Source organism: Mycobacterium sp. NPDC049093 (genome assembly GCF_040704635.1).
Classification (GTDB): Bacteria; Actinomycetota; Actinomycetes; order Mycobacteriales; family Mycobacteriaceae; genus Mycobacterium.
The window spans coordinates 741726-799396 of sequence record NZ_JBEZJS010000003.1; the positions used below are offsets into that span (position 1 = coordinate 741726).

General features: G+C 67.3%; 57 protein-coding genes and 1 pseudogene (1 of these 58 only partly in view). 17 read left to right on the plus strand and 41 right to left on the minus strand.

Going from position 1 to position 57671, the window contains the following annotated elements; genetic code table 11:
* From ald to AB0876_RS14075, 3 genes are all read left to right on the plus strand, one after another.
* Positions 1-6 carry the 3' portion of an alanine dehydrogenase gene (gene ald / locus AB0876_RS14065; RefSeq protein ID WP_491838775.1) on the plus strand. It extends 1110 nt beyond the left edge of the window, so 6 of the gene's 1116 nt are visible here — the last part of the coding sequence; its start codon lies beyond the left edge, outside the window; it ends in the stop codon at positions 4-6.
* 96 nt (positions 7-102) lie between these two features.
* A complete protein-coding gene (locus AB0876_RS14070; protein ID WP_526042217.1) occupies positions 103-657 on the plus strand; it encodes a DUF4334 domain-containing protein in 555 nt (184 codons plus the stop codon).
* Positions 658-784: 127 nt separating this feature from the next.
* Positions 785-1255 carry an Hsp20/alpha crystallin family protein gene (locus AB0876_RS14075; RefSeq protein ID WP_526042218.1) on the plus strand — a complete coding sequence of 157 codons (471 nt, stop codon included), beginning with the start codon at positions 785-787 and terminating at the stop codon, positions 1253-1255.
* On the opposite strand, the gene bla is transcribed toward AB0876_RS14075, so the two are convergent.
* From bla to AB0876_RS14105, 6 genes are all read right to left on the minus strand, one after another.
* Positions 1247-2131 carry a class A beta-lactamase gene (gene bla / locus AB0876_RS14080; protein ID WP_526042219.1) on the minus strand — a complete coding sequence of 295 codons (885 nt, stop codon included), beginning with the start codon at positions 2129-2131 and terminating at the stop codon, positions 1247-1249. The genes AB0876_RS14075 and bla overlap by 9 nt on opposite strands.
* 18 nt (positions 2132-2149) lie before the next feature.
* Positions 2150-3439 carry a M16 family metallopeptidase gene (locus tag AB0876_RS14085; RefSeq protein WP_491839334.1) on the minus strand — a complete coding sequence of 430 codons (1290 nt, stop codon included), beginning with the start codon at positions 3437-3439 and terminating at the stop codon, positions 2150-2152.
* A 29-nt stretch (positions 3440-3468) separates the two neighbouring features.
* On the minus strand, positions 3469-5721 hold the full coding sequence (locus AB0876_RS14090; RefSeq protein ID WP_491838771.1) for a polyribonucleotide nucleotidyltransferase: 2253 nt from the start codon (positions 5719-5721) through the stop codon (positions 3469-3471).
* 304 nt (positions 5722-6025) lie between these two features.
* On the minus strand, positions 6026-6499 hold the full coding sequence (gene lppU / locus AB0876_RS14095; protein ID WP_526042350.1) for an LppU family putative lipoprotein: 474 nt from the start codon (positions 6497-6499) through the stop codon (positions 6026-6028).
* A gap of 37 nt (positions 6500-6536) precedes the next feature.
* Complete coding sequence (rpsO, locus tag AB0876_RS14100; RefSeq protein ID WP_055113116.1) at positions 6537-6806, minus strand: 30S ribosomal protein S15; 270 nt, start codon at positions 6804-6806, stop codon at positions 6537-6539.
* A gap of 97 nt (positions 6807-6903) precedes the next feature.
* Positions 6904-7890 carry a bifunctional riboflavin kinase/FAD synthetase gene (locus AB0876_RS14105; protein WP_491838770.1) on the minus strand — a complete coding sequence of 329 codons (987 nt, stop codon included), beginning with the start codon at positions 7888-7890 and terminating at the stop codon, positions 6904-6906.
* 80 nt (positions 7891-7970) lie between these two features.
* Between AB0876_RS14105 and mntR the strand changes: the two genes are divergently transcribed.
* From mntR to AB0876_RS14120, 3 genes are all read left to right on the plus strand, one after another.
* Positions 7971-8696, plus strand: a complete 726-nt coding sequence (gene mntR / locus AB0876_RS14110; protein WP_055113112.1) for a manganese-binding transcriptional regulator MntR — start codon at positions 7971-7973, stop codon at positions 8694-8696.
* Positions 8697-8772: 76 nt separating this feature from the next.
* Positions 8773-9942, plus strand: a complete 1170-nt coding sequence (locus AB0876_RS14115) for an LLM class flavin-dependent oxidoreductase (RefSeq protein WP_526042220.1) — start codon at positions 8773-8775, stop codon at positions 9940-9942.
* Positions 9939-11162 (plus strand): SfnB family sulfur acquisition oxidoreductase, encoded by a 1224-nt coding sequence (locus tag AB0876_RS14120; protein ID WP_526042221.1) that lies wholly within the window; start codon positions 9939-9941, stop codon positions 11160-11162. Before AB0876_RS14115 ends, AB0876_RS14120 begins: the two co-directional genes overlap by 4 nt.
* A gap of 7 nt (positions 11163-11169) precedes the next feature.
* On the opposite strand, the gene truB is transcribed toward AB0876_RS14120, so the two are convergent.
* From truB to pptH, 3 genes are read right to left on the minus strand one after another with little or no spacing between them, the layout of a single operon-like run.
* A complete protein-coding gene (truB, locus tag AB0876_RS14125) occupies positions 11170-12063 on the minus strand; it encodes a tRNA pseudouridine(55) synthase TruB (protein WP_526042222.1) in 894 nt (297 codons plus the stop codon).
* The gene (gene pptT, locus AB0876_RS14130) at positions 12060-12734 is read right to left on the minus strand and encodes a 4'-phosphopantetheinyl transferase PptT (RefSeq protein WP_526042223.1); all 675 of its coding nucleotides are present in this window, start codon (positions 12732-12734) and stop codon (positions 12060-12062) included. The genes truB and pptT overlap by 4 nt, the downstream gene beginning before the upstream one ends.
* The gene (gene pptH / locus AB0876_RS14135) at positions 12731-13690 is read right to left on the minus strand and encodes an ACP phosphodiesterase PptH (protein ID WP_491838765.1); all 960 of its coding nucleotides are present in this window, start codon (positions 13688-13690) and stop codon (positions 12731-12733) included. The genes pptT and pptH overlap by 4 nt, the downstream gene beginning before the upstream one ends.
* Positions 13691-13851: 161 nt before the next feature.
* Here pptH and AB0876_RS14140 point away from each other — a divergent pair, with 161 nt between their 5' ends.
* Together AB0876_RS14140 and AB0876_RS14145 are read left to right on the plus strand one after the other, a co-directional pair.
* Complete coding sequence (locus tag AB0876_RS14140) at positions 13852-14448, plus strand: DUF3558 domain-containing protein (protein WP_526042224.1); 597 nt, start codon at positions 13852-13854, stop codon at positions 14446-14448.
* A gap of 48 nt (positions 14449-14496) precedes the next feature.
* Positions 14497-16134, plus strand: a complete 1638-nt coding sequence (locus AB0876_RS14145; protein ID WP_526042225.1) for a CocE/NonD family hydrolase — start codon at positions 14497-14499, stop codon at positions 16132-16134.
* A gap of 80 nt (positions 16135-16214) precedes the next feature.
* Here AB0876_RS14145 and AB0876_RS14150 read toward each other — a convergent pair whose 3' ends face one another.
* Both AB0876_RS14150 and AB0876_RS14155 read right to left on the minus strand, forming a co-directional pair.
* Positions 16215-16763: a DUF1802 family protein gene (locus AB0876_RS14150; RefSeq protein WP_526042226.1), complete on the minus strand. Its 549-nt coding sequence runs from the start codon at positions 16761-16763 to the stop codon at positions 16215-16217.
* Positions 16760-17023, minus strand: coding sequence for a DUF2277 domain-containing protein (locus tag AB0876_RS14155; protein WP_526042227.1), 264 nt, complete (start codon positions 17021-17023; stop codon positions 16760-16762). The genes AB0876_RS14150 and AB0876_RS14155 overlap by 4 nt, the downstream gene beginning before the upstream one ends.
* Positions 17024-17045: 22 nt before the next feature.
* Here AB0876_RS14155 and AB0876_RS14160 point away from each other — a divergent pair, with 22 nt between their 5' ends.
* Positions 17046-17801 (plus strand): enoyl-CoA hydratase, encoded by a 756-nt coding sequence (locus tag AB0876_RS14160; protein ID WP_526042228.1) that lies wholly within the window; start codon positions 17046-17048, stop codon positions 17799-17801.
* 500 nt (positions 17802-18301) lie between these two features.
* On the opposite strand, the gene AB0876_RS14165 is transcribed toward AB0876_RS14160, so the two are convergent.
* The 3 genes from AB0876_RS14165 to AB0876_RS14175 all read right to left on the minus strand — a co-directional run bounded on the left by AB0876_RS14165 (position 18302) and on the right by AB0876_RS14175 (position 19632).
* Positions 18302-18808, minus strand: a complete 507-nt coding sequence (locus AB0876_RS14165) for a hypothetical protein (RefSeq protein ID WP_526042229.1) — start codon at positions 18806-18808, stop codon at positions 18302-18304.
* 26 nt (positions 18809-18834) lie between these two features.
* Positions 18835-19101, minus strand: coding sequence for a hypothetical protein (locus tag AB0876_RS14170; RefSeq protein WP_526042230.1), 267 nt, complete (start codon positions 19099-19101; stop codon positions 18835-18837).
* A 93-nt stretch (positions 19102-19194) separates the two neighbouring features.
* On the minus strand, positions 19195-19632 hold the full coding sequence (locus AB0876_RS14175; protein WP_055113100.1) for a MerR family transcriptional regulator: 438 nt from the start codon (positions 19630-19632) through the stop codon (positions 19195-19197).
* Between the two features lie 45 nt (positions 19633-19677).
* On the opposite strand from AB0876_RS14175, the gene AB0876_RS14180 reads away from it, so the two are divergent.
* The gene (locus AB0876_RS14180; protein ID WP_526042231.1) at positions 19678-20295 is read left to right on the plus strand and encodes a class I SAM-dependent methyltransferase; all 618 of its coding nucleotides are present in this window, start codon (positions 19678-19680) and stop codon (positions 20293-20295) included.
* A gap of 59 nt (positions 20296-20354) precedes the next feature.
* Here AB0876_RS14180 and AB0876_RS14185 read toward each other — a convergent pair whose 3' ends face one another.
* The 3 genes and pseudogenes from AB0876_RS14185 to AB0876_RS14195 form a co-directional block, all read right to left on the minus strand.
* A complete protein-coding gene (locus AB0876_RS14185; RefSeq protein WP_491838758.1) occupies positions 20355-21053 on the minus strand; it encodes an anti-sigma factor in 699 nt (232 codons plus the stop codon).
* Positions 21050-21614, minus strand: a pseudogene (locus AB0876_RS14190) (RNA polymerase sigma factor). Before AB0876_RS14190 ends, AB0876_RS14185 begins: the two are co-directional and overlap by 4 nt.
* A gap of 85 nt (positions 21615-21699) precedes the next feature.
* Positions 21700-22593: a cyclopropane mycolic acid synthase family methyltransferase gene (locus AB0876_RS14195; protein ID WP_491838756.1), complete on the minus strand. Its 894-nt coding sequence runs from the start codon at positions 22591-22593 to the stop codon at positions 21700-21702.
* Positions 22594-22833: 240 nt separating this feature from the next.
* Between AB0876_RS14195 and AB0876_RS14200 the strand changes: the two genes are divergently transcribed.
* The 3 genes from AB0876_RS14200 to AB0876_RS14210 are packed head-to-tail and all read left to right on the plus strand — an operon-like array spanning position 22834 to position 26297.
* Positions 22834-23748 carry a metal-dependent hydrolase gene (locus AB0876_RS14200; protein WP_491838755.1) on the plus strand — a complete coding sequence of 305 codons (915 nt, stop codon included), beginning with the start codon at positions 22834-22836 and terminating at the stop codon, positions 23746-23748.
* Entirely contained in the window at positions 23735-24838 is a 1104-nt protein-coding gene (locus AB0876_RS14205; protein WP_526042232.1) for a PDR/VanB family oxidoreductase, read from the plus strand. The genes AB0876_RS14200 and AB0876_RS14205 overlap by 14 nt, the downstream gene beginning before the upstream one ends.
* 58 nt (positions 24839-24896) lie before the next feature.
* The gene (locus AB0876_RS14210; protein ID WP_526042351.1) at positions 24897-26297 is read left to right on the plus strand and encodes an FAD-dependent oxidoreductase; all 1401 of its coding nucleotides are present in this window, start codon (positions 24897-24899) and stop codon (positions 26295-26297) included.
* Positions 26298-26364: 67 nt separating this feature from the next.
* Here the strand turns inward: AB0876_RS14210 and AB0876_RS14215 are convergent, their stop codons facing one another.
* The 7 genes from AB0876_RS14215 to rimP form a co-directional block, all read right to left on the minus strand.
* Entirely contained in the window at positions 26365-27699 is a 1335-nt protein-coding gene (locus tag AB0876_RS14215) for an MATE family efflux transporter (RefSeq protein ID WP_526042233.1), read from the minus strand.
* 32 nt (positions 27700-27731) lie between these two features.
* Entirely contained in the window at positions 27732-28736 is a 1005-nt protein-coding gene (locus AB0876_RS14220; RefSeq protein ID WP_526042234.1) for a DHH family phosphoesterase, read from the minus strand.
* Positions 28729-29232, minus strand: coding sequence for a 30S ribosome-binding factor RbfA (gene rbfA, locus AB0876_RS14225; protein ID WP_135362295.1), 504 nt, complete (start codon positions 29230-29232; stop codon positions 28729-28731). Before rbfA ends, AB0876_RS14220 begins: the two co-directional genes overlap by 8 nt.
* 13 nt (positions 29233-29245) lie before the next feature.
* Positions 29246-32074, minus strand: coding sequence for a translation initiation factor IF-2 (gene infB, locus AB0876_RS14230; RefSeq protein ID WP_491838751.1), 2829 nt, complete (start codon positions 32072-32074; stop codon positions 29246-29248).
* Positions 32075-32153: 79 nt separating this feature from the next.
* Positions 32154-32531 (minus strand): YlxR family protein, encoded by a 378-nt coding sequence (locus tag AB0876_RS14235; protein WP_082941880.1) that lies wholly within the window; start codon positions 32529-32531, stop codon positions 32154-32156.
* A gap of 51 nt (positions 32532-32582) precedes the next feature.
* Complete coding sequence (gene nusA, locus AB0876_RS14240) at positions 32583-33611, minus strand: transcription termination factor NusA (protein WP_055113091.1); 1029 nt, start codon at positions 33609-33611, stop codon at positions 32583-32585.
* Positions 33608-34153, minus strand: coding sequence for a ribosome maturation factor RimP (gene rimP, locus AB0876_RS14245; RefSeq protein ID WP_491838750.1), 546 nt, complete (start codon positions 34151-34153; stop codon positions 33608-33610). Before rimP ends, nusA begins: the two co-directional genes overlap by 4 nt.
* Positions 34154-34353: 200 nt before the next feature.
* Between rimP and AB0876_RS14250 the strand changes: the two genes are divergently transcribed.
* Together AB0876_RS14250 and AB0876_RS14255 are read left to right on the plus strand one after the other, a co-directional pair.
* Positions 34354-34881 carry a hypothetical protein gene (locus AB0876_RS14250; protein ID WP_491838749.1) on the plus strand — a complete coding sequence of 176 codons (528 nt, stop codon included), beginning with the start codon at positions 34354-34356 and terminating at the stop codon, positions 34879-34881.
* Positions 34878-35357 (plus strand): ferritin-like domain-containing protein, encoded by a 480-nt coding sequence (locus AB0876_RS14255; RefSeq protein ID WP_491838748.1) that lies wholly within the window; start codon positions 34878-34880, stop codon positions 35355-35357. Before AB0876_RS14250 ends, AB0876_RS14255 begins: the two co-directional genes overlap by 4 nt.
* Before the next feature lie 81 nt (positions 35358-35438).
* Here AB0876_RS14255 and AB0876_RS14260 read toward each other — a convergent pair whose 3' ends face one another.
* From AB0876_RS14260 to AB0876_RS14305, 10 genes are all read right to left on the minus strand, one after another.
* Entirely contained in the window at positions 35439-37199 is a 1761-nt protein-coding gene (locus tag AB0876_RS14260; protein WP_491838747.1) for a proline--tRNA ligase, read from the minus strand.
* 24 nt (positions 37200-37223) lie between these two features.
* The gene (locus AB0876_RS14265; RefSeq protein ID WP_491838746.1) at positions 37224-37898 is read right to left on the minus strand and encodes a 4a-hydroxytetrahydrobiopterin dehydratase family protein; all 675 of its coding nucleotides are present in this window, start codon (positions 37896-37898) and stop codon (positions 37224-37226) included.
* Between the two features lie 33 nt (positions 37899-37931).
* Entirely contained in the window at positions 37932-39452 is a 1521-nt protein-coding gene (locus AB0876_RS14270; RefSeq protein WP_491838745.1) for an MFS transporter, read from the minus strand.
* A gap of 33 nt (positions 39453-39485) precedes the next feature.
* Positions 39486-40703: a uroporphyrinogen-III C-methyltransferase gene (gene cobA / locus AB0876_RS14275; RefSeq protein WP_064959945.1), complete on the minus strand. Its 1218-nt coding sequence runs from the start codon at positions 40701-40703 to the stop codon at positions 39486-39488.
* Entirely contained in the window at positions 40700-42064 is a 1365-nt protein-coding gene (locus tag AB0876_RS14280) for a cobyrinic acid a,c-diamide synthase CobB (RefSeq protein WP_526042235.1), read from the minus strand. Before AB0876_RS14280 ends, cobA begins: the two co-directional genes overlap by 4 nt.
* 28 nt (positions 42065-42092) lie before the next feature.
* Complete coding sequence (gene cobO / locus AB0876_RS14285; protein WP_491838743.1) at positions 42093-42707, minus strand: cob(I)yrinic acid a,c-diamide adenosyltransferase; 615 nt, start codon at positions 42705-42707, stop codon at positions 42093-42095.
* 34 nt (positions 42708-42741) lie between these two features.
* Positions 42742-44613, minus strand: coding sequence for a magnesium chelatase subunit D family protein (locus tag AB0876_RS14290; RefSeq protein WP_526042236.1), 1872 nt, complete (start codon positions 44611-44613; stop codon positions 42742-42744).
* 19 nt (positions 44614-44632) lie between these two features.
* Positions 44633-45118, minus strand: coding sequence for a GNAT family N-acetyltransferase (locus AB0876_RS14295; protein ID WP_526042237.1), 486 nt, complete (start codon positions 45116-45118; stop codon positions 44633-44635).
* 13 nt (positions 45119-45131) lie between these two features.
* Positions 45132-46571 (minus strand): malate dehydrogenase (quinone), encoded by a 1440-nt coding sequence (mqo, locus tag AB0876_RS14300; RefSeq protein WP_491839331.1) that lies wholly within the window; start codon positions 46569-46571, stop codon positions 45132-45134.
* A 458-nt stretch (positions 46572-47029) separates the two neighbouring features.
* Positions 47030-47983, minus strand: a complete 954-nt coding sequence (locus AB0876_RS14305) for an ESX-1 system-associated protein (RefSeq protein ID WP_526042238.1) — start codon at positions 47981-47983, stop codon at positions 47030-47032.
* A 620-nt stretch (positions 47984-48603) separates the two neighbouring features.
* Between AB0876_RS14305 and AB0876_RS14310 the strand changes: the two genes are divergently transcribed.
* Both AB0876_RS14310 and mtr read left to right on the plus strand, forming a co-directional pair.
* Entirely contained in the window at positions 48604-49632 is a 1029-nt protein-coding gene (locus AB0876_RS14310) for an alpha/beta hydrolase (protein ID WP_526042239.1), read from the plus strand.
* A 9-nt stretch (positions 49633-49641) separates the two neighbouring features.
* Complete coding sequence (gene mtr / locus AB0876_RS14315) at positions 49642-51027, plus strand: mycothione reductase (protein WP_526042240.1); 1386 nt, start codon at positions 49642-49644, stop codon at positions 51025-51027.
* Here the strand turns inward: mtr and nicT are convergent.
* Genes nicT through AB0876_RS14350 form a run of 7 tightly spaced genes read right to left on the minus strand, consistent with a single transcriptional unit; the run spans position 51024 to position 57522 of the window.
* Positions 51024-52124, minus strand: a complete 1101-nt coding sequence (nicT, locus tag AB0876_RS14320; RefSeq protein ID WP_491838739.1) for a Nickel transporter NicT — start codon at positions 52122-52124, stop codon at positions 51024-51026. The two genes, mtr and nicT, sit on opposite strands and share 4 nt — an antisense overlap.
* Before the next feature lie 56 nt (positions 52125-52180).
* Complete coding sequence (locus tag AB0876_RS14325; protein WP_491838738.1) at positions 52181-52510, minus strand: ArsR/SmtB family transcription factor; 330 nt, start codon at positions 52508-52510, stop codon at positions 52181-52183.
* Between the two features lie 9 nt (positions 52511-52519).
* Positions 52520-53245, minus strand: coding sequence for a FadR/GntR family transcriptional regulator (locus AB0876_RS14330; protein ID WP_491838737.1), 726 nt, complete (start codon positions 53243-53245; stop codon positions 52520-52522).
* A 17-nt stretch (positions 53246-53262) separates the two neighbouring features.
* Entirely contained in the window at positions 53263-54036 is a 774-nt protein-coding gene (locus tag AB0876_RS14335; RefSeq protein WP_491838736.1) for a 3-oxoacyl-ACP reductase, read from the minus strand.
* Entirely contained in the window at positions 54037-55401 is a 1365-nt protein-coding gene (locus AB0876_RS14340) for an aldehyde dehydrogenase family protein (RefSeq protein ID WP_491838735.1), read from the minus strand. It lies immediately after the preceding gene.
* Complete coding sequence (locus AB0876_RS14345; RefSeq protein ID WP_491838734.1) at positions 55398-56117, minus strand: gamma-glutamyl-gamma-aminobutyrate hydrolase family protein; 720 nt, start codon at positions 56115-56117, stop codon at positions 55398-55400. Before AB0876_RS14345 ends, AB0876_RS14340 begins: the two co-directional genes overlap by 4 nt.
* A gap of 37 nt (positions 56118-56154) precedes the next feature.
* On the minus strand, positions 56155-57522 hold the full coding sequence (locus tag AB0876_RS14350) for a glutamine synthetase family protein (protein ID WP_491838733.1): 1368 nt from the start codon (positions 57520-57522) through the stop codon (positions 56155-56157).
* Positions 57523-57671: the final 149 nt, after the last annotated feature.

Sequence of the window (57671 nt, forward strand, 5' to 3'; positions counted from 1 at the left end):
GCATAGGCAAACCCCTCACGATCGCCCGGCCGAGTCCCTTCGGCCGGGCGATCTGCACTCGGGCATAGCCAAACTTGACACGTGTCAAGTATCGTTGTGCCCATGTTGCTGCAGCAGTTGCTACCCACGGTGCCGACGACCACCGCTGAGGCGCTCGCAATCTTCGACGCGGCCGAGGCTGTGGAGCCGGAGTTCATGCTCGGGACCTGGCACGGCGCCGAACTGCCGACCGGACATCCGATGGATGGCCTACTGGCGGCCAGCGGATGGTGGGGCAAGCAGTTCGTCGATGCCGAGACCGTGCATCCCCTGCTGTTCCCCGCCGGCGACGGCACCTCGCTGTGGGCCCTCAACCCGCTGCTGGCATTCGGCGGCCTCGCGGTGTCGACCAAGATCCCCCTGCTCCGGAACCGATCGATGACAGGGCCGATCGCGGCGTTGCGGCCCCTGCTGCAGACCCGCGCGCCCAAGGCCAGGTTGCGCACCACCCGTTACCGCGGCGTGGACACCGCGACGATGGTCTACGACCAGCTGCCCATCAACGACGTGTTCCGGCGGCTGTCCGACGACGCCGTGATCGGGGCGATGGACCTGCGGAACTCCCGCAAGCCGTATTTCTTCGTCCTACAGCGCGACGACTCGATGCGGGTGACCTAGCAGCCACGCGTACGCGCGCTGTTCACCACACATTCGGCCAGTGGCTCCACGTCGGTGCTTGGATCGAAAGGGCAAGCGTTACAAGGTCTTTTCCTCCGATCGACGTTCCAGGACTGAGGAGTCACCCATGGTCAACCTGCCCGTCGCGCACCAGCCCCGCCCGCTGCTGCCCGAGCTCTCGGAGTTCTTCGCCGGCATCACCCCGTTCCCCCGCCTGCGTCCGATCTTCGAGCGCAACCTCATGCGCATCGAGGACGAGGTCACCGAGGACCACTACGAACTGCGGGCCGAGATCCCCGGTATCGATCCGGCGAACGACGTTCAGATCACCGTCGCCGACGGCCAGCTGACCGTGAAGGCCGAGCGTTCGGAGCGCGCCGACACCACCGCGCGGTCGGAGTTCTCCTACGGCTCGTTCCTACGCACCGTGACCCTGCCCGCCGAGGCCGACGAGGAAAACATCACCGCCGGCTACGAGCGCGGCATCCTGACCGTGCGCGTGCCGTTGTCGCAGAACCCCGCCGGCGCCCGTCAGATCGCGATCCAGGATACCGAAAACGGCTCGACCGCAATCGAATCCGCCGAGCAATCAGAGTAACGACGGCAGAATCAGCGCGGTCAGCTCACCGATGAGCGGACGCAGGTTGTCGGCCTTCGGGTCGTCGGCCTGCGACCGCGTCATCACCGCCAACAGCAACCGCTGCCCGTTCGGCCCATAGGCGATCCCGACGTCGTTGGTGCTGCCGTAGTCCCCGCTGCCGGTCTTGTCGGCGGTGGTCCAGCCCTCCGGCAGTCCGGCACGCACGCTCGAGGTCTGGTTGGCCCGCATCCAGTCCTCCAACTGGCGCCGCTGCGGCGGGCTCAACGCATCACCGGCCAGGATCTCGCGGTATCCGATTGCCAGCGCCGCCGGAGTGGACGTATCTCTCGGATCCCCGGGAATCGCCGTGTTCAGCTCGACCTCCCAGCGGTCCAGCCGGGTGCGCTCATCTCCGATGCTGCGGGCGAACGCGGTGATACCGGCAGGCCCGTCAATCGTTTTCAGCAGCAGGTTGCCAGCAGTGTTGTCGCTGCGCTGCAGTGCCGCCTGGCACAGCTCCGCCAGTGTCATCTCGGAACCGGCATGGGTCTCGGTGACCGGAGAGTTCGGTACGAGGGCCTCCGGGTCGACGAACACCCGGTTGTCCAGAGAGATCTGTTTACGCCCGACCATCTGCAGTACCCGCGCCGCGGCATACCCCTTGAACGTCGAACACATCGCGAACATCTCGTCGGCCCGGTGCATGAGTGTGCGACCGGAATCCAGATTGGTCGCCGACAAGCCGATCAGGGCGTTGTCACGACGTTCCAGTTCGGCGATCTGGTCGTCTACCGGGGTCGCGAACGCCGGTGCGGCGTTACCCACACCGACGCCGACGGCAGCCGCCGCCACGAGCGAACCGATCAGAACATTGCGCCGCGAGAGTCCCGTCATCGGACCCACCCTAGCGGGTCAGCCGACGATTGTTTGAAGCTGTTGCGGCAGAGTCTTTTTCGACCGATGCGGGCCGAGTACGGCCGCACCGTAGTCGCGAGACAGCAACTGATGCGCCACCGCATTGACCTCTTCGAGGGTGACAGCCTCGATCTGGGCCAGTGTGTGATCGATGGTCCGGTGTTCACCGTAATTGAGCTCGCTGCGCCCGATCCGGTGCATGCGCGATCCGGAGTCCTCGAGGCCCAGCACCAGCCCACCACGCAACGAGCCCTTGGCGATCCGGCACTCGTCGGCAGTGATCCCGTCTCTGGCAACGCCTTCCAGCACCTCGGTGGTCACCCGGACCACTTCGTCGAACCGCTCGGGCTGACAGCCGGCGTACACCGAGAGCGCACCGCTGTCGGCGAAGGTGTCGACCGTCGAATACACCGAGTAGGCCAGGCCGCGGGATTCCCGGATCTGCTGGAACAGACGGGAACTCAGGCCGCCACCGAGGGCGGTGTTGAGCACCGACAGCGCCCACCGGTGTTCCCAGTGCCGGCCGGGCGTACGAACGCCCAGCGACACATGGGTCTGCTCCCCGTCGCGGTCGACCACGAGCAGCGACGGCTTGCCGACGACACGTCCCGCCCCTTTGCGCGGAGCCACCGCGTTGCGTCCGGGTTCCAGGCGCGGACCGAAATGCTGCCGCACCAGCGACACGACCACGTCGTGGTCGATGTTGCCCGCAACCGCCACGATCATCCGTTCGGGCGTGTAACGGCGCACGTGGAAGGAGTGCAGTTGCGCGCGGGTCATCGTCTCGATGGACTCGACGCTGCCGATCACCGGCCGTCCGACCGGGTGATCGCCGAACATCGCCGTCAGGAAGACGTCACCGAGGCTGTCCTCGGGATCGTCGTCGCGCATGGCGATCTCTTCGAGGACGACGTCGCGCTCCACCTCGACATCCTCAGTGGCACAACGCCCCCGCAACACGACGTCCGCCACCAGGTCGACGGCGAGTTCCAGGTCGGAGTCGAGCACATGTGCGTAGTAGCACGTGTGCTCGCGCGTCGTGAACGCGTTCAGCTCACCACCGACTGCATCGACAGCCTGTGCAATGTCGACTGCGCTGCGCGTCGGGGTGGCCTTGAACAGCAGGTGTTCCAGGAAGTGGGCGGCGCCCGCGACGCTTCGACCTTCGTCGCGGGAACCGACACCTACCCAGACCCCGACGGATGCCGAACGCACCGACGGGATGTACTCAGTGACCACCCGGAGTCCGCCGGGCAGATCTGTCCGGCGGACATCAGTGGTATTCAGTGCAAACGCCTTGTGTCGAGCTGAGGTGATCAGGACTCGGCAGCAGCGGCGTCGGCCGTGGCCGGAGCGCCGTCGGCAGCCGGATCCGCCTTCTCCGCAGTCTCTTCGTCAACCAGCACCAGCGAGATCTTGCCGCGGTTGTCGATGTCGGCAATCTCCACGCGGAGCTTGTCGCCGACCTTCACCACATCTTCGACCTTGTTGATCCGCTTGCCGCGGCCCAGCTTGGAGATGTGGACCAGGCCGTCACGACCCGGAAGCAGCGACACGAACGCACCGAAGTCAGTGGTCTTGACCACGGTTCCGAGGAACCGCTCACCGATCTTGGGCAGCTGCGGGTTGGCGATGGCGTTGATCTTGTCGATCGCGGCCTGCGCGGCTTCGCCGTTGGAGGCACCGACGAACACCGTGCCGTCATCCTCGATCGAGATCGACGCGCCGGTCTCCTCGGTGATCGAGTTGATCATCTTGCCCTTGGGCCCGATGACCTCACCGATCTTGTCGACCGGAACCTTGATCGTGGTGATCCGCGGTGCGTAGGGGCTCATCTCATCGGGGGCGTCGATGGCCTCGGCCATCACGTCCAGGATGGTCAGGCGCGCGTCCTTGGCCTGGCTCAGTGCGCCCGCCAGCACCTTCGAGGGGATGCCGTCGAGCTTGGTGTCGAGCTGCAGCGCGGTGACGAAGTCCTTGGTGCCTGCGCACTTGAAGTCCATGTCGCCGAAGGCATCCTCGGCGCCGAGGATGTCGGTCAGCGTCACGTAACGGGTCTCGCCGTTGACCTCGTCGGAGACCAGGCCCATGGCGATGCCGGCCACCGGCGCCTTGAGCGGCACACCGGCGTTCAGCAGCGACAGGGTCGAGGCACACACCGAACCCATCGAGGTGGAACCGTTGGAGCCCAATGCCTCCGACACCTGACGGATCGCGTACGGGAACTCCTCGACGCTCGGCAGCACCGGAACCAGCGCACGCTCGGCCAGCGCACCGTGGCCGATCTCGCGACGCTTGGGCGAGCCGACGCGGCCGGTCTCACCGGTCGAGAACGGCGGGAAGTTGTAATGGTGCATGTAGCGCTTGGAGGTCTCGGGCCCCAGCGAGTCGATCTGCTGGGCCATCTTGACCATGTCCAGCGTGGTGACACCCATGATCTGGGTCTCGCCGCGCTCGAACAACGCGCTGCCGTGCGCCCGCGGGATGATGGCGACCTCGGCCGAGAGCGCCCGGATGTCGGTGACGCCACGGCCGTCGATGCGGAAGTGGTCGGTCAGGATGCGCTGGCGCACAAGCTTTTTGGTCAGCGAGCGGTACGCCGCGCCGATCTCCTTCTCGCGGCCGGCATAGGTGTCGCCGAGACGCTCGAGCACCTCGACCTTGATCTCGTTGGTGCGGTCGTCGCGCTCGTGCTTGCCCGCGATGGTCAGTGCCTCCGACAGCGCGTCGGTGGCCACCGCGGCCACGGCGTCGTAGACGTCTGCCTCGTAATCCGGGAACAGCGGGTACTCGGCGATCTCCTTGGCAGCCTTCTCCGCCAGCGCAGCCTGGGCATCGCACAGCGTCGCGATGAACGGTTTGGCCGCCTCAAGGCCCTCGGCCACGACGGCCTCGGTGGGAGCCTGGGCGCCGCCGGCGACCAACTCGATCACGTTCTCGGTGGCTTCGGCCTCGACCATCATGATCGCGACGTCGTCGCCCACCTTGCGGCCCGCGACGACCATGTCGAAGACAGCCTTCTCCAGCTGCTCGACGGTCGGGAAGGCGACCCACTGGCCCTCGATCAGGGCGACGCGCACGCCGCCGACCGGGCCGGAGAACGGTAGGCCGGAAATCTGCGTCGACGCCGACGCGGCGTTGATGGCCAGCACGTCGTACAGATCCTTCGGATCCAGGCTCAGCACCGTCACCACGACCTGGATCTCGTTACGCAGACCGCTGACGAACGACGGGCGCAGCGGCCGGTCGATCAGGCGACAGGTCAGGATCGCATCGGTCGACGGACGGCCCTCACGCCGGAAGAACGAGCCGGGGATCCGGCCCGCGGCGTACATCCGCTCCTCGACGTCGATGGTCAGCGGGAAGAAGTCGAAGTGGTCCTTCGGCGTCTTGCTGGCCGTGGTGGCGCTCAGGAGCATGGTCTCGTCGTCGAGGTAGGCGACGACGGAGCCGGCGGCCTGCTGCGCAAGCCGCCCGGTCTCGAAACGGATGGTGCGGGTGCCGAAGCTCCCGTTGTCGAGGGTTGCGGTGGATTCGAACACACCGTCTTCAAGTTCAACTACAGACATAGAGTCCGTTGGCCTCTTTCGAATTCATTCAACTGTTTTCGCGGCGTCACGGTGGCGATACGCCACGGGCCCTGGATACGGCTACGGCCGTCGATCGAAGCGGCCGGATGGACCCCGCAGAGATGATCCCTGTGTCGGGGTTCCGGCAGCCACTACCGAAGACCGCCCGTCCGGCGGGCCCGATATGACTCGCAGGAACAGCGCCCGCGGTTCGCGGGTGCCGCACCTGTGTTCAGCGCAGATTCCAGCCACTGAACGCCCTCATGTTACACGGGAGCAACGGCCCAACAGCCATCCGTGCCAGCTAGGACACGTCCTCCACGCATACGGTGAACTGGCGTTCCGAGTAGGCGTAGCCCACCCCGCTGGCGCACTGATCGACGTTCGACACCCCGCGCAGAACCTCGGTGGCCCGTTGCCGGTGCGGCGCAGACGAATCCGCGCAGTCCACCCGATACGGGTCTTTGTCGTTCTCCGGATCGATGCTCATACAGCCGCCGGCGATCCAGTCGATGTCCAGACAGAGCGTCTGGGTCTCGTCACTGAAGGCGCTGCGCACCGAGTAATAGGTGTCGACGTCGACTGGGCACTGGTCGCTGTCCGTGACGGTGGAGATGACCTTGTAGTTCGACGCGTCGCTGCCGCACTCGGCGCGGCTGGAATCCGGGCGCTCGTACGTGCCGCTCATCTTCAGGCAGTCCCCTGCCTTCATGTCCGCGGCCGCAGCGGACGAGCATGCGGTCAAACCGCCGATGAAAAGTAGCGCGGCTGCCCCCAGAGGGGCAGCCGCGGTAAGTGTTGGCACTGACGCCGCGTCAGCGACGCAGCCCGAGGCGCTCGATCAGCGAGCGGTAGCGCGCCACGTCAACCTGGGCGACGTACTTCAGCAGCCGGCGACGACGGCCGACGAGCAGCAGCAGACCGCGACGCGAGTGGTGGTCGTGCTTGTGCTGCTTGAGGTGCTCGGTCAGATCCGAGATCCGCTTGGTCAGCAGGGCGACCTGGGCCTCCGGCGAACCGGTGTCGGTCTCGTGCAGACCGTAGCTGGTCAGGATTTCTTTTTTCTGCTCGGCAGTAAGCGCCACGAAAGTAACTCCATCATTTCAGTCCCGCGAACATATTCTCGGCACAGCCACCGCGGACTGCAGCGTGCGCCGGATCAGCAGGAAGTCTAGCAGCGAGTCAGTGTGAACTCAGAATCGTGCGCGCCTTGTCGGCGTCCCGCTTCATCTCTGCGACCAGTTCTTCCACCCGGTCGAACTTTTCCATGCCCCGGATCCTGGACACGAAATCGACCGCGACGTGCTGGCCGTACAGGTCGGCCTCGGTATCGAGCACGAACGCCTCGACCGTGCGGGTTCGTCCGGAGAAGGTCGGGTTGGTGCCTACCGACACCGCGGCCTGATACCGCTCGCCGGGGATCACGGTGCCCATCACCGGCCCGTGCCCCAGCACGGTGAACCAGGCGGCGTACACCCCGTCCGCCGGAATCGCCGAGAACATCGGTGGTGCCACGTTGGCGGTCGGGAACCCCAGTACCCGGCCGCGCCCGTCGCCGCGCACCACCACGCCTTCGACGCGGTGCGGACGGCCCAGGGCTTCGGCGGCGGCCACGACGTCACCGGCATCGACGCAGGACCGGATGTATGTCGAGGAGAAGGTGACCCGCTCGTCGCGATGCTCGGCATCGAGCGATTCGGTGACCAGCGACATGCTCTCGACCGCGAAGCCGAACCGCTCCCCTGCCTTGCGCAGCATCGCGACATTCCCGGCGGCCTTCTTGCCGAAGGTGAAGTTCTCCCCCACCACCACTTCGAGCACGTGCAGGTCTTCGACCAACAACTCGTGGATGTAGCGCTCGGGGGTGAGCTTCATGAAATCCGAGGTGAACGGCATGACCAGGAATACGTCCACACCGAGTTCCTCGACCAGCTCGGCACGCCGGGTCAGCGTGGTCAGCTGTGCCGGATGACTGCCCGGAAACACCACCTCCATCGGATGGGGATCGAAGGTCATGAGAACCACCGGTACTCCGCGTGATCGGCCGGCTTTCACCGCATGGCTGATCAACTCTGCGTGTCCGCGGTGAACCCCGTCGAACACCCCGATGGTGACTACACACCTGCCCCAGTCCGTGGGGATCTCGTCCTGCCCACGCCAGCGCTGCACGCGATCAGCCTACGACCCGAACGCGCCGGGGTCTGCTCTAGATCCCCCGATCAGGTGATGATTGCCTAAACTTTCCTACTGTGAGTCCAGACGGTAACCACCAAGACCTCTCCACGGTTGCCCAGGACTATCTGAAAGTCATCTGGACGGCCCAGGAATGGTCTCGCGAAAAGGTCAGCACAAAACTGCTGGCCGAGCGGATCGGCGTGTCGGCATCCACGGCGTCCGAATCCATTCGCAAACTCGCCGACCAGGGCTTGGTCCACCACGAGAAGTACGGCGCGGTGACGCTGACCGATGCCGGCCGGCGCGCGGCGCTGGCGATGGTCCGCCGGCACCGGCTGATGGAGACGTTCCTGGTCCAGGAGCTGGGCTACGGCTGGGACGAGGTGCACGACGAGGCCGAGATCCTCGAGCACGCGGTGTCCGACCGGATGCTGGACCGGATCGACGCCAAGCTGGGCCACCCCACCCGCGATCCGCACGGAGATCCGATCCCGGCCGCCGACGGCCAGGTGCCCACGCCGCCGGCCCGCCAGCTCTCGGCCTGCCAGGACGGCGACGCCGGCACGGTGGCCCGGATCTCCGATGCCGATCCGGAGATGTTGCGGTATTTCGACAGCGTCGGGATCAGCCTCGATTCGCGGGTCCGGGTGGTGGCGCGGCGCGATTTCGCCGGCGTGATCTCGGTGGCCGTACAAAGTCCGGGTAAGGCCGGCAGCGCCGCCACCGCGGGAGACGACACCAGCGTCCAGGTCGAGCTGGGCAATCCGGCGGCCGAGGCGATCTGGGTCGTCGCGAGCTGATCGCCCCTGCGGAGACACGATCACCGCGATTTTTACCCGTGTGCAAGAGCCGTTTCGGCACCAAGATGTCCTGTTCGTGACTGTCTCTCTGCACTGGTTCCTACCCACCTACGGCGACAGCCGGCTCATCGTCGGCGGCGGCCACGGCACGCCCGCCGGTTCTGCCGGCGGCGACCGCGAGGCCTCGATCGACTACCTGGCCTCGATCGTCCGTTCGGCGGAGCGGTTCGGTTTCACCGGCGCGCTGATCCCGACGGGTGCCTGGTGCGAGGACGCCTTCATCACCGCGGCGCTGCTGGCCCGCGAGACTACGTCGCTCGCGTTCCTGGTGGCCTTCCGCCCAGGCCTGGTGAGCCCGACGCTGTCGGCGCAGATGGCCGCGACGTTCGCCCGACATGCACCCGGCCGGATCCTGCTCAACGTCGTCGTCGGCGGCGAGGCACACGAGCAGCGGGCCTTCGGCGACCACCTGGACAAGGACGCCCGGTATGCACGTTGCGACGAGTTCCTCGACGTGGTGCGCCGGTTGTGGGCCGGCGAGACTGTGACCCACAAGGGTGAGTACATCGACGTCGAGGAGGCCTCGCTGGCCCTGCCCCCGACCCCGATTCCGCCGCTGTACTTCGGCGGCAGCTCGCAGGCGGCCGGCCCGGTGGCGGCCCGGCACTCCGACGTCTACCTGACCTGGGGCGAGCCGCCGGCCGCGGTGCGGGAGAAGATCGAGTGGATCCGGGCGCTCGGCGAGGAGCAGGGACGCAAGCTGCGATTCGGTATCCGCCTGCACACCATCTCGCGTGACACGTCCGAGGAGGCGTGGGCCCAGGCCGACCGCCTGGTCGCTGCGCTGGACGAGGACACCGTGGCCGCAGCACAGGCCGGGCTGGCGCGCAGCCAGTCCGAAGGCCAGAAGCGCATGTTGGCCCTGCACGAGACCAACCGCGCCAACGGCACCTGGAGTGATGCCCGCAGCCTGGAGATCGCCCCCAACCTGTGGTCGGGAGTCGGATTGGTGCGCGGCGGTGCGGGCACCGCGCTGGTGGGCAGCCACACCGAGGTGGCCGACCGCATCGCCGAGTACGCCGAGATCGGCATCGACGAGTTCATCTTCTCGGGCTATCCGCACCTGGAGGAGCTGTTCTGGTTCGGTGAGGGTGTGGTGCCGATCCTGCGTGAGCGCGGGCTGTTCGGCGGAGGCGCACAAACCGGTGCGCCCGCGTCGATCCCCTTCGTCGGTGCACCGCGATGACCGATCTGGCCGGCGCCACCCGCATCACGTCGGTGGAGACGGCGCTGGGCGCGGCGGCGCGGTTGTCGAGGGCGTTCGCCGAAGCCGCCGGCGCCCGTGACGCGCACCGGATCCTGCCGCACGAGCAGGTTCAGGCGCTCAAGGAGTCAGGCCTGCTGGCGCTGACCGTGCCGACCGAGTACGGCGGGCTCGACGTGCCTGTGTCGGTGCTCGGCGAGGTGTTCCGTCTACTGGCGCACGGTGATCCGTCGATCGCACAGATCCCGCACTCGCATTTCACGTTCCTGGAGGCCCTGCGGCTGCAGGGCACGCCGGCGCAGCAGGCCTATTTCTACGGGCTGGTACTGGACGGGGCGTTGTTCGCCAATGCCCAGTCGGAACGTGGACCGCATCCCATCGACGTGGACACCACGACGCTCACCGCCTCGGGCTCGGGCTCGGGCAATCTACTCGACGGCCGCAAGTACTACTCGACGGGAGCGTTGTTCGCCGACTGGCTGATCGTGCGGGCGTCGCGCTCGGATGGCTCGGGGCTGGTGCCGACGGCCGCCACGCCCAAGGCCATCGCGTTCGTCCCCCATGATGCCCGTGGGCTCGAGGTTGTCGACGACTGGGATGGCATGGGCCAGCGGACCACGGCCTCGGGCACCGTCACGCTCGATGCCGTCGAGGTGTCGGCGGAGCACGTCGTCGAGTTCAGCCCGATCTTCACGCGGCCCACGGTCTACGGGGCGCGGGCTCAGCTGTTGCACGCGGCCCTGGACGTGGGCATCGCGACAGCCGCGCTGGAGGAAGGGGTGCGTCAGGCGGCCAACGCCCGTCCGCATTTCGAGGCGTCGGTGTCCAGCGCCGTCGAGGATCCGACCCTCGTACAGGTCGCCGGTGAGCTGACGGTGACGGTGCGGGGCGCGCAGGCGTTGCTCGCCGAAGCCGCCCGGCAGGTCGACGCGGCCCGTGCCGATCTCACCGAGGACAGCGCCGCGGAGGCCTCGATCGCGGTCGCAATCGCCAAGGTGGCCGCCGCCCGGGCCGCGGTGGAGGCCGGCAGCGCACTGTTCGAATTCGGCGGCACCCGCAGCGCCTCGGCGTCGGGCAACCTGTCGCGGTACTGGCGTGACGCCCGCACCCACACGCTGCACGATGCCACGCGCTGGAAGATCCGCCACATCGGCAACTACACGCTCTCCGGCACGAATCCGCCTCGCCACGGCCAGCTTTGAGCGCCGATTACAGGGTTGCGGGCCGCAGCACCACCACGTTCTTGGTGCGTGACGAGCCTTCCTGCAGCAGTGCGATGACCCGCCCGTCGGGCGCGGTGGCGGCGTAGACCCCGTCGATGCCGGCCGGGGTGAGCGCCCGGCCGTGCCGGGTGTCCTCGGTTTCCGCGTCGGTCAGGTCGCGGCGCTGAAACCCCACCAGGCAGGCCTCGTCGAGCGAGTAGCTCAGCCGCGCCTCCTCGGCGAGCTCCTCGAGGGTGCGGGCCTCGTCGAGGCCGTACCGACCGACCTTGGTGCGCCGCAGGGCGGTCAGGTGCCCGCCGACACCGAGCGCAGCACCGACATCGCGGGCCAGGGCGCGGATATAGGTCCCCGAGGAACAGTCCACCTCGACATCAACGTCGACGAAGTCGTCCACCCGCCGGACGGCGAGAACTTCGAACCGGCCGATGCGTACGGGCCGGGCGGCCAGCTCGACGGTCTGCCCTTCGCGGGCCAGCTTGTAGGCCCGCTGACCGCCGACCTTGATGGCGCTGACCGCCGAGGGCACCTGTTCGATGTCGCCGCGCAACGCTGCGACGGCGGTCTCGATCTGCTCATCGGTCACGCCCGCAGCTGAGACCGACTGCAGCACTTCACCTTCGGCATCTTCGGTCGTGGTGGTCTGCCCCAGCCGGATCGTTGCCGAATACGACTTGTCGGTGGCCGTGAGCAGGCCGAGGATCTTGGTGGCGCGTTCGATTCCGACCACCAGCACCCCGGTCGCCATCGGGTCGAGCGTGCCGGCATGACCGACCTTGCGGGTGCCGAACAGTCGCCGGCACCGCCCCACCACGTCATGGCTGGTCATGCCGGCCGGTTTGTCGACGATCACCAGGCCGGGGTCCGGAACCGGTCGGCTCACAGCACGATCGCCGTCAACGTGACGCCGTCGCGCACCGACCAGCGGCCGGTCAGGGCGGTCAGCGGCGGCCCGTGTTCGGCGGCCGGGTCGATGAGGATCTGGGAACGAAACGTTCCGGCCGTGCCCGACCCGTCCACCCCGAACGTGATGTGGGCATCCTCGAACCCGAGCCAACGATGGGTCAGCGGGTACCAGGCCTTGTAGGTGGCCTCCTTGGCGCAGAACAGGATTCGGTCCCAGTGCAGCCCGTCCGGCAGCGCGCCGAGCTCGGAGCGCTCCAACGGCAGCGAGATGGCGCCCAGCACCCCGTCGGGCAGCACGTCGTGCGGTTCGGCGTCGATGCCGACGGAGCGGACACCGCCGACCCGGCCGACCACCGCGCCGCGGAAGCCCTGACAGTGGGTCAGGCTGCCGACGATGCCGTCGGGCCAGCACGGTTCGCCCTTGTCGCCCTTGAGGATCGGGACCGGCCCCACGCCCAGCTCGCCCAACGCCTGGCGGGCGCAGTAGCGCACCGTGGTGAATTCGTTGCGCCGCTTGGCCACCGCGCGGGCCACCAGTTCCGCCTCCTCCGGCAGCGCCGTCAGACCCGGCGGGTCGTCGTACAACTCGGCCGCCGCGAGCTTGTCGGGCATGTCGGGCAGCACCTGCCCCAACAACGTGCCGCTCATGCGCGCCTCGCCTTGATGCGCTCCTGCATCTGCTGTGCGTGGGCGCGCATCTCGGCCGTGATCTGGAAATGTCCGCCGAACTCGTTGAGATACCCGGGCGTGTAATTGGGGTCCGGCAGGATCTGGCGCAACCAACGGAAGGGCTTGCGGCGACGCCATTCCCGCGGATAACCGACCGAAACCTCTTCGAAGCGCACATCGTCGTACCACGTGGTGCGGGGAATGTGCAGGTGGCCGTATACCGAGCAGATCGCGTTGTACCGGGTGTGCCAGTCCCTGGTGGCCGTCGTACCGCACCACAACGAGAACTCCGGATAGAACATCGCATCGCAGGGTTCGCGGACCATCGGAAAGTGGTTGACCTGAACCGTCGGGGTCATCCAATCCAGGTCTTCGAGTCGCTTGCGGGTGGCCGCCACCCGCTCACGGCACCAGGCGTCGCGGGTCGCGTAGGGCTCGCTGGACAACAGGAACTCATCGGTGCCGACGACGTTCCGGTCCCGGGCGATGGCCAGCCCCTCGGCCTTGGTCGAGGCTCCCTCGGGCAGGAAGGTGTAGTCGTAGAGCAGGAACATCGGCACGATCGTGGCCGGGCCACCCTGTTCGGTCCACACCGGGAACGGGTGCTCGGGCGTGATGACACCCATCTGGTCGCACATGTCGACCAGATAGTCATAGCGGGACCGGCCGAAGATCTGCATCGGGTCCTTGTTCGTGGTCCACAGTTCGTGGTTGCCCGGAACCCAGATGACTTTCGCGAACCGCTTGCGCAGCAGGTCCAGAGCCCATCTGATCTCATCGGTGCGCTCCCCGACATCACCCGCGACGATCAGCCAATCGTCCGGCGAGGCCGGATACAGCGACTCGGTCACCGGCTTGTTCCCGTTGTGACCGGTATGCAGATCGCTGATCGCCCACAGAACCGGCTGCCGGTCCCTCGATTCGTGATCAATCATCACAGTTGCACCACCACAACGGACCAGCCTAACCGGGCGGCGCGACGGCGGGCCGTTGACAACTAGAACAGGTTCTCGTTTATGGTCGAGTCCGTCGCGACGGACCGCTACACTCCCCGCAAGCCGGGGATCGTTTTGCCACCAAACTACGAGGGGGTGTGATGGCCGCCAAGTTGCGCCTACTTTCGGCTTCGACAGGGCTGGTTGCGGCGTTGGTCGCGGCGGTGCTCGTGGTGTGGCAGCCGAGCCAGACCGAAGGCGCAGCCTCGGGCCCGCTCCAACTCGACGTCACCGACCTCCCGATGACCAACGTGTCCACCACGATCAAGTGGCCGGTCGTCGAGACCACGGACCCCTCACCGTTCGATCCGTGCAACGACATTCCGTTCGACGCGGTCCAGCGGATCGGCCTGGCCTACACCCCGCCGGAGCCCGAGGACAGCCTGCGCTGCCACTACGACGCCGGCAATTACCAGATGGCCGTCGAGGCGTTCGTGTGGCGCACCTACGAGCAGACCATCCCGGCCGACGCGGTCGAGTTGGACGTCGACGGTCACCGGGCGGCCCAGTACTGGATCATGAAGCCCACCGACTGGAACGACCGGTGGTGGATCACCTGCATGATCGCGTTCAAAACCAGCTACGGCCTCATCCAGCAGTCGCTGTTCTACTCGCCGGTCCACTCCCCGGATCGGCCGGACTGCCTGCAGATCAACCTGCAGCGGGCCCACGAACTCGCGCCGTACTACAAGTTCTGAGCACCACCGAGTCCGGGCGCCGCGGCGGCTGATCCGTAGCCTGGTTGCGTGAGCAAGTTCCGCCGGTACGCCGGTACAGCGGTCAGCAAGGTTCTGGGTCTGCCGCCGCAGACGACCGACTTCACGGTGCAGCACGGGCTGCGGGTGCCGATGCGCGACGGCGTCGAGCTGATCGCCGATCACTACGCACCCGTCACCGACCGTCCCGCGGGCACTCTGCTGGTGCGCGGGCCGTACGGCCGTCGCTTCCCGTTCTCGCCACTGTTCGCTCAGGTGTACGCGGCGCGCGGCTATCACGTGGTGCTGCAGAGTGTGCGCGGCACGTTCGGCTCGGGCGGGCAGTTCACGCCGATGGTCCACGAAATGGCCGACGGCGCCGACACCGTGGCCTGGCTGCGCGACCAACCGTGGTTCACCGGCTCGTTCGCCACCGTGGGCCTGTCCTACCTCGGCTTCACCCAGTGGGCGCTGCTGGCCGATCCGCCGCCGGAGATGAAGGCCGCCGTCATCACCGTCGGCCCGCACGACTTCAGTGCATCCTCCTGGGGCACCGGTTCGTTCTCCCTCAACGACTTCCTCGGGTGGAGCGCGATGGTCGCCCGCCAGGAGGAACCCGGCGTGGTGCAGGCCCTGTCGCGGCAGCTGCGCGGGCCCGCCGAGCTCGCCAAGGCGACCGCCGGCCTGCCCATGGGAGCAGCCGGCCGTCAGCTGCTCGGCACCGGCGCACCGTGGTACGAATCCTGGCTGGAACATCCCGAACGCGACGATCCGTTCTGGGACCTGCTGCGGTTCGACGACGCATTGCAGCAGGCCGAGGTGCCCATCCTGCTGCTCAGTGGATGGCAGGACCTGTTCCTCGACCAGACCTTGGAGCAGTACGAGCAGCTGCACCGGCGCGGTGTCCCGGTGGCGTTGACGGTCGGTCCGTGGACTCACACCCAGCTGATGACCAAGGGACTCACCACCGTGGTCGGCGAATCGCTGGACTGGCTGGGCGCCCACCTGGCCGGTCACGGCGAGACCAGCCGCAGCACTGTCCGGATCCATGTCAACGGGCGCGGCTGGGTGGAGCTGGCCGACTGGCCGCCGGTCATGCCGGAGCACGAGTTGTTCCTGCAGCCGACGGGTCGCCTGACCGATAGCGCGCCGCCGGACACCGCCCCGGCGTCATCATTCACCTATGACCCCGCGGACCCGACGCCGACCGTCGGCGGCCGACTGCTGGCCGCGGCCGGCGGATACCGCGACGACACTCGACTGGCCCGGCGCAACGACGTGCTGACGTTCACCGGCGATCCGCTTCCGGCCGATCTGTATGTAGCCGGAAACCCGGTCGTCGAACTGGCCCACAGCTGCGACAACCCACATCACGACATCTTCGTCCGGATCAGCGAGGTGGACGCAAAAGGCCGGTCCCGCAACGTGTCCGACGGGTTCCTCCGGTTGAACGATCACACCGGGCCGGTTCGGCTCGAGCTCGACGCCGTCGCACATCGCTTCGCTGCGGGGTCACGGATCCGGCTGCTGATCGCCGGCGGCTCACATCCACGCTTCGCCCGTAACCTGGGCACCGCCGAGCCGCCGATCTCCGGTTCTCAGCTGGTACGGGCCGCCCATACCGTGCATCACGGTCAGGGCGGGGTTTCGCGGGTGGTGTTGCCGGCCGGCCCGGTGCCGCCGGCGTGAACATAGGCCCCCGACCGAAGAACAACGCGGCGAATTACGGTCACCTCGGGACTGCAACTCGCCGCACAAGCGGGTAGCCCTTAGCCGACTGAGGTTCGAACCCGTTCGGCGACGTCGCGCAGCATCGCGTTGTCGTGCACCGGCGGGCCCCAGTCCGCCTGCACCGCAAGGTCGACCCAGCTCTTGCAGCCGGCGAACTCGGGCGTGCGCGCCAACTGAATCGGCGTGCGCAACGGGGCCACCTGGACGACCAGGACGGTCAGGCGGTGTTTGGGGCGGAAATCGAGGCGGTCGGCCCGCACCGATTCGGCGGTCCAGATGTGCAGGTCGGCCAGGTCGTCGATCGACTCGGGACGGTTGACCTCCACTGCGGCAACGACTTTCGCTCCGGCGCGAACCGTCACGGCGTCCTCGGTGCTGTCGGCGGACGCCTCAGCGAGCAGGTCATGGTGTTCGAGGCGCACCCGTTCGACGTGGCTGTGCGCGATCGTCGGGAACAGCACGAATTCCGGTGCGGCTACCGAGAACCGTTTTTCGTGGATGCCGCCCTTGCGCAGCAGCACGGTCTGTCGACCGTCGAGCAGCGCATGCACGGCCGCACTCCACTCCTTGAGCGCTGGTTGGGTCACGTTGCCAGCCGGGCCCGAACTTCTGGACGACGCAGTGGCGGGACAGTCTTGGGTGGCTGCCGGCGCGGAGCCAGCCCGTCGAGCAGCCGGGTGGTCGTGGCGGTGACCTCGGCGACGGCGGCCTCGAACGCCTCGACGTTGGCGCCGGACGCACGGGTGATCCCGCTGACCTTGCGCACGTACTGGCGCGCCGCGGCCTCGATTTCTTCGTCAGTGGCGGCGGGCTCCAGCCCACGCAACTCGGTGATATTGCGGCACATGCCCCCACGATAGGTTGATCGGATGAGTGATGACGTCCTGCTGATCGACACCACCGACCGGGTTCGCACCCTGACGCTGAACCGGCCCCAGTCACGCAACGCGCTCTCGGCGCAGTTGCGCACCGAGTTCTACGCTGCGCTGCGCGACGCGCAGGCCGACGATGACGTGGACGTCGTGATCCTCACCGGCGCCGATCCGGTGTTCTGCGCGGGCCTGGACCTCAAGGAACTCGGCAACACCACCGAGCTGCCCGACATCTCCCCCAAGTGGCCGGCCATGACCAAGCCGGTGATCGGGGCCATCAACGGCGCCGCGGTCACCGGTGGCCTGGAGCTGGCGCTCTACTGCGACATCCTGATCGCCTCCGAGCAGGCCAGATTCGCCGACACCCACGCCCGGGTCGGGCTGCTGCCGACCTGGGGCCTGAGCGTGCGCCTGCCGCAGAAGGTCGGGGTGGGCATGGCCCGGCGGATGAGCCTGACCGGCGACTACCTCTCGGCCGCCGAGGCGCTGCGCGCCGGCCTGGTCACCGAGGTCGTCCCCCACGACGAATTGCTGCCCACGGCTCGCAAGGTGGCCGCGTCGATCGTCGCCAACAATCAGGCCGCGGTCCAGGCCCTGCTCGCGTCGTACCACCGCATCGACGAGTCCCAGACCGATCAGGGGCTGTGGATCGAAGCGGCGTCCGCCCGCGCCTGGATGGCTACGGCGTCCGGTGACGACATCGCGGCCAGCCGCAGCTCCGTGATCGAGCGGGGACGCGCGCAGGTGCGCTGACACCGCTTACCTCCCCGCCGGGTCGGACGCGCAGACGGCGGTGAACACCTTGCCGTCCTTTTCTCGGGATGGCTCGGGGATCCATCCACGATGTCGGAGACCCTCGTGGTCGCACGGAAATCCACCGGTTGCGCGTCGAGTGGAAAAGCGTTGACCTGCAAGGTCAATTGCCCGGCAAGGCGCCAATCGGTGTCGCTCGGCCACGGATGAATGACCTGTAGCCCGGCGGGATACGGTCCACCCACGGTCAGGTGCTCTACGTCGGCTCCGGCCGGGTCGGTGGCCGTGAGCACCAGCTCATATCCACCGCCGCTCAATGAGATCCGGTTGACGGCGACGCACGGCGTACCGGTCCAGACCTGGAGTTTTCCTTCGGTGACCCGTGCGCCCCACGCTTGAGGCAGCGTCCGTGCTTCGGTCTCGCAACCGGACACCGCCAATCCGGCGACCGCCAACCCGATCACCGCCAGAAACCGGTGCCCAAAGTTCACCGACACGACCTACCGTTGGGGAGTGCAGACAGAGGTGAACGTCTTGTCGTCCTTCGCCGCGACATCGGCCGGGTTGAGCCAGCCCACACCCGTGAACCAGTAGGTATCGGCCGGGTGTTCCGATGATCCGTCGACGATTTCGGAGACCTCGGTCCCCGCGCCGAAACCGACTGATTTCGCACCGGGGGGAAACGCGTCGAGCTGGAAAGTCAGTTGCTTCGCGGTACGCCAATCCAGGCCCTGCGGCCACGGTCGCGTGACCTGCAGCCCGGCGGGGTACGGCCCACCCAACGTCAGATGCTCGACGTCCGCCCCGGCCGGATCGGTGGCCGTGAGCACCAACTCGGCATCCTCGGAATCGTGGCTCAACGAGATCTTCTTGACGGCAACACATGGCGCACCGGTCCAGATCTGCAACTGTCCCTCGGTGACGCGCGCACCCCACGACGGGGTCAGTGACGGGGCGAACGGCGCCCTGGTCTCACAGCCCGAGGCCGACAGCACGACGACTGCCACAACTATCGCGACAAAGCATCGGCGCATCAGTGGTAGCCCCCATCCGACAGACCGGCGTCCTCTTCGAGCGGGTTTACGCCGCCCATCCCCTGTTGATCCCCGATCATTTCGGTGGCATTGACCTGCGCACCGTCCGATGCGGTGCCGGACCATTTCAAGGCCAACGCGTCCATCTGAGATCGCTCGCCGGCCATTTGAACATCGATTTCGGCGCCCGCCGCCTTGACGTCAGCGGCCGCTGCGGTCAGCGATTCGGGCCGGGACCCCAGCACCTGCGACACCGTCAACGGCATCCCGCTCCCCTGTCTTTCTGCGCCCCTCAAGTATCAGCCCGTGACCTCAGGGTTCGATGCGCCAATTTTGGCGGTATCCCGCGCAGGTGAGGATCAGTCGACGAGCCACCCGGCCTGGTCGTTGGCGAGTTCCTCGACGCTCATCCCGTCGACGAGCCGGTCCAGCGCGCCGATCATCGTGTCGCATTCGCGCGCCGGGTGGTCTTTCGGGCAACGCAACGCATGAGTCAGAAACTGTTGCGCCCCTTGCGCTTGCGCTATCACTCGATCCAGCGCGGCGATCTGCTCGCGTACCGTCTCGCGCCACTGCTCACTCGGCGCGTCCAGCACCGCGGCCGCGGTGTCGAGCGGTAGGCCCAACCGGTTCACAATCTTGAGCAATGCGAGCCGGCGCAGCTCCTCGGGCCCGTACATCCGCTTGCCGGCCTGCCGCTGCCGCGGGGACACCAGCCCACGTTCGTCGTAGTACCGCAACGCCGACGGGCTCATCTGCAGCCTCGCCGCGGCGTCGCCGATCGGGATCAGGTCCATGCCGCCATTTGACTTCAACCCGCCTTGAACCGGCAAGGTCTACCTATGAACGCCGCGCGTGCGATCAATCACCATGCCGACCACCCCGGCTTTTCGGGCGTCACTGGGGTGTTGTGCGGGCTGGCCTTCCTCCTGGTCGGCCGGGCAAAGGCCAGGCTCGCCGCGGATGTCGCGCAACTCTCGTCGGCAGACCATGTCGTGGACGTCGGTTGCGGACCGGGCACCGCCGCCCGGGTAGCCGCCCGCCGCGGAGCGCAGGTGACCGGCGTCGACCCCTCGTCCACCATGTTGCGCATCGCCCGGATGGTCACGCCGAAACGCGCACCCATCACCTGGCGCGAGGGCACCGCAGAAGCACTGCCCGCGCCGGGCGGTTCAGCGACGGTGGTGTGGGCGCTGGCCACCGTGCACCACTGGCAGGACGTCGACAAGGCGGTCGCCGAGGCCCACCGCGTGCTGATACCGAGCGGGCGGTTGATCGCGATCGAACGCCAATCACCCGATGACGCCACCGGATTGGCCAGCCACGGCTGGACACAACAGCAGGCCGAGGCGTTCGCTGCCGTGTGTCGCGACGCCGGATTCGACGACGTCTCAGTGGCCGAGAACGGCAGCGGCAAGCAGGCCGCCTGGGTGGTCAGCGCTACGCATCGTCCCCTCTAGTCTCCGGTGTAGCGAGCCGCCCGAGCTGAGTTGCCGCTGTCCCGAGTCAGTCCCCCAGGTCACTCAAGCGGCAGTTGGACGAATATCTGCCCGGTAGGCTGCTCCGAGCCGGAACCCGGCTCAACCGTGAACGCCAGGGTATTGGCGGTGCCGAGATCGAGGACCGTGTCGGTCGCGGACGGACCCACCGCCGCAGCACTGAGTGTGCCGGCCGACCTCGGCTTCCCGCCGTCCAGCAGCCACATCTGGTAGACGGTGTCGGCGGCGGGTGGAGCAACGCCGTTCATGACCAGCACCGCGGCATCACGTTCCCGCGAGTAGACGACCGTAGCCGTACCGCCGGCCGGAATGACCCCGCTGACAGACCGTACGTCCGCGGCGCCGAACACCTGCTCGGCCACCGACGGAGCCGGCGGCGTCGGCCGCAGCGCAATGCCCGCGCCGAACGAAGCGATCGCGATCACCACAGCCGCAGCAGCCGCCAACACCGCTGGGCGCCAACGCTTCCGACGCGACGACGAGTTCGCGGCAGCCAGTATCCGCTGGCGCAGGCGTGCCGGGGGTTCGACGGCGGTCACGTTCGAGAGAATGGCCATGGTCTCCCAAATGCCCTGTACCTCTTCGCCGAAGGCCGAAGCCACGTCCGCGGGCGCGCCGTCGACTCCGCGTTCGATCTCGGCGCGCTCGCGGTCCGAGACCGCGTCCAATGCGTAGAGCGCCGCCAACTCCAGCAGTTCGGACCCGTCCGCCTCTGTCATGTCGCCCCCAAACACCGGCGGAGGCTCAACAGGCCAGAGCGGATCCGTGACTTCACGGTGGCGAGGTTGACCGCAATCCGCTCTGACACCTGGGGATAGGTCAAACCGCGGTAGTACGCCAATTCGATGCACCGGCGCTGTGCGTCGGACAGCGCGTCCAGACACTCGACCACTTGGCGATGTTCCTCTGACAGCGCGGCCGCGTCTACCACGATGTCAACAGGCGGCTCACCAGACATCGCTGCATATTTGGAATCGCGACGACGGGCGGCCTGCTCGGCGCGGACGCGATCCACCGCACGCCGATGCGCCAGCGTAATCAACCATGCCGCCGCAGAGCCCGCCGAAGGATCGAAAGACGCTGCGCTCCGCCATACCTGAAGGTAAACCTCCTGTGTGGTTTCCTCGCTATAGCCGCGATCGCGAAGGACCCGGCTGACCAATCCGAAAACCCGCCGCACGGGTGTGGTCGTAGAACATCGCGAATGCCACGACATCGCCTCGGGCCACCCGGCGCAGCAGGTCGTCGAGGTCGCTGTCCGACCGCGGTGAATCTGCCATCACGCGTGAGAGTCTCGGCCGAGGTGGCAGATGACCGGCCGAAATGGACCACTTGCCAGGACAATCCGGAGCGCTGATCGATTTTTCACCGTCCCGCGCTCTCGTCCATGAAGAACTGGCACTTCTCCAGAGTGAACTGGACGACGTCCACCTGGCCCTTCCGGAACAGGTCCGCGCAGCCCGTCAGATATTTCATGTAGCGCCGGTAGACCTCCTCCGACTGGATCTCGACCGCACGTTGTCTGTTGGCCTCCAACGCGGTCGCCCAGCAATCCAGCGTTGTCGCATAGTGCGGTTGCAGTGATTGTTCGCGGGTCAACGCGAAGCCACTCTCGATCGCGTGCTCATCCACCATCGGCGCAGAGGGCAGCTGACCGCCCGGAAAGATTTCGGTCAGGATGAACTTGATGAACCGAGCCAGCTCGAAGGTGATCGGCACCCCCAACCGGCGGGCATCGTTGGGATGCAGTCCGCAGATCGTGTGAAGCAACATCACGCCGTCGGACGGCAGCGCCTGATGAGCCATCCGGAAGAAGGCCGGATAACGCTGATGACCGAAGTGTTCGAATGCTCCGATCGAGACGATCCGATCGACCGGCTCGTCGAACTCCTCCCAGCCGGCTAATCGCACGCTTCTGCGTCGAGGGCTGTCCATCGCATCGAACATCGTCTGCACGTGTGCAGCCTGGTTCTTGGACAAGGTCAACCCGACGACGTCGACGTCGTAGCGTTCGATCGCCCGCCTCATGGTGGCTCCCCAACCGCAGCCGATGTCAAGCAACGTCATTCCCGGCTCGAGCCCCAGCTTGCCGAGTGCCAGGTCGATCTTGGCCAGCTGTGCTTCCTCCAAGGTCATGTCGTCACGCTCGAAGTAGGCGCAGCTGTAGGTCTGTGTCGGGTCGAGGAACAGCCGGAAGAAGTCGTCCGACAGGTCGTAGTGGGCCTGTATGTCCTCGAAGTGCGGCGTCAAGCTGGGCATATTCGAATCCACCTATCTGACACGTGCGGATGAGCGCGCCGGTTCATCAGTTCCGCGCAGGTAATTCGGAGCCGACACCCTCGCGGATCATTTCGACTTGGTCGCTCGCACCCTCATCCGCGAGGACCATCGCTCCGAATATCAGTTGAGGGCGGACGTTGGGTACCGACCTCTAGACGACTGGAGACGTCCATGGCCTCAGCGCGACAATGCAGTGGTTCACCTGCACGTCGAACTCGCGTGCCAGCTCAACATCAGACCGCATCGGGTGCGGACCGCTTCGCCCCCGAGGAGGTGGCGTTGCGCCCGAGGCGAGTTCACGTCCAGTTGGATGCGGCGCCATTGCATTGGATCCCAGAGGATCCGTACGCCTCGCACATCGTGACGGCACTCAACTTGTTTCTGCCGGTTGCCGAGCGGTGGTTCAGCAGACTGCTCTCCGATGCCTTGGAGCACGTGCGAGACGAGCACCTGAGGGAGGAGATCATCGGCTTCATCGGCCAAGAAGCCGTACACGCCAACACTCACGACGAGGTCCTGGTCGAATTTGTGCGGCGACACGGAATTGATCCCGAGCCTTTTCATCGCCAGTTGCAATGGATAGCGGACCAGTACGACCGGCGGGTATCCACAGCCAGTTCAGACAAGCGGCGCAAAGCACTCGCCTCGGGCACGCATGCGCTCTGCGCCGCAGAGCATTTCACCGGTGTGTTGGGGCACTGGGCACTGAACAATTCCTGGGACGACATGGGCGTCGACCCGATGTTGTGTGACCTCTATCGGTGGCACGGCGCCGAGGAGGTAGAGCACCGTCACGTCTCGTACAACGTCGCAAGATACTTCGGCATGGATTTCATCGCCCAGGCCGTGTCGGGTGTCCTGGTCAGTGTCGTGTTCTTCACGCTGCTGCTGCGTGGAACGAAGTTCCTGGTGCACAAGGATCCGGTATTGCCGAACCTGGGGTACGCCCGGATCTTGTGGCAGCTGCGTGCCTCGGGTAAGCGCGGAGCTGTCCCGACCGCGGGTTTCATGATCCGCAGCGGGCTGCGCCTCCTCAAGCCCGACTACCACCCCGTCGACGAGGGCGTCACGGCACAAGCGGTTGCGTACCTGGCCACCTCACCTGCGGTGCGCGCTGCCCATGTACATCGGTGAACCGCCCCCTGGGCTTTACCGGTCGGATCGTCCAGACGTCATCGTTCGGTTGGCCGCGACAGCCGTTTCCCACTTCGTATCGACGGTGATGCGTCTGGGAGGAGATGGAGAACTGCCTGAACTCAGACACGCCGCCAACCGTAAGAGCGTGCTCGTGGCGGACCGACGCAGCGTCGCGCGCGACGACACCGTCGTCGAGCTCACCCTGACATCCCACGACGGCTCGACTCTGTGCCGATGGCACCCGGGCGCACACATCGATCTTCATCTCCCGTCGGGGCGCACCCGGCAGTACACACTATGCGGGGACCCGCACCGCACGCAGGAGTATCGGATCGCCGTGCGCCGGATCCCCGGAGGCAGCGGTGGGTCAGTGGAAGTCCATGGCCTGGACGTGGGTCAGACCGTCGAGATCAGCGATCCGCGTAACGCATTCACGATGGCTGTGCCAGGTTCTGGCTCCAAGGCCGCGGAAATCCGTTTCATCGCGGGCGGCATCGGTATCACACCCATCCTGCCGATGGTCCGTCTCGCCGAGCGCCTCGACGTGCCGTGGTCGTTGTGTTACACGGGACGGCGACGAGACAACCTGCCGTTCCTGGATGAACTCGCAGCCTGGGGAGACCGGGCGCAGGTGCACACCGGTGACGAGCATGGGCGGCTGACCGCGAGCGAACTCCTCGACGGGGTGGACGACCAAAAAGCGGTCTACCTGTGTGGTCCAGCATCCATGGTGGAGACTGTCCGCCGGGTCGTACCGCTCGATTCAGGCATGGAGTTGCACGTCGAGCGTTTCTCACCGCTGTCGGTGGTCGACGGGATTCCGTTCGAAATCGAGCTGGCGCGTAGCGCCAGGATTGTGCAGGTCGGCCCAGACCAGACCGCGCTTCAGGCCCTGCGGGCGGCCGTGCCCAACGTGGGCTACTCGTGCCGGCAAGGGTTCTGCGGAACCTGCGTCCAGCGGGTCATTGCCGGCGACGTCGAGCATCGCGACGCGCTCCTCACCGACCAGCAACGCGAATCCGGACAGATGCTCGTTTGTGTCTCCCGGGCCGAATCCATTTCCGGACGGCTCGTCCTTGACCTATAGCCGAGATTCGACAGGAAGGGTGCGGTGACATGTTGGCCAGTCTGCGGGGGTACCAGTGCTGATCAGAACGCTCGACCGTCCTTCGAACCACGCCGTGGTCATCGGCGGCAGCATCGCCGGCCTTTGTGCAGCTCGTGTGCTGGCCGACCACTTCGACCGTGTCACTCTGTACGAACGCGATGAACTGCCCGACGAACCTGTCAACCGCCCGGCGATACCCCAAGGTCAGCATGTTCACCTCCTGATGGCGCGGGGAGCGCAGGAACTCGAACGCCTCTTTCCAGGACTGCTGGATGACATGGCCGGCGCCGGCGTTCCTGTCGTCCACAATCAGCCGGAGTCAATTCATTTCGCTGCGGCCGGACATATCCTCGGCACCGGGAAAGGGCTGCAAAACAGCTTCACCGCGTACGTGCCAAGCCGCGGACAACTCGAATGGCAGATCCGCAGGCGCGTCAACGCGATTCCGTCGGTCGGGCTGGAACAGCGAGCGGTGGCGTACCCGCAGTTCGATCCTGACACCAATCGGGTCACCGGAGTTGTCCTCCACGACAGCGAGCGGGTGCCTGCTGACCTCGTCGTCGACGCCTCAGGCCGCGGTAGCCGCCTACCAGTGTGGCTGCAGCAGTGGGGCTTTGACCGACCGAGGGTAGATGAGGTCCACGTCGGGGTCACATACGCCTCGCACCGGGTCCGGATTCCACCCGGCCTGATCGCAGAGAAAATGGTGCTGGTCAGTGCAACTCGGGACCGGCAGCTCGGCATGGGCATGTTGTTCCACGAGGACAGCACCTGGACCGTCACGACATTCGGAGTGGCGAAGACCGAACCTCCACGTGACCACGCCGGGATCTGCCGATTGGCCGAGACCCTGCTACCGCCGCACATCAGTTCGGCCGTGCAAGCAGGAGAACCGCGCGGCGCCATGATGTTTCACCGCTATCCCACCTGCAAATGGCACCGATACGACAAGCTGTCCAGACTGCCCAGTGGAATACTGCCATTCGGCGATGCCGTCGCGAGCCTCAATCCCACTTTCGGCCAAGGCGTGACGATGACGACTATTCAAGCCGGCAATCTACGTGCAGTCCTCGGCAGCGGATCGACGGATGTTGCTTCCCGGCTGGCACATGCGACGGCACGATCCACCTATCCGGTGTGGCTCATGAACGCAGTCGCCGATCATGCCGAGCATGGCGCCCAGGGTCACCGTCCGTGGTGGTACAGGCCGCTGTACGGACTGTTCGATCAGTTCCTCGCCGCAGCGGAGACAGACCCGGTGCTGGCCGAATGGTTTCTCCGGCGCACCAGCCTGCTCGACAGTCTCTACCTGGCACCATCGCCTCGGCTCGTCGGGCGCGCCGTCCGCAACAACGTCCGGACGTGGCTGTCCGAACGCACCGCCACGGGGCCGACTGCCCGTGTGGTCAGACAATCTTCGACCGACCTGTCACGGTGATCGCCCTGGACGCCAACCAACTTCGCCATCATCGCGCGGCCTCTTGCCGACCTGGGTTCGTCTGGGCCTAACCGGCCCCGGGCACCAGCCAACGACCTGAGAACGACCGCCAACCGACGAAGATCAACCTCAGCACCATGAACGTGCTCAACCCCGACCAGATGCCGAACAGGCCCCAGCCGTAGATGAGCGACAACCAGATCAGAGGCAGGAAGCCGACCAGCGCGCTGGCCAGGGTGGCGTTGCGCATGAATTTGGCGTCGCCCGCACCCAACAGCACACCGTCGAGGGCGAAGACGATTCCCGCCACGGGCAATTGGGCCACCAGGAACCACCACGGCACCCTGATCGCCTCCAGCACCGATTGATCGTCGGTGAACACCGGCGGCAGTACCGAGGAGCCGACGGCGAACACCAGGGCCAGCACCACGCCGGCCATCGTGGAGAACAGCGTCACCCGCCACGCCACGCTCTTGGCATGCGCCAGTTGACCCGCTCCCAATGCCGCGCCGACGAGTGACTGCGCCGCGATGGCGAGCGAATCAAGCACCAGTGCAAGGAAACTCCACACCTGCAGGACAACCTGATGGGCCGCCACGGCCGCCGCACCGAACCGGGCAGCGACGGCCCCGGCCGACAGGAAGCAGGCCTGGAACGCCATCGACCGCACCAGCAGATCGCGGCCCATGGTCAACTGGGCACGCAGCACCGCGGGCTGAACCCGTAGCGCCACCTTCTCACTCAGCAGGGCCCGCAGGAACAACAGCGCCGCGACCCACTGCCCCACCAGGTTGGCCACCGCAGACCCAGCCAGCTCCAGCCGTGGCAGACCCAGCCAGCCGTAGACCAGCGGCGGGCAGAGCACCGCTGACACGGCGAACCCGAACACCACGTAGCGCAGCGGCCGGACCGTGTCCTGTACCCCGCGCATCCAGCCGTTGCCTGCCAGCGACACCAGGATCGCCGGGGCGGCCAGGATGGCGATCCGTAGCCACGGCAGTGCGGCGTCGGCGATGTCAGAGCGTCCCGCGATCGCCGACAGCAGCGGCACCGCCGCCGCCTGTACCACCGCGACGATCAGGAGCCCCAGACCCAATGCCAACCAGGTGGCCTGGACGCCTTCGCCGACGGCGGACTGCCGGTCACCCGCCCCGAACATGCGGGCCGAGCGCGCCGTGGTGCCGTAGGACAGGAACGTGCCCTGGGAGTTGACCAGGCCGAGGATCAGGCCACCGATCGCCAGGCCGGCCAGGCTGAGCGCGCCCAGCCGCCCGACGATGGCGATGTCGAAGAGTAGGTAGATCGGCTCGGCGGCGAGCACACCGAGTGCCGGAAATGCCAGGCCGGCGATCCGGCGGGTGGTGGCCGGCGTGACGGGAATGTCGCCTTCGGGTTCAACCATGTGACGGCCCGGGAACGGCGTGCGGTACGCGGTCAGGCAAGAGCTTGCGCAAGCGCCTGCACGACGTCATCGGCGGGCCCGGCGGCCGAGTACCCGGCCGCGTGCGGGTGGCCGCCGCCCCCGAATGAGCTGGCGACCGTGGCCAGGTTCAGCGACTTGGCCCGCATCGACACCGACCAGTGTTGCGGCTCAATCTCTTTGAACACCGCGGCGACTTCTGCCTGCTGGGTGGTGCGCACGATGTCGACGATGCTCTCCACTTCCTCGGGCCGGGCGCTGGACCATTCGTCATGCGGCACCACGGCATACACGAGTCCACGGCCGCCTACGGCACTCGGGAGCAGCCGCGCCGAAGCCAGCACCCGCGACAGCATCGGCAACCATGCGAACGGATGGGTGTCGAGCAGGGCGCGGCTGATCGAGGCGTTGTCGACCCCGAGTTCGACCAACCGGGCCGCCAACCGGTGTGCCCGCGCGGTCGCCCAGCGGAACGAGCCGGTGTCGGTGGTCAGTCCGGCGTACAGACAGTGCGCCACCCGTTTGTCGATGGGCTTGTCCCAGGCGTCGAGAAGTTCGGCCACCAGCATCGTGGTGGAATCGGCCGTCGGGTCGACGTAGTTGGCGGTGCCGAACAGCTGATTGGACGCATGGTGGTCGATGACCAGGACCTCACGGCCGGCAACGGCCAGTCCCGCCAGCGCACCGAGCCGGTTGACGCTCGGGATGTCCACTGTGACAACCAGATCAGCGTCATCCCGGATGGTGGTCGGCGAGACCATCAGATGCCCGCCCGGCAGTGTCTGCAGGGATTCGGGCAGCTGGTCGGGAGCCGCGAAGGCTACCTCGACCTGCTTGCCGGCGTCGTCGAGCACCTGCGCGAGGGCCAGCCCGGCGCCGATGGTGTCGGCATCGGGATAGACATGGCACACCACGCTGATACTCGTCGCGTCGGAGAGAAGGTCGGCTGCCGCACGCGCGTCGACACGCTGACCGGAAGGGCACCCGTTGGGAGCCCCCGAATGAGCACTTTCAGTCATCCGTTCGATCGCGGTCACCGGCATCCTCTGTGTCTGCCCCGTCGGCAAGCCCGTCCATGTCTTCCGCCCCGCTCACACGGTACGGGTCTTCATCACCGGCGTGCTTGGCACCCTGCCGAACTCTCGCCAGATCCTCGTCCGCAGCCCGCGCCCGAGCCAGCAGCTCCTCCATCCGGTGCGCCGCATCGGGCACGGTGTCGCGGACGAACGCCAGGGTCGGGGTGAATCGCACCCCGGTCCCGGCGCCCACCTTGGTCCGCAATACGCCCTTGGCCTTCTCCAGCGCCGCCGCCGCGCCGGCATAGTCCGGCTCGTCGTCGAGCGAGGATCCCAGCACCGTGTAGTAGAGCGTGGCGTCGTGCAGATCACCGGTCATCTTCGCGTCGGTGATGGTGACCCCCGCCAGGCGGGGATCCTTGATCTCGTACTCGATCGCCGAGGCGACGATGGTGGAGATCCGTTTGGCGAGCCGCTTGGCCCGTGCGGGATCAGCCATTATTCGGACACCTTCACGCGCGAGCCTTTTCAACGAGCTCGTACGTCTCGACGACGTCGCCTTCCTTGATGTCGTTGTAGGTCAGCGTCAGACCGCACTCGTAACCCTCGCGGACCTCGGTGGCATCGTCCTTCTCGCGCTTGAGCGAGGACACCGTGAGGTTCTGCGCGACCACCGTGTTGTCACGCAGCAGCCGGGCCTTGGCGTTGCGACGCATGATGCCCGAGGTGACCAGGCAGCCGGCGATGTTGCCGACCTTGGACGACCGGAAGATCGCCCGGATCTCGGCGCGGCCGAGCTCCTTCTCCTCGTACACCGGCTTGAGCATGCCCTTGAGGGCCTTCTCGATCTCGTCGATGGCCTGGTAGATCACCGAGTAGTACCGGATCTCCACACCCTCGCGGTTGGCCAGCTCGGTCGCCTTGCCCTCGGCACGGACGTTGAACCCGATGATGATCGCGTCCGAGGCGGAAGCCAGGTTGACGTTGGTCTCGGTGACGCCACCGACACCGCGGTCGATGACCCGCAGCTCCACTTCGTCGTCGATCTCGATGCCCATCAAGGCTTCCTCGAGGGCTTCGACCGTACCGGCGTTGTCGCCCTTGAGGATCAGGTTCAGCTGGCTGGTTTCCTTCAGTGCCGAATCCAGGTCTTCCAGGCTGATCCGCTTGCGGCTGCGTGCGGCCAGCGCGTTGCGCTTGCGCGCACTGCGCCGGTCGGCGATCTGGCGGGCGATGCGGTCCTCGTCGACAACCAGGAAGTTGTCACCGGCACCGGGCACCGACGTGAAGCCGATGACCTGGACCGGACGTGAGGGCAGCGCCTCTTCGACGTCGTCGCCGTGCTCGTCGACCATGCGGCGGACGCGACCATAGGCGTCGCCGGCCACCACCGAGTCGCCGACCCGCAGGGTGCCGCGCTGGATGAGCACCGTGGCCACCGGACCGCGACCGCGGTCCAGGTGCGCCTCGATCGCCACACCCTGGGCCTCCATGTCGGGGTTGGCCCGCAGGTCCAGGGCCGCGTCGGCGGTCAGCACGACCGCTTCCAGCAGCGCCTGGATGTTGGTGCCCTGCTTGGCCGAGATGTCGACGAACATGGTGTCGCCGCCGTAGTCCTCGGCCACCAGGTTGTACTCGGTGAGCTGCGCCCGGATCTTGGCCGGGTCGGCACCTTCCTTGTCGATCTTGTTGACCGCCACCACGATCGGCACGTCAGCGGCCTGCGCGTGGTTGATGGCCTCCACCGTCTGCGGCATGACGCCGTCGTCGGCCGCGACCACGAGGATCGCGATGTCGGTGGCCTTGGCACCACGGGCACGCATGGCGGTGAACGCCTCGTGACCCGGGGTGTCGATGAAGGTGATCGGCCGGACGTTGCCGTCCAGATCGACCTCGACCTGGTAGGCGCCGATGTGCTGGGTGATGCCGCCGGCCTCGCCCTCGCGGACGGTGGCGTTGCGGATGGTGTCCAGCAGTCGGGTCTTGCCGTGGTCGACGTGACCCATGACCGTGACCACGGGCGGGCGGAACTCGAGGTCGTCCTCGTCACCCTCGTCCTCGCCGTAGGTGAGGTCGAAGGACTGCAGCAGTTCGCGGTCCTCGTCTTCGGGCGAGACGACCTGCACCTTGAAGTTCATCTCGCTGCCGAGCAGCTCCAGGGTGTCGTCACCGACCGACTGGGTCGCGGTGACCATCTCACCGAGGTTGAACAGCGCCTGGACCAGTGCGGCCGGGTTGGCGTCGATCTTCTCGGCGAAGTCGCTCAGCGATGCGCCGCGGGCCAGCCGGATGGTCTCGCCGTTGCCCTTGGGCAACCGCACACCACCGACGACGGGCGCCTGCATGTTCTCGTATTCGGCGCGTTTCGCCCGCTTCGACTTACGGCCGCGCTTCGGGGCACCGCCGGGACGACCGAACGCACCGGCTGCGCCACCGCGCTGACCGGGACGACCGCCGCCGCCACCACCGGGGCGACCGCGGAAACCGCCGCCACCACCTGCGGGTGCGCCACCGCCACCACCGGCACCGCCGCCGCGGTAGTTACCGCCACCGCCGCCGCCGGGACGAGCACCCTGACCGGCACCGCCGGGACGGGGGCCGCCACCGGGACGCGGGCCGGGGCGTGGGCCACCACGTCCGGGAGCACCGGCGCCGGCCGGACGCGGCGGCATGTTGCCGGGCGACGGACGCGGGCCACCGCCGGGACGCGGGGCACCGGGCCGCGGCTGCGGCCGCGGGATGGGCCGCTCGACCGGCTGCTGCGAGGAGAAGGGGTTGTTGCCGACCCGCGGGGCACGCGGGGCCGGCTTCGGGGCGCCCGATGCCGGACCCGGACGCGGGCCGGGGGTGGCACCGGGAGTGGGCCGCGGACCGGGCGTGGCGCCCGGAGTGGGCGCTGCCGGGGCGCTGGGCGCAGCAGCGGCCGGCGCACTGGGCGCGGCCGGAGGCTGCGGGGCAGCCGGCTTGGGTGCGGCGGGACGGGCCGGAGCGACCGGGGCCGCCTCGGCTGCCGGAGCCTGGGGTTCGACCGCCGGGGCCGCGGGGGCCGCGGGCTTGGCCGGGGACGGCTTGGCCGCCGTCGCGGGGCTGGGAGCCGGAGCGCCGGGCTTGGGGGCCGCGGGCGCTGCAGCGTTGCCCTGCGGGCGGGGCTTGTCTTCGGGCTTCTTGCCGCCGGCCTTGGTGCCGAACGACTCGCGCAACCGACGCGCGACGGGCGGCTCCACAGTGGAGGACGCCGACTTGACGAACTCGCCCTGCTCCTTGAGCTTGGCTAAGAGTTCCTTGCTGGTGACACCGAGTTCCTTCGCCAACTCGTGTACACGGGCCTTACCTGCTGCCACTACATCTCCTCGTCTGGAGGCAACAGCGGTGGTAGGCGCCGCGCCTCGGGTTTAGCTATGACGCATGGTCATCGGGACTTCACGGTGTGCTCATGTTCTTCGCTACCTGTTCTGTTGCCGGGGTGGCGGGCCCGTCGAGGTCGAACTTCTCGACGTACTCGATCACCGCGGATGTATCCGGTGAACCGGTGAGTCGCAACGCTCGGACGAAGGCTCGTCGCTTCACTGCCATCTGTGCGCACTGCTGGTCGGGGTGCAGCCACGCACCACGCCCAGGCAGACTCGCCGCGGGGTCAACGGTTACGGAACTGGTCCCGTTCCCGTCGGTCACCGCAACCACTCGGAGCAACTCGGCGGCCAACTCTCGCTTCCGACACCCGATGCAGGTCCGCACTGGTCCGACAGAGGTGTCGGAGGTGCTTCGTTGCGTCAGAGCCGGAGTCTCGCGCTGGATCACGGCTGAGTCTACCGCCCCGGGGCCCGTGGTCCGAAACGCCGGTCACTACTGTCAATCGTGTACCGCCCCGGGACGGACATCCTGCTCCGGTTGCGGCGCCGCATCGCTGCGAATATCGATCCGCCAGCCGGTCAGCCGAGCCGCCAGCCTGGCATTTTGTCCTTCTTTACCGATCGCCAGAGAAAGCTGGAAGTCGGGCACGATCACCCGTGCCGCCCGCGCAGCCTCGTCGATCACCGACACTGACACGACTTTCGCCGGCGACAGAGCGTTGGCGACGAAGCGGGCGGCGTCCTCGTCGTAGTCGATGATGTCGATCTTCTCGCCGGACAGTTCACTCATCACATTGCGCACCCGCTGCCCCATCGGGCCGATACACGCGCCCTTGGCGTTCAGTCCGGGGACCCGCGAGGCCACCGCGATCTTGGACCGGTGCCCGGCCTCCCGGGCAACCGCCACGATCTCCACCGACCCGTCGGCGATCTCGGGTACCTCCAAGGAGAACAGCTTGCGGACCAGGTTCGGATGGGTGCGGGACAGCGTGATCAAGGGCTCGCGGGCACCTCGGGTGACGCCGACGACGTAGCAGCGCAGCCGGTCACCGTGCTCGTAGCGCTCCCCCGGCACCTGCTCGGCGCTGGGGATCACACCTTCCGAGCCCTTGGTCTCGCTGCCGATCCGGACCACGACCAGCCCGCGGGCGTTGGCCCGGGCATCGCGCTGGATGACTCCGGCCACGATGTCGCCCTCGTGGGCCGCGAACTCCCCGTAGGTCTTCTCGTTCTCCGCGTCGCGCAGCCGCTGCAGGATCACCTGGCGGGCCGTCGTCGCCGCGATCCGCCCGAATCCTTCAGGCGTGTCATCCCATTCGTGCAGGACATTGCCGTCGGCATCGGTCTGACGGGCGATCACCTTGACGACACCGGTCTTCCGGTCGATGTCGATGTGCGCGTCGGGCTCATGCCCCTCGGTATGGCGATACGCGGTGAGCAACGCCGATTTGATGGTCTCCACGACCACGTCGACCGTGATGCCCTTGTCGGCCTCGATGGCATGCAGCGCCGCCATGTCGATGTTCATTCGCCGGCCCCCTTCCCGGTTTCTCCCGACAGTTCCAGTTCACGTCGGTTTGGAGGTGAAAACTCCACTTGGACAACAGCTTTGGCGATATCAGTAAGAGCGATCTCACGGATGGCCAGTTCGCGGCCTTCCGGCACCACGACCTTCAGGACCGTGCCGTCGGTTTCCCCGAGCCTGCCGGTGAACACCGAACCGTCGGCCAGCGTGAGCTCGGCCTTGCGCCCGCGGGCGCGGCGGAAGTGCTTGGCCTTGGTGAGGGGCCGATCCACACCCGGCGAGGTGACGTCGAGCACATACGGCGTGTCGCCCTGCGCAAGCTGGTCGAGCAACTCAGAAGCCGTCCGCGACAGCGCCGCCAGCGAATCAAGATCGAGACCTTCGTCGCCGTCAGCGATCACGGTGATGCGGGGCGGCCGGGTCGACGCGTCGATCACGACATCGTCGATTTCATAGCCTGCGCGCGCGAACTCGCCGTCCAGCAGCTCGATCACCTGCGTCTGCGACGGCAAATCCGCAGACCGCAACTTTGGATCCGGTGCCACGGCGAGCTCCTCATCTTGAATTGTCTCCGACACAAATCCCAGGGCCAGCCACCTGGATCAGCCCCGGAATTGCCTATCCACGATACGCCAGGCCCCCGGCAGCAACCGCCAATCGCAATCCGGTGCGTGGCGAATGTCGTCGCGCCGGGCCCGGCCGGCCAGTCAGCGCCGCGTCAGGCGGGCGTCTGAGCAATGGCAGGATGTTCACCGTGCCGAGCGCCCATGCAGACATCAGCCGGCGGCGCGTACTGTTCTCGGCCGCGGCTCTTGCCCTGCTGGGCGCCACCGCCGCATGCAGTACGACGCCCCCTCAACCCGAAGTGGACGACCTGACCGCGCAGTGGGACCGGGCCCGCGCCGACAGTGCGCTGGCCGCCGACGCGGCCGCCGCCCAGTCTCCGCAGGCGCCGGTGGCCCGGGCGCTGAATGCGGTGGCGACCGATCGCAGCGCGCACGCCAAAGCCCTGGCCGACGAGTTGACCCGGATGACGGGTTCCACGCCGGCGAACACCACCACCACCACCAAGAGCACGGCCAAGGCTGCTCCGGGCGGCGGGGCAGACCCGTCGGCACCGAGCGTCGACGACGTTGTCGATGCGCTCAAGGAGTCCGCCGACCGGGCCGCCGGCCTGGCCCGCAGGTTGTCCGGCTATCGCGCCGGACTGCTCGGATCCATCGCCGCCTCGTGCACGGCCGGCCACACCGTCGCGCTGGGAGGTGCACAGTGACCTCACCGGGACCACGATCGACCACCTCGCCCACCCGGCCGACGACCGCCGCCGATGCCGCACTGTTCGACGCGGTGGCCGTCGAGCATGGGGCCATCTACGGCTACGGGCTGGTCTCGGCCCATTCGACGGCCGAGGACAACGCCCTGGTCGCCACGGCGATGGCCGAACACCGGGCACGTCGCGAGGAGGCCATGGCCATGCTCGACGCCCGCTCGGTCACCCCACCGCTACCCGCGGCCGGATATCAGTTGCCCGCGCCGGTCACCGATCCGACCGACGCCGCCAACCTCGCGATCCGGATGGAGGAGGACTCCTCGGTGGCCTGGCGTGCGGTGCTCGAGCAGGCCGACAGTGACGACGACCGCACGTTCGCGGTGGCTGCCCTGACCCAGACCGCCGTCACGGCGGCCAAGTGGCGCGCCATCGTCAACGCCTGGCCGGTGACGGTCGCCTTCCCCGGCGGCGGCGAATAACGGCCTCGGTCACCCGCCGCTTTCCACGCCGGGGTCGCGCTCCGCTAGGCGGAGCGGCCCAGGCGTAGAAGTCGACGAAGCTCAGCCGGCGGTGAGGGCCGCCGAGATCTCGGCCGCCGCATCGTCGACGGCAATCTCGCGGTTCTCGCCCGTGAACCGGTTGCGCAGCTCCACCACACCGTCGGAGAAGCCGCGGCCGACAACGACGATCCACGGCATACCCAGCAACTCGGCGTCCTTGAATTTCACGCCGGGTGAGGCCTTGCGGTCGTCGAACAGCACCTCGTGACCCAGGCGGTCCAGGGCGGCGACGAGTTCGGTCGCCCCGGTCCGTGCGGCGTCGTCCTTGTTGGCCACCACGACGTGTACGTCAAAGGGTGCGACGGCGCTCGGCCAGCGCAGGCCGAGCTCGTCGTGCTGCTGCTCGGCGATCACGGCGACCATGCGGGACACCCCGATGCCGTAGGAACCCATGGTGAGCCGCACCGGCTTGCCGTCCTCACCGAGCACGTCGGCGGTGAAGGCGTCCGCGTACTTGCGGCCCAGCTGGAAGATGTGGCCGATCTCGATGCCACGCGCCGCGGCGAGCACGCCGGCGCCATCCGGTGACGGGTCGCCTTCGCGGACCTCGGCGGCCTCGATGGTGCCGTCGGGAGTGAAGTCACGGCCTGCGACCAGGCCGACGACGTGCCTGTTGGGCGCGTCGGCACCGGTGATCCACGCTGTGCCGTCCACCACGCGCGGATCGACGAGATAACGAACCCCGTTGTCCAGCAAGGCCTTCGGCCCGACGTAGCCCTTGACCAGGAACGGGTTCTTGGCGAAGTCGGCGTCGTCGAGCAAGGCGAACTCGGCAGGTTCCAGCGCGGCGCCGAGACGTTTCTCATCGACCTCGCGGTCCCCCGGCACGCCGACCGCCAGCAGCTCCCACTCGCCGCCGGGCTCGCGGGTCTTGAGCAGGACATTCTTCAGGGTGTCGGCGGCGGCGACCTGGCGACCCGAGAACTGTTCCAGAGCAGCCGAATTGGCCCAGTCCACCAGTGTCGCGATGGTCGGGGTGTCCGGAGTGTCGTGAACCTGCGCGGCGGGCTGCCCCTCGATCGGCAGCGGCGCCGGCGCCCGGGTGATCACCGCCTCGACGTTGGCGGCGTAGCCGGATTCCAGGCAGCGCACGAAGGTGTCCTCACCGACCTCGCTCTCGGCCAGGAACTCCTCGGAGGCACTGCCACCCATCGCGCCGGAGACCGCCGACACGATCACGTAGCGCACACCCAGGCGGCCGAAGATCTTCTGGTACGCCTCGCGGTGCGCGTGGTACGCGTTCTTCAGGCCATCGTCGTCGACGTCGAACGAGTACGAGTCCTTCATGACGAACTCACGGCCACGCAGAATGCCGGCGCGCGGACGCGCCTCGTCGCGGTACTTGGTCTGGACCTGGTACAGGATCACCGGGAAGTCCTTGTAGGAGGAGTACTCCCCCTTGACCGTCAGCGTGAAGATCTCTTCGTGCGTCGGCCCGAGCAGATAGTCGTTGCCACGCCGGTCCTGCAGCCGGAACAGGGTGTCGCCGTACTCGGTCCACCGGTTGGTGGTCTCGTAGGCGCCGCGCGGCAGTAGCGCCGGCAGCAGGATCTCCTGGCCACCGATCGCGTTCATCTCTTCCCGCACGATGCTCTCGATCCGGCGCAGCACCCGCAGGCCCAGCGGCAGCCAGCTGTAGATGCCGGGGCCGACCGGCCGGACATAGCCGGCGCGGATGAGCAGCTTGTGGCTGGGCACCTCGGCATCAGCGGGGTCGTCGCGCAGGGTTCTCAGGAACAGCTCGGACATGCGGGTGATCACAGGCGACAACCTTAAGGCGTGTCGTCAGTCACGGCCCTGCCAGGTACAGATGCAGGCCTCGTTGCCCTCGGTGTCGGCCAGTACCCAAAAGCGCGGGGCAACCCGGTCACTGAGCAATATGCCGCCTGCGGCCAGAGCCGCGTCGACGCGGGCCTGCGCGGCGTCGTGGGGCACGTCGATGTCGAGGTGGATCCGGTTGCGTTGGGGCCGAGGCGCATCCATCTGCTGAAACCAGATGGCCGGGCCACGGTCGAAGGGATCCACGAGTCCGGCGTTGAGATCTGATACGCCCGGTTCGGCTGGGGTTTCATCGATATAACCCGTGACGGCCTTCCAGAACGGGCGGACCGCACCGATGTCGAGGGCGTCGATCGCGATCTCGATGGCCTGGACCGCGACGCGACCGGTGGTCGTTTCGAAACCGTGCCCGGCCAGTGCCTGGGACACCTCGCGGGCCAGTTCCAGATCCCGCTCGGTCACCGCATGGGCGTCGCGCGTGCGCAGCCTCAGCACCGCCCGGTCACCACGGATGTCGACGGAGAGGTGTTGTGACGCATCCGCGCCGGCCGCGTGCACGGCGTGGCCGGCCGCTGAGGCGGCATCAGCCATCGAAGGGGCCAGGACCTCGGTGTAGACGGCTCCCAGCACCAGGCGCCAGCCCAGCGGGCCGACGGCGTCCGAGATCTCCCGGCGGTTCATCGGCGTCAGCCTAACTCCGCGACCGGGACGAGGTCAGTCGACTTCGATCTCTCCGGCGTCGATGGCTTCCTTGACGTCCTGGGCGTGGGCCACCTGCTTGGAGGTGTAGCCGATGAACAATGCCGCGACACCGACCAGGACCGCGACCGCAGCCACCCACAGCAATCCGTAGGTGTAGCCCGCGTCGAGCGCCGCCAGTTGCGGTTCGTTCATGTCCTTGACCGGACCGGTGATGCCGCCCAGGTAAAGGGTGCGTGAGGTGATGACCGCCTGGATGATGGCCAGCACGAGCGGGCCGCCCAGGTTCTGCAGCATCAGCGCGATGGCCGAGGCCGGACCGATACGGTCAATGTCGACACCCGCGATCGCCGAGAGCGTCAGCGGCACCACGATCATGCCGATGCCGATACCGCCGATGGTGATCGGCAGCACCAGGTTCGGGAAGTACGGAATGCCGGCGTGCAGCGTCGAGCCGTAGAGCATGGCCCCGAGCACCAGGATCCCGCCCGCGATCACCACGATGCGCGGCTGGAAGAACCGCACGATCTGGGACGACGCCCCGAGGCCGATGCCCATGCCGATCACGAACGGAATGAAGCCGACGCCGGCGTGCAGGGCGCTGTAGCCCAGGATGTCCTGCACGTAGAGACCGATCAGCACGGTCAGGGTGAACAGCACACCGCCGGCCAGGAAGATCGCCGCGAACGTGGCGACCCGGTTGCGCTCGTGGAACAGGTCGAACGGCACCACCGGGTTCTCGGCGCTGCGCTCGGCGATGAGAAAGGCAATGCCGAAGACCGCTGCCGCGGCGCCGGAGCCGAGCGTGATCGGGGACAACCAGCCGCTCTCGGGGCCCTGGGTGAAGGCGAATACCGCGGCCGTACAGGCCAGCGTGGCCAGCAGCGCGCCGGCGGCATCCAACTTCATCCGCTCGCGATGCGTTTCCTGCAGCGAGGTACGGGCCAGGTACAGCATCACCAGACCGATGGGCACGTTGACCAGGAAGGCCCACCGCCAGGACACCTCGGTGAGAGCTCCGCCGACCACCAGGCCCATCACCGAACCGATTGCGGTCATGGCTCCGAACACCGCGGTGGCAGCGTTGCGGGCCGGGCCTTTGGGGAACGTCGTCGCGACGAGCGCGAGCCCTGTTGGTGCCGCGATGGCGGCGCCGACGCCCTGAAGCAGCCGGGCGACGACCAGGGTGGCCTCATTCCAGGCGATGCCGCACAGGATCGAGGCGATGATGAACAACCCGACGCCCACGATGAAGGTGCGTTTGCGGCCGATCGTGTCGCCGAGCCGTCCGCCCAGGAGCATCAGGCCGCCGAAGGTCAGGACGTAGGCGGTGATGACCCAGCTGCGCCCGGCGTCGGACAGGCCGAGTTCGTCCTGGATCCGCGGCAACGCGACGATCGCGACCGTGCTGTCCATCGTGGCGAGCAGCTGCATGCCACCGATTGCGATTACCGCGGAAAGGAAGCCCCAGGACGGGAACCAGGACGGGAGGCGGGCGGCGAGGCCCTGGCGCTCGGCGTCGTTGAGTGCCGTCATAACGCGTCACCTTACCGGAATCTTAAGAATCCTTTAACCGGCGAAGGCCGCCACGGGTCCGATCACGATGATCGCCGGAGGTCGAATGCCGTCCGCACGGATCCGCTCGGGCGCGTCGCCGAGAGTCGCCAGCAGGGTGCGCTGCGCGAGGGTGGTGCCGTGTTGCACCACCAGAACCGGCGTATCCGCAGGTCGGCCCCCGTCCAGGAGCGCCTTGGTGAACAGCTCGATGCGTTCGACGGCCATCAGCAGCACGATGGTGCCGGTCATCGCCGCCAGGGCATTCCAATTGACTAACGATTCGGGGTGGCCAGGCGCAACATGGCCGCTGACCACCACGAACTCGTGGGTCATACCGCGGTGGGTGACCGGAACCCCGGCCAGCGCGGGTACCGATATGGCACTCGTCACACCGGGAACGACGGTCACCGGGATGCCGGCCTCGGTGCACGCCAGGACCTCTTCATATCCGCGGGCGAAGACGAACGGGTCGCCGCCTTTGAGCCGGACGACGAACTTCCCGTCGCGGGCCCGGTCCACGAGTACCTGGTTGATCGCCTCCTGCGCCATCGCCCGCCCGTACGGGATCTTGGCCGCGTCGATCACCTCGACGTGAGGTCCGAGTTCGGCGAGCAACTCCTGGGGCGCCAGCCGGTCGGCGACCACCACATCGGCGCGGGCCAGCAGGCGGCGTCCGCGCACGGTGATCAACTCGGGATCGCCGGGGCCGCCGCCGACGAGGGCCACCCCGCGGGGCGCCTCCCCCGGCTCGTCACCGGCGTCTGCGGTGAGCAGGCCGCGCTGCAGCGCTTCGTGGATGGCGGTGCGGATGGCCGCCGAGCGGCGGTGCTCCCCGCCGGCGAGGACGCCCACCGACAGGCCGTCGGAGTCGAACGTGGCGGGGGTCACCGCCGATCCCTCGCGCGCCACGTCGGCGCGGACACAGAAGATGCGCCGCTCGTCGGCTTCGGCGGCGATGGCGGCGTTGACCTCGGAGTCGTCGGTGGCCGCAAGCACATACCAGGCACCGTCGAGATCCCCGGCGCGGAAGTCGCGCAGTTGCAGGGTGATCCCCGGGTCGTCGTGCGACAGCGCCTCCACCGCGGGGCTGGCCGCCCGGGCAATCACATGTACGTCGGCGCCGTGGGCGATCAGCAAGGGCAGCCGACGTTGCGCGACGGTTCCGCCGCCGACAACGACGACCTTCTTGCCCGACAGGCGCAGGCCGACGAGGTAGGCATTCTCGGTCACCCGCCGAGCTTAGTGGTTGCTGCTGTGGTGACGAAGCGGGTGATGGCCTCCGGGTGCGCCGCGGGGTGGGTGTGGAGGTATCCGGCATGCACACCGCGCTGCACGGCACCGTCGCGCCGGGCCGCCTGCCCGGGCCCGGCGAACGCCCAGGCGGGCGATGATTGTTCGACGAATTCGACTGCAGTCCGGTGGAATTCGTGACCGGTGACCCGATCTCCTGCGGCGTGCATGCTGGAGTCAACGACCGCTACGGCGTCGCGGTAGCCCAGCGTGAGACGGTCGGTGAACCGCGCCGAACCGGCAAGCACACCGCACATCGGCACCCCGTCGAGATCGTCGACCAGGTACGTCAGACCCGCGCACTCGGCATGCACCGGGCCTCCACTGGCAGCGAGGCGGCGGATCTGCTGGCGGACAAGATCGTTGGCCGACAGTTCGGCGGTGAACTGCTCGGGAAACCCGCCGGGCAGCACCAGCGCGTCCGCACCGGCGGGCAGTGGTTCGGACAGGGGGTCGAACTCGGCGACGTGCGCCCCGGCCCCGCGCAGCAGCTCGGCGTGCTCGGCATAGCTGAAGCTGAAGGCCTTGCCGGCCGCCAGGGCCACCGTGACGTTGGTCACCGACTCGGCGACCGGGCTCCACGGCGCGGCGGTGACGTGCGCGGTGGCTGCGGATGCCAGGGCCCCGAGATCCACGTGCCGGGCCACCAGGGCGGTCATTGCGGCCACCGCGTCACGGGCCTGCCGGCCGTGCTCGACCGCGGTGACGAGACCGAGATGTCTTGATGGGACCGATAACTCGTCACTCCGAGGAATCGCCCCGAGGACCTGCACCCCGGCGTGTTCACAGGCCTGGCGCAGCACCGCCTCGTGCCGGTCCGAGCCCACCCGGTTGAGGATCACCCCGGCGATCCGCACCGCCGGGTCGAAGGTGACGAAGCCGTGGATCAGGGCCGCGACGCTGTGACTCTGCCCACGGGCATCGACCACCAGTACCACCGGGGCCCCCAGCACGCCGGCCACCTGGGCCGCCGAACCCCGCGGGATACCGGTCATCTGCCCCTCGATGCGACCGTCGAACAGGCCCATCACGCCTTCGACCACCGCGATGTCGGCGCCGGCGCAGCCGTGCCGGTACAGCGGTCCGATCAGCTCCTCACCGACGAGCACCGGGTCGAGGTTGCGGCCAGGGCGGCCGGCGGCCAGGGCATGGTAGCCGGGGTCGATGAAGTCCGGGCCCACCTTGAACGGCGCCACGGTGTGACCGGCCCGGCGCAGCGCACCGACCAAACCCGTTGCCACCGTGGTCTTCCCGCTGCCCGAGGCCGGAGCAGCGATCACCACCGCCGGGGTGGTGTTCATGTCTTCCGGCGAACGAGGGTGACCACGCCTACCATTCGATGCCCTTCTGGCCTTTACGGCCGGCATCCATCGGGTGCTTGATCTTGGTCATCTCCGTCACCAGATCCGCGGCATCGATCAACGCCTGCGGGGCATCGCGGCCGGTGATCACCACATGCTGGCTACCCGGCCGCGTGCTGAGCACCTCGACTACTTCTTCTACGTCCACCCAGCCCCATTTGAGCGGATAGGTGAACTCGTCGAGCACGTAGAACTGATGGCGTTCTTCCGCCAGCCGACGTTTGATCTCGGCCCAGCCGTCGGCGGCCGCCGCGGCATGGTCGACGTCACTGCCGTGCTTGCGGGTCCAGGACCAGCCCGAACCCATCTTGTGCCATTCGACCGGCCCGCCGGCCCCGTGCTCGTCGTGCAGCTGACCGAGCTGACCGAACACGGCCTCCTCGCCGACCTTCCACTTCGCGCTCTTGACGAACTGGAACACTGCGACCGAAAAGCCCTGGTTCCAGGCCCGCAGTGCCATGCCGAAGGCCGCGGTGGACTTGCCCTTCCCGGGCCCGGTGTGCACGGCGAGCAGCGGCGCGTTGCGTCGGGCCTTGGTGGTGAGGCCGTCGTCGGGCACCGTCAGCGGCTGTCCCTGTGGCATGGGCGGTCCTTTCTGCGCAGAGTGTGGGGCCGCGTCAGGCGGCAGTCTGGTGCTGGACGAGCCGGGTCAGTTCGGCAGCGCGCAACTGCTCGAGCCGGACTGCCGGCGACCCCAGCTGCTCGGCCAGTTGCCCGGCCAATCCCAGTCGCACAAAAGATGTTTCACAATCCACCACCACGGCGGCAGCACCCTCGGCCGCCAGCGCCGCCGCGGCCTGCCTGGTGCGGCCCAGCGGATCGGGGCCGCCGGTGGCGCGGCCGTCAGTGAGCACCACCACCAGGCTGCGCCGGGCGCGATCGCGGGCCTTCTCCCGGATCACCAGATCGCGGGCGGCGAGCAGCCCCTGGGCCAGCGGTGTCTTGCCCCCGGTGTCGAACCGGGCCAGCCGCCGACTGGCGATGTGCACCGAGGTGGTGGGCGGCAGCAGCACCCGAGCGTCCTGTTGACGGAACGTGATCACCGCGACCTTGTCCCGACGTTGGTAGGCGTCGCGTAGCAGCGACAGGGTTGCGCCGGTGACCGCCGACATCCGGTCGCGGGCAGCCATGGACCCGGAGGCGTCGACGACGAAGATCACCAGATTGCCTTCGCGGCCTTCACGTACCGCGCGCCGGATGTCCTCGGGGCGGGGTCGCGGCAGTCCCGCGCCCCGTTGGCGGCCTGCGGTGGCGAGCAGGGTGGCGAACATGTGCAGCCCGTGCCCGCTGCCGGGTTCCGCGGTGGCCGCGATGGGGGTGCCGGTGCGGTTGCGGGCCCTCGAACGGCGGCCGGGCGCGCCCTCACCGACTCCGGGCACCACCAGTGCCTTGGTCCGGAACACCGCCGACGGCGGGGCACTGGGACGGCTCGTGGACGGCTTCGAATTCCCCTGTGCCGGCTGCCCGTCCGCACCGGAGTCGACGCCGCCACCAGGTGGATCGAAGTCCGGATCGAAATCAGGGTCAGGCTCCGCGTCGGGTCCCGACTGTTCGGCCGACTCCCCCGCCTGCTGCATGGCCTCTTCGAGTCGTTCGGGGTCCAGGCCCGGATCGTCGAACGGATCACGCCGACGCCGGTGCGGCAACGCCAGTTCGGCGGCCACCCGGATGTCCTCCTCGGCGACGGTGCCGGCACCGCGCCAGGCAGCGTGGGCAACGGCGGTGCGCGCCACCACCAGATCGGCACGCATCCCGTCGACGTCGAATGCCGCGCACAGCGCGGCGATGCGCCGCAATTCGGTGTCGGGCAGTTCGACCGCGCCGATCGCCTTGCGGGCGGCCGCGATCCGGTCGGCAAGCTCCGCATCGGCACCCGCGTGGCGCTCGACGAAGGCCCGCGGGTCGGCTTCGAACGCCATGCGGGCGCGGATCACCTCGACGCGGACGTCGACATCGCGTGAGGCGGCGACGTCGACGGTCAGACCGAACCGGTCCAGCAGCTGCGGGCGCAGCTCCCCCTCCTCGGGGTTCATGGTGCCGATCAGGACGAACCGGGACTCGTGTGAGTGCGAAATACCTTCGCGTTCAACGTGAACCCGTCCCATGGCGGCGGCATCGAGAAGCACGTCGACCAGGTGGTCGTGCAGCAGGTTGACCTCGTCGACGTAGAGGACGCCGCCGTGGGCGCGGGCCAGCAGGCCCGGCGAGAAGGCGTGCTCGCCATCGCGGAGCACCTTCTGTAGATCCAGCGATCCGACCACCCGGTCCTCGGTCGCGCCGATCGGCAATTCCACCAGGCGGGCGTCGTCGTCGACCGCGGACAGCACCGCGGCCAGGCCGCGGACCGCGGTGGATTTCGCAGTTCCCTTCTCACCGCGGATCAGCACGCCGCCGATCTCGGGGTGAACCGCGCACAGCAGCAGGGCCAGGCGCAGCCGGTCCTGCCCCACCAGTGCGCTGAACGGGTAGGTGTGGGTCTCGGCCGTCATCAGGAGGACTCGCTCTCGGTCATGTCGGCTCCTCGCGCAAGCGCTCGTCGGACCGGAACCCGGCACGCACCATCGGCACATGCGGGATTCCGTCATCAAGGAATTCGTCGCCGTCACGGACGAATCCGTGCCGGCCGTACATGTCGACCAGGTAGGTCTGGGCATTGATGTGGCACGGGTAGTCGCCGACCTCGGCCAGTGCGGCCTGCATCAGCCGGGTGGTGTGTCCTCTGCCCCGGGCACTGCGTTTGGTGCACACCCGGCCGATCCGGAACGCCTTCTCGCCGCCGGGATGCTCCTCCATCAACCGCAACGTCGAAATGACCTCTCCGTCCGGGCTTTCCAGCCAGAAGTGGCGGGTCTCCGCGAGCAGATCCCGCCCGTCGAGCTCAGGGTAGGGCGTAGCCTGCTCCACCACGAACACCTCGACGCGGAGCTTGAGCAGCTCGTAAAGCGTTGGTACGTCGAGATCTTTGGCCCAACTGCGGCGTAGTGCGACCGTCATCCGCCCGCCCCGGTCACGCTGTCACAGGGACGTCCAGCTGCAGCGCCTTGGTGCCCCACGCCCAGACTTCCTCGAACAGGCCGGGTTCCGTGGACAGCTTGGTACCGAGGGAGGGCACCATCTCCTTGAGCTTCGGCAACCAGCTCTGGTACCGATCGGTGAAGCAGCGCTCCAGCACGTCGAGCATGGCCGGCACAGCGGTGGATGCACCCGGCGAGGCGCCGAGCAGACCGGCGATGCTGCCGTCGGCGGCGGTCAGCACGGTGGTGCCGAACTCCAGCACACCACCCGCACCCTTTCGCCGGATCACCTGCACGCGCTGTCCGGCGATGTCGAGCTCCCAATCGGAATCGACTGCGCTGGGCGCGAATTCGCGCAAGGTGTCGACCCGTGCGGCCTCACTCAGCAGCAGCTGGCCAACCAGGTAGTTGACCAGACCCATCTCGGTGAGCCCGACGCCGAGCATCGACATGATGTTGTTGGGCTTGACCGACAACGGCAGGTCGGTGAACTTGCCCTGCTTGAGGAACTTCGGCGTCCAGCCGGCGAACGGACCGAACAGCAGCCACGACTTGCCGTTGATCACGCGGGTGTCCAGGTGCGGCACCGACATGGGCGGGGCGCCCAGCGGCGGCAGGCCGTACACCTTGGCCTGGTGGCCTGCGGTCAGCGCCTGGTTGTTGGTCCGCAGGAACGCACCGCCGACCGGGAAACCGCCGAAGCCCTTGGCCTCGGGGATGCCGGCCTTCTGCAGCAGCGGCAGCGCGCCACCACCGGCGCCGACGAACACGAACCTGGCATTGAACTTGCGCTTGAGACCGGTGCGCCGGTTGGTCACCTTGAGTGTCCAGGTCCCGTCCGATTCCTTGCGCAGGTTGCGGACCTCATGGCCGAACAGGGTGTCCATCCCACGCTGGGCGGTGAAGCCGATGAGCTGGCGCGAGAGCGCACCGAAGTCGACGTCGGTGCCGTGCTGCGACCAGTTCAGCCCGACCGGATCGGAGAAATCACGTTTGGCGGCCATGAACGGCAGCCGGCGCGCGAATTCGTCCTTGTCGTCGATGAATTCCATCGAGGCGAACAGCGGGTTGCCGACGAGGGCCTGATGCCGGCGCTTGAGGTAGTCGACGTTGCCGGCGCCGTGCACGAAACTGACGTGCGGGATCGGGTTGAGGAAGCCGCGCACGTCGGGCAGCACGCCGTTCTCGGCCGCGTAGGCCCAGAACTGCCGCGACACCTGGAACTGCTCGTTGACGTTGATGGCCTTGGTGGTGTCGATGGAGCCATCGGACAGCTCGGGCGTGTAGTTCAGCTCACACAGCGCCGAGTGCCCGGTACCTGCGTTGTTCCACGGATCGCTACTCTCGGCGGCGGCGCCGTCGAGCCGCTCGATCATGGTGATGGACCAGTCCGGCTCCAGCAGGCGGATCAGAGCGCCAAGGGTTGCGCTCATGATGCCGGCCCCAACCAGCACGACGTCTGTCTTCACGGTCGTACCCACGTTTGCCTCAGACACCCTGATCGCTCGTCCTTTGTATTGCGCGGCCCGTCATCGTCGACGGCTTTCTCTTATGCCAAGGTTATCGCGCGGCGAATCCCAGTTGGCCAGGCATGGTAGTGCGATCCGTCACCCAACCCGTAGACGAGCAACCGGGCCAGCCGGATGCGCTGATCCTCGTCCCGATCAGGTTGCTGGCCGACCCAGGCGATCGGTACAGCGAAGGCGGAGCCGCGGGCGGTCGCGCCCGGTCCGCTCCATTGGAGGCTGCGGAGCATTGGGCCCCATCGAGGCTAATGCGGCAGAGCCGGTTGCCGTCGGTTGCGCAGGTTGCCGTCGGTTGCGAACTGTTTTGTCCCCACAGCCGCTACCCTCCGATCGACTTTCCGACTCTGCTTCCCATTGGCACGCCGTTAGCCCAACGCTCGACACGCGGCTGCAACGACACTCGCAACACGAATTGAGGCATTCACTAGGTAACTGTCGGCGGCAGCGTAGGTAGGAAGCGCTTCCAAATAAGCCTGGCGATACTGCACGGACAGATCCGCCAAATCCCGCAAGGTAGGATCGCCACTCTGGCGCCCCAATGCGGAAAGTTGCGTATTGAATAATTTCATTGCGGGAACCGCTTCATCGACGGATTTTGTTTGCTCCGGTGACCATTGAGCACGATGAATATTCGCGTCGGTCTGCTGCCAAGCCGCAGTATTGGCCAGGAACTGCTCCAGAGCGGAGTCCCACTCCGGGCAAACCGGATTCGGCTCGGACAGCAGTTTCTGCGCATCGGCGGGATTACGCACTTCCACAACCTCCGAAGGCGTCGGCAGAGCCGGAACCAACGGCCCCCGAGCTGCCGCTGAGCCGTAATCAATTGCATTGCAAATTCTTGCAATTGCATCGGATGCGCTGATGGCGACCACCGCCAACTGGTTATCGATTGGGGTGTAGTGGGCGATGCTTTCAGCATAGGCTCGGGCATAGGCGATGTACTGCTCATACAATTCACGCATGACCCGGTGCGGGGTAAGTTTGGCCGATGCCACGATTTGGTCGGCAGCATCGCGGAATGCCTGACCAACAGCCTCGTACTGACCACGGATTTCGGGCGTCCACTCCGTCGCCGCCTGCATCGGGTCGCGCCTATCCCAACCATTTTTTGCTCGGCTCTCAAAAGAGCTAAACACCGGATACCGTGTTGCGCACGACGGGTCTTCAGTAATTACCGATACCGGGCCCGTGTCATTCGCACTGGCAATATCTGGATGCGCCGCGCCGCTGACCGAAGCAGTAGGCGGAGCGCCCGTCAGCGACGAAGGTCCCCCCTCATCGCCCTTGTTCGCCACAGACAACGTGACCGCGGCGGTCACACCGACCACCGCCACCAACGCCACGCCACCCAACGCCCATTTCAAACCGTTGCCCCGCTTCCGGGCCTGCACCGGTTGCAACGGCGCCTGCTGCCACGCCGGCGGCTGGTTCGGATTCGCCCCCGGATAACCACCCGGCCCGCCAAACGGTGGCTGGTCGCCATGCTGTGGTGGTTGGGAACCGCCATGCGGCGGCTGAGAACCCCCTGCGGGAGGCACCGAACCAGGGGGAGGCGGCAGAGTCACCGATGCACCCCCACACGAGCATTCACGTCATTCATCTCAATAACCCTGCCGTGCTTCACAGCGCAACCTCCGGTGACGTCTCGGTCATCCGTCGATTCCCGTCACCAAGAATCGACGACTTTGCCTGCGGTGCACCTACGGTGCCTGCGTTCCGGGACCACCATCAGCCCGGGCCGCATCCTTACCCTCCGACAACTTATCGTCGGTGTTGGACCACTCCTCACACTTCTTGGCCGTGTCCCCCCGGGCTTATCCCCGGAGATTCCCGGCTGCGGAGCGGCAGCAATCGGAAGCGCCGTTGGGCTGCCCGTTCCCCTCGGCGAAGACTCACGCCAGCTTCGCTGCGATCCCCGCCACGCAGCTAGGGTGGAACCGTGACGTCACGGGAGCCCGCGTGGGAGCCGGATGTATTGCCGGGGTTCTGGCAGCAGACCATCGATGCAGGACCTGATCCCGATGGCGAAGGTCACCTGGTCGCCACGCTGGTACGCCGGGGCCCGGCCGCCACGGCGGACGGGAAGGGCCACGCGGTGCTGGCACTGCACGGCTACACCGACTACTTCTTCCACACCGAACTGGCGGATCGATTCGCCGAGCGCGGCTTCGCGTTCTATGCGCTGGATCTCCCCAAATGCGGACGCTCCCGGCACGAGGGGCAGACCGCGCACTTCACCACCGATCTGGCGCGGTACGACGACGAGCTTCAGCGCGCGCTGGAGGTGATCGCGGCCGACACCGGCGACGCCACGGTATGCCTGTACGGGCATTCGGCAGGCGGGCTCATCCTCACGTTGTTCGCCGATCGTCTGCGTCGCAGCCGCCGGCTGGCCCCTCTGCACGTCGGCGGACTGATCCTCAACAGCCCGTTCTTCGACCTGCACGGCCCGGCGATCCTGCGCACCGCACCCACATCGGCCGCCCTGATCGCCCTGGCCCGGCTGCGCAAACTGTCGGTGATCCGTAAGCCCACCGAAGGTGGCTACGGCACCACCCTGCATCGCGACTTCGGCGGCGAGTTCGACTACAACCTGGAATGGAAACCGTTGGGCGGCTTCCCGGTAACGCTCGGTTGGATCAACGCCATCCGCCGCGGCCAGGCCCGGCTGCACCGCGGGCTGGACGTCGGCGTACCCAATCTGATCCTGCGGTCCGACCGCAGCGTCACCGAAACCGCCGATCCCGCCGGGATGCAACGCGGTGACGCGGTACTCGATGTCAGTCAGATCGCACGGTGGTCCGGTTGCGTGGGTAACCACACCACGGTCGCGCCGATCGCCGACGCCAAACACGACGTCTTCCTGTCGGTGGCCGATGCCCGGGAGGCGGCCTACCGTGAGTTGGACCGGTGGCTGGACTATTACCTCAATCTGCAAACCCGGCCGAGCACAACACCTTCCGGATAGGGACTGCGCATGGAGCACTACGACCTGACCATCATCGGCACCGGTTCGGGCAACAGCATTCTCGACGAGCGTTACGCCGGCAAGAAGGTTGCGATCTGTGAGCAGGGCACGTTCGGCGGCACCTGCCTGAACGTGGGCTGCATCCCCACCAAGATGTTCGTCTACGCCGCTGACGTCGCGGACACGATCAAGGACAGCGCCAAGTACGGCATCGATTCCCACATCGACAAGGTGCGCTGGCCCGACATCGTCGCGCGGGTGTTCGGCCGTATCGACCCGATCGCCGCAGGCGGCGAGGACTACCGCCGCAACGACCCCCACATCACGGTGTATGCCAGCCACACCCGATTCGGGCCCAAGACCGCCGATGGCCGCTACACACTGCGCACCGAGTCCGGTGACGAATTCAGCAGCGATCAGGTGGTGATCGCGGCCGGTTCCCGCGCCTACGTCCCGCCGGCCATCCTGGACTGCGGCGTCACCTACTACACCAGCGACGACATCATGCGGATCCCCGAACTGCCCGAACACCTGGTGATCGTCGGCGGCGGGTTCGTCTCCGCCGAGTTCGCCCATGTGTTCTCGGCGTTGGGCGTACGGGTCACCATCGTGGTGCGTGGTGATTGTGTTCTCAGCCATTGCGACGAGACGATCTGCCAAGAGTTCAGCGCGCTGGCCGCCGAGAAGTGGGACCTGCGGACCCACGAGAACGTGATCGGCTCCCACCACGAGGGTGATCGGATCGTCCTGGACCTCGACGACGGCAAGACGCTGCCCGCCGACATGCTGCTGGTGGCCACCGGCCGGATCCCCAACGGGGATCTGCTCGACGCCGAGCTGGCCGGGGTGGAGGTCGACGAGGACGGTCTGGTCATCGTCGACGAATACCAACGCACCACGGCGCGTGGCGTATTCGCGCTCGGGGACGTCTCCTCGGAGTACCAGCTCAAGCACGTGGCCAACCACGAGTCCCGCGTGGTCAAGGAGAACCTGCTGCGCGATTGGGATGACACCGAGGCGATGGTGCGCAGCGATCACCGGTTCGTCCCGTCTGCGGTGTTCACCGAACCGCAGATCGCTACAGTCGGGTTGACCGAGGAGCAGGCCCGCGACCAGGGCTACGACTTCGTCACCAAGATTCAGGCCTACGGTGACACCGCGTACGGCTGGGCGATGGAGGACACCACCGGCATCGCCAAGCTGATCGGCGATCGCGCCACCGGCAAGATCCTGGGCGCCCACATCATGGGCTACCAGGCATCCGCGATCATCCAGCCGTTGATCCAGGCGATGAGCTTCGGGCAGACCGCCGAGGAGGTTGCCCGGGGGCAGTACTGGATTCACCCGGCACTGCCCGAGGTGATCGAGAATGCGCTGCTGGGCCTGACCGGCTAGGCCCGCGCAACCCAGCGCTCCTCGATCCGGCCGAACCGCCAGATCCCCAGGGCCACAACCCAGCTCAATACAAAGAGCCCGACGATCGCGAATCCGACGAACTCCAGGTCGGCCGAACCGATGAATGCCAGCGGACCCGTGGTGATGCCAAGGCGCTCGACCAGCAGACCGGCCAGAACGATGACGCCGATCACCAGCGCCACGATCACCGACAACACGGTGACCGTCAGGTTGTAATAGACCTTGCGGACCGGCTGCAGGAACGCCCAGCCGTAGGCCCGCGACATGAAGATTCCGTCCACGCTGTCGAACAGGCTCATCCCTGCCGCGAAGAGCACCGGCAGCACGAGGATGGCGTACCAGGGCAGGGTGAACGCTGCCGCACCCGCCGCCAGCACCAGCAGCGCCACCTGGGTCGCGGTGTCGAAGCCCAGGCCCATCAGAAAGCCGACCGGGTACAGGTGCCACGGCTTGCTCACCCGTCGCATGAACCGGCCGAGCAGACGGGCCAGGAAGCCCCGCTGTTGAAGTTGACGTTCGAGTTCGGCCTCGTCGAACTGTCCGCCGCGCATGGCACGGAAGATCTTGGCGATGCCGACGACGGCGAACAGATTCGTCAGGCCGATCAGGATGAGGAACGTCCCGGCCACCACCGACCCGATCAGCCCGAGGGTCTGCAACATCGGCGAATCCTCGTTCTGCACCGGCCCGGCCAGCGCATGAACACCGAACGCCAGCAGCAGGGCCAGCCCGAACACCACGCTGGAATGCCCCAGCGAGAACCAGAATCCCGCCGAGAGTGATCGCGTGCCCTCACCGACGAGTTTGCGGGTGGTGTTGTCGATGACGGCGATGTGGTCGGCGTCGAAGGCGTGCCGCACACCCAACAGGTAGGCGGTGACACCGATTCCGACCCCGAACACCCCGGCCGACCCCAGCGTGATGTGTTGCGGCGCGACGCCGTAAATCAGTACGCCCCAACCGAATACATGCAGAAGCAAGACCACCGCGGCGACCACCGCGATCGACGTCCAATCAGCGCGGTCGAATGGCTGCGGCTTCGTCGTCGTCACCTCGGGAACCGCGCCAGTGGTCATTTATCGAGCCTAAGACGGCGCCAGATATCTGTCCAGATGAACAGATGAACACGGTTTCAGCCGTGCCGCGCCCCGATCCAGTGCAGCAGGTCGTGCACCGTCTCGTCCTCGAGCCGGTAGTTCACGGTGCGGCCGGCTCGGGTTGAGGTGACCCAGCCCTGCTCCCGAAGCACCCGCAACGCCTGGGAGACGGCGTTTTCCGAGCGGCCGAGCGCCGTGGCCAGATCACTGACACAGATCCCCGGCGCGCGGTGCAGACCGAGCAGGATCTCCAGCCGGTGGGGGTCGGACAGCAGGTCGAAGCGCTGCGCCCACCCTGGGGTGTCGACGTCGGCCAAGGCCGACGACGCGCGTTCGACCTGGACCTCGTTACCGTGCCGGTCCACGGTACGAATCTAGTCCAGGAAGCCGTGGAGCAAGGCCGACGATCCCCCGACATGTGCCAGCATGGCCGCGGCGGCCCGCTCGCTGTCACCGGCCAGGATCGCCATCACGATCGCTTCGTGCTGTTCGTCGGAATGGGCGATGTTGCGCAGCAGCAGCGGGATCTGATCCAGCAGCGCATTGAGCCGCATGCGGTTCTCGGCGACCAGCGGTACCAGTGAGGGCGAACCCGCGGCTTCCGCGATGGCCAGGTGCAGCCGCGAATCCAGCCGGCGGTAGTCGTCGGGCTCGGCCGCGCGGACGTCTTCCAGCCGCGACCACAGGCCCTCCCGCTCGGCCGCGCTCAACGTCCGTCCGGCCGCCATCCGCGCCGCCCCGACCTCCAGGATCTCCCGCAGCCGCAACGCGTCGTCGATCTCCGCGCGCGTCGGACTCGGACCGTCGGCGGTGTGCCGGGGCAACTCAGTGGCCAGGAAGGTGCCGCCGTACCGCCCCCGCTTGGACACCAGATAACCGGCATCGGCGAGCGATTTGATCGCCTCCCGGACGGTGTCGCGACTGACCCCGAGCCGGGCGGCAAGCTCACGCTCTGGCGGCAGCGACTCCCCCGGACCCAACACGCCCAGTCGGATCGTCTCCAGCAGCCGGCCCACGGTGTCCTCGAAGGCATTGCCCAGCCGGACCGGACGCAGCAGGGCGGCGTCTGCGGCGGGCTGGGGGTCCGGTTCGGCTGTCATGGCGAGCTACCAGGGTGTCACAGGGGCGTCACGTACGCGGAGCTGATGCCGCCGTCGACGAGGAATGTCGAACCGGTGATGAACGACGCGTCGTCACTGGCCAGGAACGCCACCGCGGCGGCCAGCTCCTCGGGTTCGGCGAAACGGCCCAGCGGGATGTGTACCAGCCGGCGGGCGGCACGCTCGGGATCCTTGGCGAACAACTCCTGCAGTAGCGGGGTGTTGACCGGCCCGGGGCACAGGGCGTTGACCCGGATTCCTTGCCGCGCATACTGCACGCCGAGTTCGCGAGACATCGCCAGCACGCCGCCCTTGGATGCGGTGTAGGAGATCTGGGAGGTGGCCGAGCCCATCACCGCCACGAACGATGCGGTGTTGATGATCGAGCCCTTGCCCGCGGGCACCATGTGGCGCAGCGCCGCCCGGCACGACAGGTAGACCGATTTCAGGTTGATGTCCTGCACCCGCTGCCAGGCCGGCAGTTCGGTGGTCTCGATCAGGTCATCGTCCGGAGGCGAGATCCCGGCGTTGTTGAACGCGATGTCGACCGCGCCGAATGTCGCCGCCGCGGTGTCGAAGAGGTTGTCGACGGCATCCTGATCGGACACGTCGACCCCGACGAACAATCCGTCGAGTTCCTCGGCGGCGGCCTCTCCGGTGGCGGGGTCGATATCGCCCACCACGATCGTGGCGCCCTCGGCGCGCAATCGCCGGCCGGTGGCCAGGCCGATGCCGCTGGCACCACCGGTGATGACGGCGACCTTGCCGGCCAGACGTTGGGTCAGATCCATCTACAGCTCCTCTACTGCGAAAAAGACATTCTTGGTCTCGGTGAAGGACAGCGGTGCGTCAGGCCCCAACTCGCGTCCGAGCCCGGACTGCTTGAAACCACCGAACGGCGTGTTGTAGCGCACCGAGGAGTGTGAATTGACGCTGAGATTTCCCGATTCCACGGCCCGCGACACCCGCATCGCGCGCGAGAGGTTGTCGGTCCAGATCGAGCCCGACAAACCGTAGGGCGTGTCGTTGGCCAGTGCGATGGCGTCCGCTTCGTCTTCGAACGGGAGCACGGTCACCACCGGACCGAAGATCTCGTCGGTCACGGTGCGGTCCGTGCGCTGCGGCGTCAACACCGTCGGCGGAAACCAGAACCCGGGTCCCTCGGGGGCCGAACCCCGGAATGCGACCGGGGCGCCGTCAGGCACGTAGGAGGACACCGACTCCCAGTGCGGACGGGACACCAACGGCCCCATCTCGGTGTCGCGCACCGTGGGGTCCCCGACGGCCACGCCCTTGACCGCCGGCTCCAGCAGCTCCATGAACCGGTCGTAGACCTTGCGCTGCACCAGGATCCGGCTCCGCGCACAGCAGTCCTGTCCCGCGTTGTCGAACACCCCGTACGGTGCGGTGGCCGCGGCCTTCTCCAGATCGCAGTCGTCGAACACGATGTTGGCGCTCTTGCCGCCCAGCTCCAGGGTCACCCGTTTGACCTGGGCCGCCGCGCCGGCCATCACTCGCATCCCCACCTCGGTGGATCCGGTGAACACGACCTTGCGGACGCCTGGATGGGTGACGAACCGTTCTCCGACCACCGAGCCCTTGCCCGGCAGCACCTGAAAGAGCCCCTCCGGCAAGCCCGACTCGATGGCGAGCTCACCGAGCCGGATCGTGGTCAGCGGGGTCCATTCGGCGGGCTTGAGCACGACGGCGTTGCCTGCGGCCAGCGCCGGGGCGAAGCCCCATGCGGCGATGGTCATCGGGAAGTTCCACGGCGTGATCACGCCGACCACGCCCAGAGGCTCGTTGAACGTGACGTCCAGGCCGCCGGCCACCGGGATCTGCTTGCCGCTCAACCGCTCCGGAGTGGCCGAGTAGAACTGCAGAACGTCGCGGACGTGCCCGGCCTCCCATTCGGCCTGGCCGATCGGGTGCCCGGAATTGGCCACCTCGAGGGCGGCCAGCTCATCGATGTGGGCGTCGACGACACCGGCGAAGGCGCGCAGTGCGGCGGCACGCTCGGCCGGCGCCAGGCGGGCCCAGGCCCGTTGCGCCACCGCGGCACGGGCCACCGCGTCATCGACCGCGGCGACATCGAGATGACCGACCATGGTCAGCACCTCCTCGGTAGCCGGGTTGACGACCTGACTGGATGTCATGAAACCCTCTCTGTCGCATAGATTCTGGCTGCCTCTACCACGGCGGTGAACAACCGTAGATCATCGAGGCTCTCCTCCGGGTGCCACTGCACGCCCAGCACGAACACATCGCCGGGCAGCGTTGGATCACGTTCGACGGCCTCGATCACGCCGTCACTGTCGCGGGCGCTGACCACCAGGCCCTCACCGAGCCGGTCGATGGCCTGGTGGTGATAGCACTGCGCATCGGATGCGCCACCGATCAGCTCTGCCAGCTTGGTACCCGGAACGGTGAGCACCGCCGATGTGCCGAATATCGCGTTGCCCTTCTGATGATGGGTGTGACCGATCACCTCGGGCAGGTGCTGGTGCAGGGTGCCGCCGAGAGCGGTGTTGAGAACCTGCGCGCCCCGGCATATGCCGAGCACCGGAACACCGCGTCGCAGAGCAGCTTCCAGCAGCGCGAACTCCCAGGCATCGCGCTCGGTGGGCGCCTCGTTGGTGGCCGGGTGGGACTGCTGTCCATAGCGCGCCGGATCGACGTCCGGACCGCCGGTGATCACCAGCCCGTCGACGCGGTCGAGTACCGAATCGGCGATGTCGCGGTCCACCGGCTGCGGCGGTAACAGCAGTGCGATGCCACCGGCACGGGTGACACCCTCGAAGTAGATCTGCGGCAGGAAACTGGCACGAACGTCCCACACCCCCGTCTGCGCCTGCTGCAGATAGGTCGTCATGCCGATGACCGGGCCTGACCGTCTGCTCGCGCTGAAATCAGAGCCGTTCAAAGCCGCGGACCCTTTCCCAGTCGGTCACCGTGGAATTGAACGCCGCCAATTCGACGCGCGCGTTGTTGAGGTAGTGCTCGACGACGTCGTCCCCGAATGCCGTGCGCGCCACCTCGGACTTCTCGAACAGCTCAGCCGCCTCGGCCAGCGTGGTGGGCAACCGTTGCGCCCCACTGGAATAGGCATTGCCCGGCAGCGGGTCGGAAAGTTCCAGCTCGTGATCGATGCCGTACAGACCGCCCGCGATCAGTGCCGACACGGCCAGGTACTGGTTGACGTCTCCCCCGGGTGCCCGGCATTCCACCCGCATACCCGGCCCGTGGCCGACCACCCGCAACGCGCAGGTGCGATTGTCCATACCCCAGGCAATGGCCGTGGGCGCGAAACTGCCGTCGGCAAATCTCTTGTAGGAATTGATGTTCGGAGCGTAGAACAGCGTCATCTCGCGCAGCGTGGCCAGTTGACCGGCGATGAAGCTGCGGAACATCGACGACATTCCCTGCGGATCGGACTCGTCGGCGAACACGGGAGACCCGTCCTCGCCGCGTAGCGAGACGTGGATGTGACAGCTGTTGCCTTCGCGTTCATCGAATTTCGCCATGAACGTCAGGCTCTTGCCGTGCTGGTCGGCGATCTCCTTGGCACCGTTCTTGTAGATGGTGTGGTTGTCGCAGGTGTTGCGGGCGTGGTCGTAGCGGAACGCGATCTCCTGCTGACCCAGGTTGCACTCCCCCTTGACGCCCTCGCAGTACAACCCGGCGCCCTCCATGCCGAGGCGGATGTCGCGCAGCAGCGGTTCCATCCGGGTGGACGCCATCATGGCGTAGTCGACGTTGTAGTCGCTGGCCGGTGTCAGGCCCCGGTAGCCCGCCGCCCACGCCTCCCGGAAAGTGTTGTCGAACACCATGAATTCGAGCTCGGTCCCGACGTACGGCACGAGTTCGCGCTCGGCCAGGCGATCGATCTGCCGGTTGAGGATGCTGCGGGGCGCCTGTTCGACGGGGCGACCGTCGAGCCACGACAGGTCCGCCATCACCAGCGCGGTGCCGGGCAGCCACGGGATCAACCGCAAGGTGCTGAAGTCGGCTGTCATCACCATGTCGCCGTAGCCGGTTTCCCAGCTCGACATCGAGTAGCCGCCGACGGTGTTCATGTCGACGTCGACCGCGAGCAGGTAGTTGCAACACTCTGCGCCGTGGGCGGCGACCTCCTCGACGAACAACCGGCCCGAAACCCGCTTGCCCGTCAGCCGGCCCTGCATATCGCAGAAGGCGACGATCACGGTGTCGATCTCACCCGCCGCCACCATTTGCTCCAGATCGGCTCGTGCCAGCATGCCGGGGTTCTGGCTCATTGCGCACCCTCCTGCCCGTGTGGGGCTTGCCGACCAACCTGACGTCCAGCCGACCATTGTCTCGCCGATGACGTGACGATCGTGCACCGAATTAGCACGATTGTCACGTCAAAAGGTAGGACAACAGACCAATAAAGTTCTATGGTCCG

Coding starts and splice junctions, on each gene's coding strand:
- AB0876_RS14070 (WP_526042217.1), top strand. CDS start 103: ATGTTGCTGCAGCAGTTGCTACCCACGGTGCCGACGACCACCGCTGAG.
- AB0876_RS14075 (WP_526042218.1), top strand. CDS start 785: ATGGTCAACCTGCCCGTCGCGCACCAGCCCCGCCCGCTGCTGCCCGAG.
- bla (WP_526042219.1), bottom strand. CDS start 2,131: ATGACGGGACTCTCGCGGCGCAATGTTCTGATCGGTTCGCTCGTGGCG.
- AB0876_RS14090 (WP_491838771.1), bottom strand. CDS start 5,721: ATGTCTGTAGTTGAACTTGAAGACGGTGTGTTCGAATCCACCGCAACC.
- AB0876_RS14120 (WP_526042221.1), top strand. CDS start 9,939: ATGACCGATCTGGCCGGCGCCACCCGCATCACGTCGGTGGAGACGGCG.
- pptT (WP_526042223.1), bottom strand. CDS start 12,734: ATGAGCGGCACGTTGTTGGGGCAGGTGCTGCCCGACATGCCCGACAAG.
- pptH (WP_491838765.1), bottom strand. CDS start 13,690: ATGATTGATCACGAATCGAGGGACCGGCAGCCGGTTCTGTGGGCGATC.
- AB0876_RS14140 (WP_526042224.1), top strand. CDS start 13,852: ATGGCCGCCAAGTTGCGCCTACTTTCGGCTTCGACAGGGCTGGTTGCG.
- AB0876_RS14155 (WP_526042227.1), bottom strand. CDS start 17,023: ATGTGCCGCAATATCACCGAGTTGCGTGGGCTGGAGCCCGCCGCCACT.
- AB0876_RS14160 (WP_526042228.1), top strand. CDS start 17,046: ATGAGTGATGACGTCCTGCTGATCGACACCACCGACCGGGTTCGCACC.
- AB0876_RS14170 (WP_526042230.1), bottom strand. CDS start 19,101: ATGCCGTTGACGGTGTCGCAGGTGCTGGGGTCCCGGCCCGAATCGCTG.
- AB0876_RS14175 (WP_055113100.1), bottom strand. CDS start 19,632: ATGGACCTGATCCCGATCGGCGACGCCGCGGCGAGGCTGCAGATGAGC.
- AB0876_RS14180 (WP_526042231.1), top strand. CDS start 19,678: ATGAACGCCGCGCGTGCGATCAATCACCATGCCGACCACCCCGGCTTT.
- AB0876_RS14185 (WP_491838758.1), bottom strand. CDS start 21,053: ATGACAGAGGCGGACGGGTCCGAACTGCTGGAGTTGGCGGCGCTCTAC.
- AB0876_RS14195 (WP_491838756.1), bottom strand. CDS start 22,593: ATGCCCAGCTTGACGCCGCACTTCGAGGACATACAGGCCCACTACGAC.
- AB0876_RS14205 (WP_526042232.1), top strand. CDS start 23,735: ATGTACATCGGTGAACCGCCCCCTGGGCTTTACCGGTCGGATCGTCCA.
- AB0876_RS14215 (WP_526042233.1), bottom strand. CDS start 27,699: ATGGTTGAACCCGAAGGCGACATTCCCGTCACGCCGGCCACCACCCGC.
- AB0876_RS14220 (WP_526042234.1), bottom strand. CDS start 28,736: ATGACTGAAAGTGCTCATTCGGGGGCTCCCAACGGGTGCCCTTCCGGT.
- rbfA (WP_135362295.1), bottom strand. CDS start 29,232: ATGGCTGATCCCGCACGGGCCAAGCGGCTCGCCAAACGGATCTCCACC.
- nusA (WP_055113091.1), bottom strand. CDS start 33,611: ATGAACATCGACATGGCGGCGCTGCATGCCATCGAGGCCGACAAGGGC.
- AB0876_RS14250 (WP_491838749.1), top strand. CDS start 34,354: ATGTTCACCGTGCCGAGCGCCCATGCAGACATCAGCCGGCGGCGCGTA.
- AB0876_RS14265 (WP_491838746.1), bottom strand. CDS start 37,898: ATGAACCGCCGGGAGATCTCGGACGCCGTCGGCCCGCTGGGCTGGCGC.
- AB0876_RS14270 (WP_491838745.1), bottom strand. CDS start 39,452: ATGACGGCACTCAACGACGCCGAGCGCCAGGGCCTCGCCGCCCGCCTC.
- AB0876_RS14280 (WP_526042235.1), bottom strand. CDS start 42,064: ATGAACACCACCCCGGCGGTGGTGATCGCTGCTCCGGCCTCGGGCAGC.
- cobO (WP_491838743.1), bottom strand. CDS start 42,707: ATGCCACAGGGACAGCCGCTGACGGTGCCCGACGACGGCCTCACCACC.
- AB0876_RS14290 (WP_526042236.1), bottom strand. CDS start 44,613: ATGACGGCCGAGACCCACACCTACCCGTTCAGCGCACTGGTGGGGCAG.
- AB0876_RS14295 (WP_526042237.1), bottom strand. CDS start 45,118: ATGACGGTCGCACTACGCCGCAGTTGGGCCAAAGATCTCGACGTACCA.
- mqo (WP_491839331.1), bottom strand. CDS start 46,571: ATGAGCGCAACCCTTGGCGCTCTGATCCGCCTGCTGGAGCCGGACTGG.
- mtr (WP_526042240.1), top strand. CDS start 49,642: ATGGAGCACTACGACCTGACCATCATCGGCACCGGTTCGGGCAACAGC.
- nicT (WP_491838739.1), bottom strand. CDS start 52,124: ATGACCACTGGCGCGGTTCCCGAGGTGACGACGACGAAGCCGCAGCCA.
- AB0876_RS14330 (WP_491838737.1), bottom strand. CDS start 53,245: ATGACAGCCGAACCGGACCCCCAGCCCGCCGCAGACGCCGCCCTGCTG.
- AB0876_RS14335 (WP_491838736.1), bottom strand. CDS start 54,036: ATGGATCTGACCCAACGTCTGGCCGGCAAGGTCGCCGTCATCACCGGT.
- AB0876_RS14340 (WP_491838735.1), bottom strand. CDS start 55,401: ATGACATCCAGTCAGGTCGTCAACCCGGCTACCGAGGAGGTGCTGACC.
- AB0876_RS14345 (WP_491838734.1), bottom strand. CDS start 56,117: ATGACGACCTATCTGCAGCAGGCGCAGACGGGGGTGTGGGACGTTCGT.
- AB0876_RS14350 (WP_491838733.1), bottom strand. CDS start 57,522: ATGAGCCAGAACCCCGGCATGCTGGCACGAGCCGATCTGGAGCAAATG.